We start from the raw sequence: 41,977 nt of genomic DNA, 5'->3' as shown, positions 1-41,977 counted from the left end.
CCTTTTCCTTCGCCACGGGTTCATCTTTTTTGGTAGCAGCTTTTGCGGGTGCTTCCTTCGTAGCAGCGCCATTGCCGCTGGCTTCGATTTCGAGAATCGCGGCGCCGATTTTGATCGTATCCCCTTCAGCAACCAGCACCTTCGTGACCTTGCCCGCATGGGGGCTAGGGATCGGCATGGTTGCCTTGTCGGTTTCGACTTCGATGATATCCTGATCGACTTTGATCGTATCGCCAGCCGAGACAAGAATCGAAAGCACGTCGCCCGATTCAATATTTTCACCCAAATTGGGAAGTATAATTTGTGTTGCCATGATCGATTTACAAGGTCCAGTAATTATCGTTGGAAATCTTTCGCAAAGGCGCTAATTCAAATACTCATTTTCTCTGCGCCTTCGCGCCTTTGCGAGAGACCAATTCGTCTTAAGCGTATAACGCCGAGGGTTTGTCGGGGTTGATATTCAGTTCCTTTACCACGCCGGCGAGTTTCTTTTGCTCAAATTTTCCACGCTCGGAGAGTTGAGTGAGCGTAGCTAGCGTGATGCATTCGGCGTCGACTTCAAAATGCCGGCGCAAGGCTTCACGGGACTCGCTGCGTCCCATGCCGTCAGTTCCCAGCGCGAACAAACCGCCAGGAATCCATGGATTCAACTGCTCGGCCAAAATCCGCATGTAATCGCTTGACGCAATCACGGGGCCATCTACGTCTGAGAGTTGTTCTTCGAGGTAAGACTTTCGCGGCGTCTTGTCGGGGTTGAGCATGTTCCACCGTTCGCATTCCTGGGCGTCTCGGCGGAGCTGTGTATAGCTGGTGATGCTCCACACGTCGCTCGCAACGTCGTATTTTTCGGCCAGAATGTCGGCGGCTCGCAAGGTATCGCGCAAAATCGCACCGCTGCCAAACAGTTGCACCCGCGGGCCCTTGGCCTCCACGCTCTTAAACTTGTACATGCCGCGAATGATGCCTTCCTCACAACCGGCGGGCATCTCGGGCATAAGGTAGTTTTCGTTCTCCAGCGTGATGTAATAAATTGCTTGTTCGTTGTCTTCGTACAGCCGCTTAAGGCCATCGAAGATAATGACGGCGGTCTCGTAAGCGAATGCGGGGTCATAAGAACGGACAGTCGGAAACGCCATCGCGTTCACCAGACTATGGCCATCTTGATGTTGCAGGCCTTCGCCATTGAGCGTTGTGCGTCCAGCCGTTCCGCCCAGCAAAAAGCCCTTGGCACGCATGTCGGCGGCGGCCCAAATCAAGTCGCCAATTCGTTGGAAGCCGAACATCGAGTAATAAATGAACATCGGAATCATATTCACGCCATGTGAAGCGTAAGCTGTGCCCGCCGCATTGAATGACGACATGCTCCCCGCCTCGGTGATCCCTTCTTCCAGCAACTGCCCGTCTTTTGCTTCCTTGTAATAGGCAAGTTGATCGGAATCGACAGGCTGATAAAGCTGGCCATGATGCGAGTAGATACCAATCTGGCGGAAGAGGCCTTCCATGCCGAAGGTACGCGATTCGTCGGGGACAATTGGCACGATGTACTTGCCGATTTTCTTGTCGCGCAATAGCTCTTCGAGCAGTCGCACGAAGCCCATGGTTGTTGAAATTTCTTTGCCGACCGTTTTGTTAGAAAATTTCTTTTCGAGATCAGCGTAGCGAGGCACTTCCAGCTTCACGGGCTGGGAATTGCGAATCGGCACGGGCCCACCGAGCGCTTCGCGACGTTCGCGCAAGTATTTCATCTCTGGACTATCGGCGGGCGGTTTGTAGAAAGGCGCTTCCGCCACACGCTCGTCGGATATCGGAATCCCAAATCGCGAGCGGAATTCACGCAGCTCGTCCTCGTTGAGTTTCTTTTGATTGTGCGTGACGTTGCGGCCTTCGCCCCCTTCGCCCAAGCCATAGCCTTTGATTGTCTTGGCAATGACGACGGTCGGCTTGCCGTTGCGTTGGCAGGCTTTCTGATAGGCAGCAAACACCTTTTCGGGGTCATGACCGCCGCGGCGCATTTTACGGAGCTTGTCGTCGGAATACTTCTTCACCAATTCCAGCAACTCGGGATACTTGCCGAAGAAATCTTCGCGGATGAAATCACCCCCCGAGACGACGTACTTTTGATACTGGCCGTCGACGACTTCCATCATGCGCTGCATCAAGAGGCCCGTGTCATCGTCTTCCAAGAGCGGATCCCAATCACCGCCCCAGACGACTTTGATGACGTTCCAACCAGCACCGCGGAATGCGCCTTCGAGTTCTTGAATGATCTTGCCGTTGCCGCGCACGGGTCCGTCGAGCCGCTGCAAATTGCAGTTAATGACGAACACGAGATTGTCGAGATACTCGCGCGAGGCGAGCGTGATCGCGCCCAAGCTCTCGGGCTCGTCGCATTCGCCGTCACCCATGAAGCACCAGACTCGCTTCTTCGAGCAGTCGATGATGCCGCGGTCGGTGAGATATTTGTTGAACCGCGCCTGATAGATCGCCATGATCGGCCCGAGGCCCATCGACACGGTGGGGAATTCCCAGAAGTCGGGCATCAACCAGGGATGCGGGTACGAGGACAAACCGCCCCCTTGGCTCAGCTCGCGACGGAAGTTCACCAGGTTTTGCTCGGTGAGTCGGCCTTCCAAAAACGCGCGGGAGTACATGCCCGGGGCCGCGTGGCCTTGGTAATAGACTTGGTCGCCGTCGTAGCCGCTTTGTCCACGACCACGGATGAAATGGTTGAGCGCGACTTCATACAAGGTTGCCGACGAAGCGAACGTCGAAATGTGACCGCCGGGCGAAGCAGGGTCGCGGTTGGCGCGGGTGACCATCGCCATCGCGTTCCAACGAACGAAGCTTTTGATGCGGCGTTCGAGTTCGCGATTGCCGGGGTAGGGGGGCTGCTTATCGCGCGGAATCGTGTTGATGTAGGGAGTCGTCGCCGTGAACGGCAATTCCACGCCGTAGCGATTGGCGGTCTCCTCGAGCGCGGAGATCAACTGTTGCACCCGTTCGGGGCCTTTGCTCTCCAGCACGTAATCGAGTGACTCGAGCCATTCGGCGGTTTCCGCCGGATCGACGTCATTGAGAATCGGCGTCTTAATCGGCTCGGCTTTGGTATTGGCCATAATAAATCCCTAGCTAAAGCGATAACCACTAAGGCACAAAGATCACAAAGAAAGACGAAATCAGGAATCGCTTTGATAATTGTATCTTCGTGTCCTTTGTGTCTTGGTGGTCTTAGTCTTCTTTTTTACGTTTTGGTTTATAAACTTCGGTCGCCGTGCCCAGTTGGACTTCCGCGGCGAAGGCGACAGTTTCGCTGAGCGTCGGGTGGGGATGGATCGATTCCGCCACGTCGAGGGCCGTGCAGCCCATCTCGATCGCGAGCACGGCTTCAGCGATCAATTCTCCCGCGCCGCTGCCGACAATGCCACAACCCAGCACGCGGTTCGTGCCAGGCTCGACCAGCCACTTGGTCAGGCCGTCGGTCTTGCCCATGGCAATGGCCCGGCCGCTGGCTTGCCAGGGGTATTGGGCGATTTGAACTTCGATGTTCTTGCGCTTCGCCTCGTCAGCAGTGAGACCGGCCCAGGCAATTTCCGGTTCAGTGAACACCACCGCGGGGATCGCCACCTTGTCGAAGGCAGCGGGTTCGCCCGCCAGCACTTCCGCGGCGACTTTGCCCTCGTGCGAGGCTTTGTGGGCCAGCATCGGATCGCCTGCCACGTCGCCGATCGCGAGGATATGCGGGTCGGAGGTTTCCTGGCGTTCGTTGACTTCGATAAAGCCCCGTTCGGTGACCGTGACTTTCGTGTTTTCCAGCCCCATGCCGTTGGTGACCGGTCGCCGGCCAATCGAAATCAGCACACGGTCGAACTGCAAGGTCTTCTTGCCATCGGCACCTTCGACTTCCACGTCGACGTGATCGCCGGCGTCTTTGATCGCCACCACCTTCGTGCCGAGCATGATCTTGTCGAACAGCTTCTCCAACCGTTTGTGCAGCGGTTTCACGAGGTCGCGATCCGCTCCGGGGAGAAGGCCGTCGGTGAGTTCCACGACCGAGACTTTTGAGCCGAGTTCGGCGTAGACGGTCCCCATTTCCAGGCCGATGTAGCCGCCGCCGATCACGAGCAGAGTTTTGGGGATTTCTTCGAGCTTGAGAGCGCCGGTCGAGTCCATCACCCGCGGCGAGCCGATTTGGAACGGCTTCGGCACGGCGGGGACGCTCCCCGAGGCGACGATGCAGTGGTCGAACGTGATCCGCTCGCTCTCGTAAGTAGCGGGGTTGCCCCCTTCGAGTTGCAGCGTTTGCGAATCGACGAAAATCCCGCGAGCGTTGATGACTTTCACGTTGCGCCGCTTGGCAAGCTGCGCGAGTCCCCCGGCCAGTGTGTCGAGAACCTTTTCCTTACGGGCCCGCAGGGTGTCGACGTTGAGCTGGGGAGGCTCGAATTTGACCCCCCATTCTTCCATTTCCCGGGCTTCGGCGATCACTTTGGCCACATGCAGAAGGGCCTTCGACGGGATGCAACCCCGCAGCATGCAGGTTCCCCCCAGCCGCGGATCGGCTTCGACAATGGCGACTTCGAGCCCCAGATCGGCAGCCATAAACGCCGCGGCATATCCGCCGGGACCGCCACCCAATACGACAACTTGAGAATGCATCAAAACCGTTGTTCCCCAAAGACTGAATTGTAGGCTGCGAGATAGTAACTGGCGGGGGCGGACTGTGAAGAAACCCCTAGTTTAACTGATTGGCAAGTTCTCACAATGCCTACAGAAGTGCCCCAGAGTGCCGCAAAACGGCCAAAAACCGCAAGATTTTGGGGTTAGGCGTACGGGCCCAAAGTTAGCCGCGCCGCGAAGCGTCAGCGCAGCGAAGCGCGAAAATGGGTAAACGGTAGGTCAACCCCTAGCCGGACCGCCGCGCGGTCCGGGAGATACTCCTATGTTCACCCCAAAATTCTCTTGCAGCGAATAACGTCCCGGCGACATAATCAAAGCCGGAACAAAAACCTTTTCTTGGTTTGAAAGGAGCAGAGGTAATGAGAAAATCTCAATGTGTCGTTGTCTGCGCGATTGCCTTAGTCGCCATTTGCGTAACGCCGATCGCAGCCGTTCACGCCGCCATCAACCGTGTTCTGTCTGTCGGTATTAATGAAAGGCTGCGACCCGACAACAGCGTTTACTACGTTTTCGGAGTGGGAGACTATCCTTTCCCTCGACTAAATTTGGATGGCAGAATCGAGCAGTTCATCTCTCCCGGCGGCCTCGTCTTTGACCGTAACAATGACTCCTTTGACCCCTTTGGCTCGCTTGAGTTCGACACATTCTCAGAACTTACCCAATCGATCGTTGGGCAATGGCAATTCAATACCGCTGATGAGTCAACGCCGCTAGACATTGAGACGTACAGTTTCGAAGTTCAAAATTTTGGACTAAGCGACATCACCGCGCAACGGCCACAAATCTTCGAACCAGCCAACGGTTCGTTTGTCGATTTTCCAATAGAAGTGCGATGGGATCCTACCATTACAAGTTACTCCTACTTGGGCAGGGGTTTGACAGGAAGTGTGACCAAGACAGGTCCTGGCGTTCTCGCACTTGATCTCGAAATCGGGCCTGGAGCTATCAATCCTTACTTCACGTTTGCGATAAGCGGCACAAGTCAATTCCTTCCTCAGTTTGTTTCTCCGCTGAGCGCGCCGACCGATCCGACTTATAATCTATCGACTCGGATGTTTTTCACTCGGACAAATAACATCACTGTATATCCAAGACAAGTCCCCGAACCTCAGAGCTTGGCAACAGTAACTGCGTGCCTAATTCCTCTGGTATTGATGTGCCGCGACCCCCGCGTCTCAGCGTGAAAAAACTCCGAACGAACTCCGGTCGCTGACGCTCACGGCTCGCCGATTATTCGTGCAATTCGTTTGATTCGCGGTTCCAAATCTTCACGCATGCGCGGCGATCCACTCCTGCAGATCGTGCGGCGTGTCGTCGGCGCGTGAAATCATCGGTGGGAAAATTTCCTCCAGCTCGCGCGTGCGGTCGGCGAGCTCTGCCACGCTGTCGAGGACCATGCCGGGGCAATACGCGAAGTTCGCCAGATCGCTCCGCCGCGTACCGCCCGAAAGCACGAGCACCGTCTGGTAGCCCATTTGCACGCCGCCGAGGATGTCGGTCTCCATCGTGTCGCCGATCATCACGGTTTGCGACGTGCTGAGCATCAGTTCTTTGCGCGCCATCCGCAGCATCACGGGACTTGGCTTCCCCAGGCTGAACGCTTTCTTGCCCGTGGCCGCTTCTAAGTAAGCGAGCGTCGCCCCGCAGCCGGGCCGTGTGCCATGTTGCGTCGGGCAGTTGGGATCGAGATTCGTGCCGATCAATTTCGCGCCACCGAGCACCAAGTCGACGGCCCGTTCGAGCATTTCCAGCGTGATGGTCCGACACTCGCCCACCACGACATAATCGGGCGAGCGATCCACCACGGCGTAGCCGTTTTCGTGCAAGGCTTGCAGCAAGCCCCCTTCGCCGATGACATAGGCCGTGCCGTGCGGCTTTTGCTTGGCAAGGAATCGAGCGGTGGCCATTGCGCAGGTAAACACATGACGCTCGGTGACTTCAACGCCCATGCGATTGAGTTTGGTGGCCACGTCGCGACGGGTGCGCTGGCTGTTGTTGGTGAGAAACAAAAACGGAACATGCTCTTCGAGCAAACGGTCGATAAAATCCTTCGCGCCGGGAATCAATTCCGAACCACGATAGATCACGCCATCCATGTCGACCAAAAAACCTAATGCGCTGCGCATTATCAAAATCCATCCATTGGGGTTATGCAATTAGAAACCGATTAGCTGACTGCGTGCAGTCTAAGTAATCAGTGTTAATTTAGGTGGGTTATTCAGGCGGGATCGGAAGAGAGAAGCAAAAGCCATACCGCGCACGGCTAATTCGCGAATTCGCAGGAATTTAATGAGCTTGCAGCAGGGAATCCCGTGTCATGCAACGGAAAACCGAGAGCGATAGCGTGCTAGCCACCGCTGAAAGTTAGGCACGCCATGTCGACATGCGCGGCAATGAGAATGGGGTGGCAGCGACACTCGACCGGCGAGCGGTCACCTATAAATTCGGTGTAACCGGTCGAGTGTCGGTGTCGCTTGCGACAAGAGGTGGTCGGTGCAGAGAACTTCTTGTGCTACGCACACCGATACTTGTCTGGTCATGCGATTGAGTACGCAGCGCTTTTTGCAGACGAAGTATCGGTGCTACCCGTGTTGAAAAACTCCGGGCACTGACGTTTACGGCTCGCCTAGAAATATATTCGTGGTTTCAAAAATTAAACCACGGCATCGCTTTTCTTCCCGCGGAGTTTTGAGCCCCATTCGCTCATGCCGCGGAACACTACGAAGAACGTCGGCACGAACAGCAGCGAGAAGATTGTCGCGGCGCTCATGCCTCCCACGACCGCATTGCCCACGGCTTGCCGGCTGGCGGCGCCCGCTCCGGTTGAAGTCACGAGTGGAATGAAGCCGAGGATCGCGGCGATGGAGGTCATCAAGATCGCACGGAAACGAAGCTTCGCGGCTTCGGTCGCCGCTTCGGCGACGCTCTTGCCATGTTTGCGCAGTTCCATGGCGAATTCGACGATCAGAATCGCGTTCTTGCTGGCGAGCGCGATCAACAGCACCACGCCGATCTGCGTGTACACATTGTTATCCGCGCCACGGAACATCAGCGCGACTACCACGCCCAAGATGGCCAGCGGCACCACGGCAATCACCGCGGCGGGGCTGGTCCAGCTTTCATACTGCGCGGCCAGCACGAGAAACACCAAAATCACCGCCAAGGCGAAAATCAAATACTGCTCGTTACCGACGCTCTTTTCCTGGAACGACATGCCGGTCCATTCAAAGCCCATTGTGGTGGGTAATGTCTTATCGGCCATCTTTTCCATCAGCGAGATGGCCTGACCGGAACTAAAGCCGGGCGCGGCTTCGCCGTTGATCTGTGCCGTCGGATAGAGATTGTAGCGCTGCACGATTTGCGGCCCCAGCGTGTCGGAGACCGTGGCGAACGTGCCGATGGGAAGCATGTCGCCGTTGGCATTGCGTACGTCGAGGCTCTTGATCGCATCGGCATTTAGGCGATATTGCTGATCCGCTTGCACGCGCACTTGATACGTGCGGCCGAACTCGTTGAAGTCGTTCACATAGGTTGAACCCAAGTACGCTTGCAGCGTGTTGAACACCGTGTTGAGCGGCACGCCGAGTGTTTTCACTTTAGTGCGGTCGATATCGACAAACACCTGCGGCACGGCGGCGCGGAAGGTTGTGTTGAGCGCTTGTAGGCCTGTTTGAGCGTTCCCGGCGGTGACCATTTCGCTGGCCACGGCTTGCAGTTGTTCAAGCCCCGCGTTGCCACGGTCTTGCAATTGCATCTGAAAGCCGCTCGCGTTGCCCAAGCCGTCGATGGCTGGCGGCGGAAACACAATCGCAACTGCTTCTTCAACTTTGCTGAACTCGCGGCGCAAGTGGCCGATAATCGCTTGTTGGCTTTCCTCAAGCGACATACGGTCGTCCCACGGTTCATACACAATCGCCATGAAGCCATTGTTCGAGCCGCTCACGCCGGTGAGGATCGAGAAGCCGGTGATCGAAATGCGATTGGCCACGCCGGGGGTCTTGGCCGCGATACGATCGATTTCTTCGATCACGGCTTGGGTCCGCGACACCGAAGCGGCGTCGGGAAGCTGCACGTTCACAAACGCGTAGCCCTGATCTTCCACAGGCAAAAAGCCGGTCGGTAAGCGGCCAAAGCCCATCGCCGTGAGGGCCAACAATCCGCCAAAGATCACCAGCACGATCAGCACGCGGCGGACCATGATCCGACCAAGGCCGTCGTAGGCGTTTGAAAACTTATCGAAGCCGTGATTGAAACCGCGGAACAAAATGTTGCGTTTCTCGGGAGCAGGCCGCAGCAGCATCGCGCTCAGCGCGGGGCTGAGTGTTAATGCGCAGATCGCACTGATCGTCACCGAGGCGGAAATCGTGAGTGCGAATTGCCGGTAGAGTTGCCCCGTGATGCCCCCCATGAAGGCCGTCGGCAAAAACACGGCGAGCAGTACCAATGTGGTGGCAATGATCGGTCCGGTGATTTCATCCATCGCGGCGATGGCTGCCGGCTTGGGTGCCAGGCCATGTTCGATCTTGGTCATCGTGTTTTCGACCACCACGATCGCGTCGTCGACTACAATGCCGATGGCCAGCACGATACCGAAGAGCGTGAGCATGTTGATCGAGAAGCCCAAGCCCGCCATGACTGCGAATGTGCCGATGAGCGATACGGGAATCGCCGCGCACGGGATCAACGTTGCTCGCCAGTCTTGCAGGAATAGGAAGATCACCAGGATCACAAGCACAATCGCTTCGGCGAGCGTTTTATAAACTTCGTGAATCGACGCGTCGACGAACATTGTCGTATCGAACGGAATCGAATATTTCATCGCCGCGGGGAAGGCCTTGCTGAGGCGTTCCATGGTTGCCTTGAGCTGATCGGCCACGTCGAGGGCATTGGCCCCCGGCAACTGATACACAGCGAGCGACGCGCACGGCTGGCCGTTGAATTGCGACGAACGGTTGTAGTTTTTTGCGCCCCGTTCGACGCGAGCCACATCGCGTACCCGCGTGATGCGGCCACCCTTGGCGGATTTGACGATCAAATCTTCGAACTGCTCGACTTCCTTCAAGCGCCCTTGCGTGTTGACCACCAATTGAAACGCCGTGTCCGCCGGGGTAGGGGGTTCCCCCAACCGGCCGGCCGCGACTTGCACGTTCTGCTCGCGGATCGCGTTGACGACGTCTTCGGTCGTGAGTTGCCGGGCTTTGAGTTTCGCCGGGTCGAGCCACACCCGCATGCTGTATTCTTCGGCCCCGAACAACACAACCGCCCCCACGCCCTTGATGCGACTGAGCTCGTCTTTGACGTTGATGAGCGCGTAATTGCTCAGGAACAACGCATCGAGTTTGGGATTCGACGACGACAACACGATGAATTGCAAAATCGCGGTCGATTGCTTTTTGGTCGTGATCCCCTGGCGGCGAACTTCTTCGGGCAGTTTGGGCTGGGCAATCGAAACACGGTTCTGGACGAGCACGGTCGCCATATCCATGTTCGTGCCGATTTCGAACGTTACGTTCAGCACGTACGAACCGTCGTCCGCCGACGTGCTCGACATGTAGAGCATGTCTTCAACGCCGTTGACTTCTTGTTCGATCGGCGCGGCGACCGTTTCGGCGACCACCTTGGCATTCGCGCCAGGATAGTAGCAGGTCACCTGCACCGTGGGGGGCGTGATCTCAGGAAACTTCGCGATGGGCAGGCCCAATTGCGAAATCGCCCCCGCGATCACGATGATGATCGAGATGACGCTGGCGAAAATCGGTCGTTCAATAAAGAAGTGCGAAATCATGATGCGGCCGGTTCTCCCGCGGGAGCTTTTGCTTCTTCAGCCGCTTCCTGGGCCAAGTGGGGCGTGACTTTCAAACCGGGACGCACGAACTGAATCCCTTTCACGACCACGCGGTCGGTCGGTTGGAGCTCGCCATCGGCAACGATTTGCATGCCCTTGTATTCGTGACCCAAGGTGACTCGCCGCATCTCGATGGTGTCTTCGTCGTTAACAACCATCAAATAGGCACCTGCTTGATCGCGGCCCACGGCGGTGGGATTGACGAGCATCGCTTCTTTTTGACCGAGCGGCACTTCGATCCGCACAAACGCTCCCGGCGGAATTAAAGCCTGGGGGTTGTCGAATCGTCCCCGGACCATGAACGTGCCAGTGCTTTCGTCGATCGACGTATCCGTGTAATCGCAATAGCCTTCGTGGGTGAAGTCGGCTTCATCGCTTAACGCCAAGAACAGGGGATAAACATGCTTGCCAGGATTGCCACCCGCTACGCGGCCTTCGGCGATCCGTTGACGGTTGAATTCCAGAAAATCGTTTTCGCTCAGTGTGAAGTAAGCATAAATCGGATCCGATTGGGTGATCGTCGTGAGCAGCGACGAATCGGACCGACCCACGAGGCTCCCCACGTCGAAGTTCTTAGCACTCGCGCGGCCTGCGATGGGAGAATGGACTTGTGTGTAATCGAGATTCAACTGAGCCTTAAGAACTTCCGCCTCTCCAGCGGCGATTTCGGCTTGGGCCGATTCAATGTCGGCCTGCGAGGCTTCGACCATCGCCTGAGCGGTCATGACGTTCGTGCGGCGTAAATCGACTTCGGATTCAGTGATCGCCCCCGGCGAACGTGCGACGACGGCTTCAGCGCGTTTGAGTTCCATTTGCGCGTTGGCGAGCTCCGCTTTTTTCTGGCTTAACCCCGCGCGGGCACTTTCCAAGCGAGCTTTGGCCAGTGCTACGCTCGCCTCGGCTTGAGCGAGTGCCGCCTTGAAGGGGCGGTCATCGATCTTTGCCAGTAGTTGCCCCGCTTTGACTTCTTCGCCATCGCGAAAATTGATTTCTTCCAAGAAGCCTTCCACGCGAGCGCGGATTTCGACTTCCTCAAACGCCCGCGTCGTGCCGGTGTAATCTTTGGTTTCGGTGATCTCTTCCTGCACGGGAAGTTCGACCGTCACGCTGGGTGGCGGCGGCGGGACGTAATCGTTTTTCACGGCGCTGCCGCAACCCAAAACGGATGCCAAGAGAACGCAGCACCACCAATGTAGCGCGGGGAAGGAGCGGAGACTGGCCATGAGTTTTGCCTTAAGGTGAACCGGCACAATTGCTTGTAGCTCCTGTAATATAGGCCGCTGCTGATCAACAAGCAGCCATTGCCCATGTCCTTAAAAAACGCAAAATCGATTCTTTTGCTCCGCAAAGCCTACGTTTCGTGAGATCATGATGGCCTTCGCTAGCTTATATTCGCTCCAGTTGGGTTTGCCGCGCGAAGTGCAGCCGACCGGCGAACACGACCTTTCCGACAAGCCATGGACTACGGGCTTCTTCAAACAACCGGTGAGCGAGCCGGCATTTGCGCGTGTGAATGGCATCGACGGCGATGGGCAGGCAGATCTCGCGGTGCATGGCGGACCAGATAAGGCGATCTGCGTTTATTCGTTAGATCACTATCCGTTTTGGCAAGATGAGCTCGCGATTCATCCCTTGCCGACGGGCGCATTTGGCGAGAACTTTACCATCGCTGGTTTAACGGAAGAGCAAGTTTGCATCGGCGATGTTTGGCAAGTGGGTGATTCGGTTGTCGTGCAAGTCTCACAGCCGCGGCAACCATGCTGGAAACTCGCGCGGCGTTGGCGGCGCAAAACTCTGGCGCTCGAAGTGCAAGAGAACGGCAAAACAGGTTGGTATTTCCGTGTGCTCAAAGAAGGTTTGGTCGAGACGGGGATGCCGCTAACGCTGAGCGAACGATCGCATGACGATTGGACCATAGCACGCGCGAACCAAGTGATGCACCATGACAAGCACAATGCGCTTGCCGCGAAGGAACTCGCAGCGCTCGTTGAGTTATCGGCAAGCTGGAAACAGACACTCGCGAAACGCGCCAACAACACGGTTATTCAAACATCAGAAGAACGTCGGCTCAATGGTTAGACTGATAGTCGGATAGCAACGCGATCCAGGGTCACTCGCTTACTTCAAAGCATGCCGCAGCGCGGGTTCCAACTCTGGATATTTAAACGAAAACCCCGCACGCTCCAATTCCTTAGGCAGTACGCGCGTGCTGGCGAGCAACAATTCGTCGGCCATTTCGCCCAAAGCCAACCGAGCGGCGAACGCCGGCATTGGCAAGATCGTGGGCCGCCCCAGCACTTTGCCCAACGTCTTGGTGTACTCGCGATTCGTGACAGGATGTGGCGCGACCAGATTCACGGGACCTTTGAGCGAATCGTTCGAGAGGATGAACTGCATGGCCGACACGATGTCGTCGAGTTCGATCCAACTGAAGTATTGTTTGCCGTTTCCGAGTATGCCGCCTGCCCCAAGCTTGAAGGGGAGCAACATACTTTTGAGCGCACCCCCTTCGGTGCTTAGCACAACACCGGTGCGCATCAGCACCGTGCGAATCCCCGCGTCGACTGCCGCTTTGGTCGAGTTTTCCCAATCAACACACACATCGGGCAGAAAACCTTCCCCCGGTGCGCTCGATTCATCAAGCACGGCCTCACCACGATCGCCGTAGTAACCGATGGCCGACGAACAGGCAAACACGCGCGGTTTGTGATCGAGCGCGGCAATCGTGGCGGCGATCAACCGTGTTCCTTTGACGCGGCTTTCGCGGATTTCTTGCTTATAGGAATCCGACCACCGCTGCCCGGCGATGTTGGCACCGGCGAGATGCACCACGCCGTCGAGATTCGTGAGCTTCGATTTGTCGATCTCACCCCGCTCGGGCACCCAGAAAACCTCGCGGTCATTCTTCGGGGCACGCCGCACAGCTTTGAGCACCGTATGGCCCGAGGCCTCGAGGGCACGAGTCAACCTTGTGCCGATCAGACCACTCGCGCCGGTGATGAGAATTTTTTGTGGCGTAGACATGTGTGCTCTCCGAGAAAACAATTTTAGATCACATTAACCGGAAACCCTAGCCACAATTAACTTGGCCACAGAGCACACAGAGTTCACCGAGATAAAACACAAAATCTCGGTGTTCTCTGTGACCTCTGTGGCTTGGTTATCTGATATCCCTTACACAGCGGAAACCAATACAACTCGATGTTTCCGACGGCACGGCGTGAGCGCGGTCCCCCACGTGGAGGCCGTCACTTTTCTCGGCGGTGGAAGCCCAACTGCCCCCCCGCAGTACGCGCTCGGTGCCCGTTTGGGGGCCTGTCGTGTTGCCGACGGTGCTTCGTCCGTAAGCATCGGCCGCGTACCAATCGCCGCACCAGCAGGCGACATTCCCCGCCATGTCGTAGAGACCATAAGGATTGGCAGTGAAGCTTTTGGTCGGGGCGACTTCAAAATAGCCGTCTTGCGTGAGATTCGTGAGTGGAAATTTCCCTTGCCAGTAGTTCGCCTGGAATTCGCGCTCGGGACTTAACTCACGGCCCCAAGGAAACTGCGCATCGCTCAAGCCGCCACGCGCGGCGAACTCATATTCGGCTTCGGTCGGCAAACGTTTCTGCGCCCAATTCGCATACGTGACTGCGTCATGCCAACTCACGTGCACAACGGGGAAATCGTCCTTCCCGGCGAGTGAACTATCGGGCCCCGTGGGATGCCGCCAGGAAACATCCGCCACCTGCTGCCAGTTTCCTTTTTCGCGATTGAATAATAGCGACCAACCACGCTCTTCGGCGGTCGTGCGATAGTTCGTATCGGCGACGAATTCGGCAAACTCGCGATTCGTGACGTGTGTCGTGTCGATCCAAAAAGGTTTCACCACCACGCGATGCACGGGGCGTTGATCGTCGGGGCTGGATCGCGGAGTTCCCATCAGAAACGTGCCACCAGACAGTTGAACCATGCCATTGGCTGTTGAAGAATTTTTCTGTTCAGTCGTGGCGGCCTGGGCGACTTCGCGCAAGTTCAGCACAAGACTCACTGCCACGAGTGCCGCGAGTCCCCAGATCCATCGGCGTCGGCCTCCTGCCATCGCGTGATTCCTTGTATCGTTCTAGCCGCAGGCGGCAGCCCGCGGTCGCACTGGATCTAACGCGGGCTGCCGCCTGCGGCTTGTAGTGATACTATTTCCGCCGGTTTTGAAACTCCCGGCTTGCTCGTTCCAAGGTCCGCCGTTCGGACCAGCTGAGACTATCCTGACCTTCGGCTTGAATCTTTTGCAAAATGCGGTCGAGTTCTTGCTCGGTGGCACTTTCCACTTCGTCTTCGTGATCGACGACGCGCAGTTTCGGTTTCCGCGATTTCGAACCTCCGCCAAGCTTGTTGAACAAGCGTTCCGGGGTCCAACCGGTTTGAAAGAAAATCCAACCAAACAGCGCCCCACCCAAGTGAGCCGTAAATGCCACGCCCCCAGCACGGGTCATCGCGCCCCAGGAGTCCATTATCACAATCGCAGTAGCCAACACCCACATTGGAATGGGAAAAGGAATCGGAAAGACCATCCCCTTGGCATGCGGAAAGTTAAGCGCGAATAGAATCACAACGGCGACCACGCCCCCCGACGCACCCACCGCCGCGCCACCACCACCAGGAGCAGCCATTTCAGAAAGCGACCATACCAGTCCCGAAAACACAATTGCCGTGAGATAAAACCAACCGAATGTGGCCCGGCTGTAAGTTTCTTCTACTGGCTTGCCGAACGTGTACAACGCGAACATGTTGAACACGATGTGCCACATCGACCCCGGGTCGTGCAAAAACCCGTAGGTCAGCAATCGATAGACATTCCACGGCGCGCGATACCAATCGGCCGTCAATTCCAGGCGGTCGGTGAATTGCGGCCCGGCAAACATTTGCAGCACATACACGGCCACCGTCACGAGCACTAACTGCGTGGTGATCGATTGCGGCGCATTGAAGTGATAGCCCGGTTCACGTTCGGTAGCATAATCTCGGTCGTAGAGTCCCATGCGGAAATAGTAGCTCACAGGGCACCGCGAGACTACGGCAACAAATCCAGGCGAGCGGGGGACGTAAGTCCCCTGCAATCTCGCGCAAGGGAATAAACCGCCGCTTACCGGCTGCGGCTAAAAGCATAAAGACAACTACGGCAAAGAAACCGCCGTGGCGGGGGCGGGGGCCGTGGCATCGATCATTTGCTTGAGCGACGCTTCGCGCTGGGCCAATTCGTTGGCCAGATCGGTGTTCGTGGCTAGCAATTCGTCGATCAGCTTTTTGGCATTGTCCAGTTGTCGTTTCACCATTTGCAGATGCGTTTCGATGGCTTGGCGATCCGCTTGCATGCCAGCTAGATCGCTGGACATGAGTGTCTTTTCTTCTTCGCGGAAGGTGCCCAGCTTTTTCGCGCTGGCGATCGCTGCTTCCAGTTTCACGTTGTCCTCACGAACCGCATCGACCTTGGCCATCAGCTCGACTTTCTTCCGCGTCAGATCGGCAAACAAGAAGGCGTAATCGATCAGCGGCCGGCGATACACTTTTCGGGCGGCATTGCCCATCTCTTCCGGCTTGAGGATTTGCCCGTTCTCGTCCACCCCCACGACATCGCGTGGGTTGTCTTTGTCGGTCGCTTCTTGATCGTGGTGCAGGTATTCCGCCACCATCGCATCGGGGAGCAGCTTGCGAATTTCTTCTTCGCTCAACCCGGCGAACGTTTTGTAACGATCGATCGGCATCGTTTCGTACAAGCTCCAAGGAGCCGCGCTGCGGGCGATCCGTTCCCCCGTGCGTTGATCGAGCAGGTTGATTGACTCAAGCACCGCGCCGTTTTCATTGACTTCGATGACGCGGAATTCGCCCAGATACTGCTTGCCGTCAGCGGGATCGGCGGGATTACTCGGCCCCGCTTCAAAGCCATACACAATCGTGTCGACGGTCAAACCGTGCGGCTTGGGATTTTCAATCGTAACGGGGAATCGACCTTGAGCATCAGGGGCACCCGCGGGAGCAACCTGCCGCCAGGCCCGACCCCGTTCGCGGGTGAGCATTTGCAATTGATGTTTGATCTGCACGATGCCGGGCGTGTCAGTGCCCGCTCCGCGCTGCAGGACGATGTTTTGTTGTTCGAGCGTGGTGATTTGTTGTTCGAGCCGCGCGAGGTTCGTCCGCAGGTTGCGATGGATGCGCATCGTCTCGGTGGCGAGGATCAAATAGCCAAGCGAACTGAGCAGGATGAAGGCGACAATGGTCACCCAACTCCAATGCCAATTCTTCGTGGCGAGAAAGATCGACACCAAGCCCATCAAGAGGACTATGGCCAACACAATTTGCAAAACGAGCGCCAAGAGAAACTCCCGTGGGCGATAAGCACAACTTCACTGTTAAACCGGGTAGAAGAGGCAATCTCTCCTAGTTTCGATGGTAAGTGGCCCAACCGCGAGCGTCAAGTTTTTACTGGACGGTAACTTACGTTCGCTCGGCCAATCCCGAAAACCGTCACAATAGTCACATAATTTGGTATTAGCCGCAGGCGGCAGCTGGTGGTGAAACCTTCGAGTCCGCTGGCTGCCGCCTGCGGCTATCAGCTTAGTTCGGCGAGCGATTTGAGTAGCTTTTCGACCATTTCGTCGTTGTGGCTCGCGGTAAAGCCGAGCCGCAGCAGCGATTCCCCCTCAGGAACCGACGGTGGCCGAATCCCGGGGGCCCAAATTCCCAGTTTTCGCAAAGCTTGGGAAACTCGCATCGTCCGCTCCGCCGAGCCGATCACCACGGGAATAATCTGGCTCGTCGAACGGCCCGTGTCCCAGCCTTGGTCGTTGAGCCGGATACGCAACTCCGCCGCACGGGCGAGAAGTCCCTGCCGCCGCTCTGGTTCGCGATCAACGAGATCAAGGGCCACCAATCCCGCAGCACTGATCCCGGCCGGATGGGCGGTGGAGAATACATAGGTCCGCGCCCGATTGGCGAGCCAACGAATGAGCGCCGCGCTGCCACACGCAAAGCCACCCGCTCCGCCAAGTGCTTTGCCAAAGGAACCGACGCGAATCGAAACGTGCTTCTCTAAGTCGGGGTCTTCCGTCGCGAAATGCTCGACGACTCCCCGGCCGGTCGCGCCGAAGACTCCGACCGCATGAGCTTCGTCGACCATCAACATCGCGTCATGTTCCGCGGCGAGTTTCGTCAGTTGCCCCAGCGGTGCCAAATCGCCGTCCATGCTGAAGAGCGTATCGGTCACGATCAGTCGCCGCCGATAATGTTTGCCCTGCGACAGCATCGTCGCCAGCGCTTCCATGTCGACATGAGGATAGATATGCCGCTCCGCGCGCGACAACCGGCAACCGTCGATGATGCTGGCGTGGTTTTTGGCGTCGCCGTAGATTGCGTCCCCTTCATCGGTGAGCGCGGGAATGATCCCTGCATTGGCGGCGAAGCTCGTGGGGAAGAGCAGGGCGGCTTCCGTGTTAAAAAACTGAGCGAGCCGTTTCTCCAATTGCTCGTGTATCGACGACCGGCCACTGACAAGCGGGCTGGCCCCTCGGCCGACGCCTTGCTGAAGAAATGCCTCCGCGGCGGCACTGGCCAAACGCGGGTCCGCTGCGAGACCGAGATAGTCGTTCGACGCGAAATTGATGATTTCCTGGCCGTCGATCTCAACCAGGGCTCCCGCCGTAGTTAACCCCGGTGGCAGGCTGCGCAGCAGATCGCTCCGTTCGAGCAGCGCGAGTTCTTCGTCTATCCAGCTGAGTGGGTCCATGGTCCAATGGTAGCACGAATAGCCCCCGGCGCGAGCCGGTGGGACGGTTCGACCACCAGCTTGCGCTGGCGGCTATTCGCGATTTATGGAACTTCGATTGGTTTGCCCGCGTCAAAACCTTAAACAGAGAAGAGCGTGACCGACAAACTGCCTAACGCCGCCGCCGGGCTTTGTGCCGAGCTACGTACCGATACGTACTTGGTCGAAGCCACGTTGTCGGGCAACCGGCAGGCATTTGGTGCGCTGGTCGAGCGTTATCAGGATCGCTTGTTCAACACATTGGTGCGTGTGCTCGGCTCGCCGGACGATGCCAGCGAGGTTTTGCAAGATGCGTTCGTGCAAGCTTACACCAAGCTGGAGTCGTTTCGCGGTTCGTCACAGTTTTACACCTGGATGTACCGCGTGGCGCTGAATATGGCGTGTTCGTATCGACGGCGGAACAAACGTCGTTACGACGAACAATCGGTCCAACAGATTCGAGAACTTAGCGGAGCCGAACCGGTGGACCAGAGCTTGCCGCCCGAACAGCTGGCCATGTGCGTCGAGCAAGCAGAGCTCGTGCAGGCGGCGTTGCTGGAGATCAGCGAAGAGCACCGCCAAATTTTGGTGCTTCGCGAAATGGAGGATTGCAGCTACGAAACGATTGCCGAGATTTTGGATTTACCCGTGGGAACCGTCCGCAGCCGGCTCTTCCGTGCGCGGTTGCAACTCAAGGAGCGTTTGGAAAATAAGGTAAGTAATTAAAGAATGAGAACGCAGACGAACGCTGATTTTGCGGATTTTCACTGATCTGCGTTAATCAGTTTAATCGGTGTTCATCCGCGTTCTATGGATTGATGCATTCGAGTTAATAATTATCTGATATGGCTGAACCAACCAACAACCTGAACTTCGACGACGAACTGTTGAGCGCCTACGTCGATGGCGAGCTCACCGAGGCGGAGCGCGCCGTTGTTGAAGAACGCTTGCGGAATGACCCCGCCGCGCGGGAGTTGGTTGCCGTAATGCGCTCATTGGCTGGCACGCTTCGTTCGTTGCCTAAGTTGCGTGTGGCCGAGGACGTTCGTTCCGCCGTGCTCGCCCAAGTGCGGGACAAGCCCAAAGTCGAGTTAGCTGAATATCGCAGGGGCCCGTTGCGGCGATTGATGTGGCCAGCGATTGCGATCGCTGCCGCGTTGCTGTTGATGTTCACGCAGGACGATCGCGTCAAAAATCGCGACGTGGCGAAGATCGAAGTCCATGACGGCGAACTACGCGAAGAGGCTCGCGAACGTGATGCGCTGGCGTTTGATGTTCCCGAAGAAATGCGCGAGCCGGTGGCTGCCCCTGAGCGCGAATTGGCCGCCAGCTCGGCAACACAGCCGCCGGCGACCGCCGCGGTACCCGCGGATGACTCAATCCTCGATGCGGGGCGTTCCGGGGGCGTGGCCTTGCGGGTGGAAACTCCACGAATGCAGCCCGCCATGCCAACTCGGGTGACCGACGCACTTGCTAGCAGCAACGAGGAACTCGGTATCGTGCATTTGACACTCGCTGATTTGCGCACCGGCACCGAGGCCTTTGATCGGCTGCTGGTTTCCAACGGTGTGCAGGTTGTCGATGAAACGTCGGGCGCTGACCGTGCGAGTGCCGTTGCCCCCGGACAAGCTTCAAGCGCGGATACCTTCGCCGCGGAAAGCGTGCCAAGAGCTCGCACGTTGTCGGCACCATCGCCTGCCGGAGGTGGTTTCGGTGGCGGCATGGCGACAGCGCCGGCAGGTGATATGAAAGCCGACGCCGAAAGAGCCGAGCCTGAAATGGTATTGGTCGAAGCCCCTCCCAAGCAGATCGAAGCGATTCTCTTCACCTGCGCGAACGACACCACAGCCATTGAGGCGGTCGAGGTCGATCCGTCGGCGAGCGGCACGAATCTTCAACCCGAAAAGCAGCGACTGTCTGGGTACCAACAGTATTCCCGCGCGGCGACCAACAAGGCCGAGCGTTCTGCTTACACGATCACACCCGAACAGCAGGGAATGATTACGGCGCTCAATTCGTTGCCCGCCGTCGATAATCAAACGGCCAACGCAACCGCGGAGGTCAATCAACAAGGTTGGGCCACGAGGTTCCGTGCCGATCAACCGCCCGAGCAAATGCAACAGTTGCAGGACGAAGTCAACACCCGCCGCAATCAGTTCTACGGCTACGCCCAGCAACAACAGGCCGCGCGGGTCGGCGACAAAATCGCGAAGAAGGCCGAAGAACCTGCCGAACAGCCGATCCGTGTGTTGTTTTTGTTGCACCCAAGCGAACAAGCCAAAGCCAAAAAGTAAGCCATCATGTCCGAAGTCAGAATCCGTTTGCGACCCGACGGCCCGCTGGTGATCGAAGGCCCATTCACGCTCGCCGATTCCGCGGGCAATCCGTTTTCTTTGTCGACAGACAAGCCTGCGATCGCGCTCTGCCGTTGCGGCCAGTCAGCGAACAAACCATTCTGCGACGGCGCCCATAAAACTTGCGGATTTGTCTCCGATGAGCGCGCCGAGCAGCAATGACCAATGACCAAATCACTAATGACCAACTTAAGATTGATCGCTTGGTCATTAGGTCATTGGACATTGGTCATTTCTTTATCGACAAGTTATCCCCAGCGCGGATCGTAGTGATTGCGAAGTTTTGTGGGGCAGCGCCTGCCACACGCCTGTAAAAATCTACGAGCAATAACGGTTCCGCCGGCTGCTCGTCTGTTGGGTTTGTGAATTCTTGTCGCACTGCGGCCATCGGCCAGTGGTTGTGCGAGTGCTAGCCATGCTAGAATCCGCCCCCCAGGATTGCTTGAGGGCAGTTCTGGCTTCTCACATTTAGGAATCTTTGCCGCACAAGGAACCGTCCATTCATGGGTAAGGGCACACAAAACGTCGCTGATACTTCCGTTGTCGAAACCGATCTCTCCCAATCGAGCGAGCCATTTGTCGGCCAATGGAATCGGCTCGTCAGTACAACCAATTGGGAAAAAGGCCGCATCATTTGCGAATGGCGCGAAGCGTTGCTCACCGCGGGTTCTCCTGTGACTGATTATTCTGACGAAGCTTGGGCCCAGCTTGTCGGCGGTGTGACCAGCCAACACGTGGGACGTCTGCGGCGGGTGTACCAGCGTTTTGGCGCGGAGTTCGAGCAATACCCGGGGCTCTTTTGGAGCCACTTTCAGGCCACGCTCGATTGGGACGACGCACCCATGTGGCTCGAAGGGGCTATCCAGAATGATTGGTCCGTTTCGCAAATGCGCGGCAAGCGCTGGGAAACGATGGGCACCCCCCCCGCCGAGCAACGTGCGGAGTTGGAGCAGGATAACGAATTCCAAGAACCGCTGGCGGCGCCCGCTTCAGCGGGCCTGCAAGAGTCAGTAAGCGACCCAGCTTCCGCCAAAACCACCAACGTAAAACCACTCACCACCGAAGATCCAACACGCGAACGCAAGCATTTCGAGAGTGCGGAAGACGATTCCGAAGACGCACCCTTTGACGACGCCGAAACCACAGCCGCCACACCAGCCGTGGCCAAGCGCACCCCGCTCAACGTGAACGTGGAACTGCTTACCGATGATCTGGCAGATGCCTTCGAGCAGTTCAAGCTGGCGATCATCGCGCAGCGCCGCGAAGGCTGGCGCGACACGACTCGCGAAACAGTGATCGAATGCCTCGAAGCGCTCAAGCAGTTGGCGATGGCCGAAGCGTAAGACGCTCACTCCCCCGCGTATTGCTCGGCGTATTGCAACACCCATTGCTCGATCAATTGTTTGAAGCCGTCGAGATCGGCGTCTTTGAGCGAATGATAATGATTGCGGGTGAAGATTTCTTTGTTGCGAATTGTCCCCCGCGCGTCCATCGCCAACACGTGGTACTGATTGTGGGGCGCGACGGTGATCACGAACCGGCTTAAGAGATTCTCACGGCGGCCCCCTTGCAGCGACAGATCATCGCGCTGCACGGTCGAGCCCCAGCCCTTTTCGTCGGCGATCTCGCTATAGCGAAAGCCCGGAAAGTTATCTGCCAACTGTTCGAGACACGTTTGAATGTACTCGGTGAGCTCGAGGCGATATTTGCTATGGAGCCGTCGGCATTCTTCCTCGCTGAGCGCGCGGGCCGCTTCCTCGCGAGCCTTGGCATCGCGGGCATTTTGGCCACGCTCGGTGGCACGTTGAAGTCGTTCTTTGAAGTCCATGGGATATTAGTACGCTGCTAGCAAGTGTCGGTTCGCCGATCTTCGCTTCGATCTGCCGATGGTGCAAGCCCTTATGTCCTTTAGCCGCAAACTTCCCGCCAGCGTGCTAGCAGTCGTTCACGGAAAAATCTGCTTTTTCTTTAATTTGGATGCAAGTCGGCTCTTGAGGCCGCCGATTTTAGCTGAGACGGACCGGGGGGCGCCGCGGAAACGCGCGCCAGACAAGGATGTCTGGGCCCTTTCAAGTCCACACGCGATGGGAAGGAACCCTCGAATGCATACACATCTGAAGATTTATCGTGGTCCCGTGGAAGTCGAATCGCGGGTCATCTCCAAGAGCGAAGACACCGTGACGGTTTCGTTCGGTGAAATTCTTCCCTTGATCGTCGATGCCGTCGAAAGCCAACGCACTTGGCTGGGCGATTTTGAAGTCGACGACGTGACCATCTCGCGCGACTTGTACGAAGTCCTGTCGGCCTATCAATACTTCCGTCGCCCCACTGGCGCTTAGTTCGGAAGTCGAAACGCACATTGTTCTCTCAGCCTGGCGCACACGTTGCGCCGGGCTGTTTTTGTGCGCGCGTTCTGCGGCAATTGCGAGCGAACCAGTGGGGCGGATTGCGGCTCCTGGGCCAAAGTGAATAATGACCCAACGGGGTCGGAACGACCCCGGCTAACTTGCTTTGTCCTGAGGATCGCACCCATGTCCCGAGCTCGTCTCGATGCTGCTGCCAATCGCATTCAATTCGCCCGCCTGTACACCAGCCAGTTCCTCGACGACCTAAGCGAGACTGACTGGTTTTGGACGCCCCCGGGCTTCACAACTCACATTGCCTGGCAGGTCGGGCACATCGCGGCATCGCAATACGGGCTATGCCTATTTCGGCTCCGTGGCCGCACTCCCGAAGATGAGACGCTGATCCCCCAAACCTTGTGGGACAACTTCAAGATCGGTTCGACTCCCGTCGCCAGTGCCGAGAACAATCCTTCGGTTGCCACGATCAAAGGAATCTTCGACGGCGTGCAAGCTCAGGTGCTCACCGAACTTGCTGGTAAGACGGATGAAGAAGTCGACGTGCCGCTGGAAAAACCACACCCCGCGTTTACGACCGTTTTGGGGGGCATCGAGTACAGCCCCATGCACGAGCTGATCCACGTGGGGCAGATCACATTGTTGCGGCGATTGATGGGCAAACAGTCCAAACGGTGAACCCGATTGTCGGTGAAATTGTCGTTGGAGTTAGCCGGCATCGTCCCGATGCCGTTTATTCTTGAGACATTGCCATGCACCAAACCCTCCACCTCACACTTCCCGAATTGGAAGCCGAGTTAGACACGATCCGCCAAGCGCCGCGGGATTATGGCGTGCTGGAAATGATCGTCTGCCGTCCGGCGGTGAACGAACGCAGAATGTTGTTCGAGGCCGAGCTGAACGTTGCCGAAGGTTTGATCGGCGATAGTTGGCTATCGCGCGGAAATTATCATGGTGGGCCGGCCGATCCCAATTGCCAAATCAACATCATGAACAGCCGCGTGGCATCGCTCGTGGCTCAAGATCGCGAGCGCTGGCCGCTCGCCGGCGATCAACTTTACGTGGATCTCGATCTGAGCGACGAGAATCTGCCGCCGGGTTCGCAGATAGCCATCGGCACGGCCATTTTAGAAGTCACCGCCGAACCGCATACCGGTTGCAAGAAATTTACGAGCCGTTACGGCAGCGACGCCACGAAGTTTGTGAACTCGCCCGAGGGAAAAAAGCTCCATCTGCGTGGTATCAACGCGCGCGTGGTGCAAGCGGGGCTCATTCGCACGGGCGACACAATTACGAAAGTTTGTTAGCCGCATCGCAACGCGATGCATGGCACAGTAGTACGACCATGTCCAACCCACTCGAAAAAGTTCAGACAGGCTACGACGGTTGGGCGGCGGTTTACGATCACGACGCCAACCCACTCATTGCCCTGGAAGAACCAGTGGTTCGCGCGGCGCTTGGCCAAGTTAGCGGCCTCGCCGTGCTCGACATGGGCTGCGGTACGGGGCGGCATGCGTTGCGACTGGCCGAGCAAGGGGCCAATGTCACAGCCGTTGATTTCTCAGCAGGCATGCTGGCCGAGGCCCAGCAAAAACCGTTCGCCGAGCGCGTGAACTTCTCGCAGCACGATCTACACGAGCCTTTGGCATTTAACGATGCGGAGTTCGACGCCGTGGTAAGCGGCCTGGTGCTCGAACATATCCGTGACCTGGCGATGTTCTTTGGCGAAGCACGACGTGTATTGAAGCCGTCAGGTCAGGCGGTGATTTCCGCCATGCACCCGGCGATGTTTTTGCGCGGCAGTCAGGCCCGCTACACCGATCCTGATTCCGGCGAGATCGTTCACGTGGGAAGCATCAACCATTCGATCAGCGATTTCGTGATGGCGGCAGTTCAAGCCAGATTTCAAATCGTGAGCATCACGGAGCATGCCCCCGACGTGGCGTTTGCACAGAAATATCCACGCGCCGAAAAATATATCGACTGGACGATGCTGGTGGTAATGACGCTCCAGCCGCTCGCGGCTTAGCGGCGTTTATATTTCCTTCACCACAAACTCGTCGCGCCCAGGCGTACGTATGAATTTATTCGCCACGTCGGCGTACTCGCCAGTAAACTTTTCGCTGGCGGAATCAAACGTCAGCACAGGGCCAACTTGCAGTGAGTTGGCCACGTCTTCGCCATCATGCACCCCGATGAGCTTACGCAGGTCATCAAGGATGGCCGTCGACTCGGGCGCGAGGGACATTGCCGAGGGCTGGTTTGTGGTTTGCGAGTCATGCCCCACGCGCTGCGCGTAATTGGCAAAGTTGCACCATGCCGTGGAATGGTGGCCGATTTGCACGGGTGCGTTGAGCGTTTGGGGCGAACTATCGCGGATCGCATCGATAAAATTCTTTTGATGGACTACCATGCCGTCGGTTCCTTCGATTTCCTTAACGACTTTGCCATCCTTATCAAAAAGCTTCGCCTGGCCGCGCTGACCTTCCAAACGGCCACCCTCGCAGAAAACGATGTAGCCGCTTCCCGGGCCAGGGCAGGGGGGCTGCTTTTTGTTTTCGGCATCCGCAGCAATGTTCGAAAGCGCGATCACTACGGGAATGCCGCCTGTGTCGAGAATCGCAAAATGCACGTTGGGGGTGTTGCCCGCGTCGTGCCATGCGAAGCGTCCTCCCGCGGCGGCCACTCGCTTGGGAAACGCGACTTGGTCGCGAAACACGTTGTTGCGAACGTCGTCGACAATATGCACGCCCCAGTTGCCCATTTCGCCGGAACCGGTGTTCCAATCCCAATGCCAATCGTAATGGAACTTGTCGCGATAAATGGGCTGATCCGTGGCGGGGCCAAGCCACAAGTTGTAGTCAACCGTCTTGGGTGGTTCGAGCGGTGTTTCGCGTTTGCCGATGCTGGGCCGTATGCCATAGCGATTCACGCGGACCCATTCGATGGGGCCGAGCATTTTATCGTCGTGCAACAAGCTTTTGATTTCGGCCTGCATGGGAGCCGAACGCTGCTGCGTGCCGATTTGGCAAATTTTGTTGTGCTTCTGCGCGGCCTTAACGACTTGCTGGCCTTCCCAGTGGGCATTGCATAACGGCTTTTCGACGTAGACATGCTTGCCCGCTTCCATCGCCCAGAGCGCGGCGAGGCAATGCCAGTGATTGCACGTGGCGATCGCAACCGCGTCGATGTTGGGGTCGTCTAGCAGTTCGCGTAGGTCGCCATATTGTTTGGCGTCGGGATACGCTTTGCCTTTTTCTGCCAGCAGCGCGCTATCGGCATCACAGATTGCACCGATGTTCACGCCGGGCACTTCCGAAAAGGCTTTGAGCAAATCGCCCCCCCGCCAACCGAGGCCGATGACCCCCAGATTCACTTGTGAATTAGTATTCGCCGCGGCAAGTGCACGAGAACCGAGTGCCAAAGCGCCACCGGCAAGAAAACCTTGTTGCAGAAAATAACGGCGGGTCGAGCGCGACATGAGAAATTCCTGAATAGGCGAGAAGTCTGGGCTTTCATTTTACCAAATATTTAGCCGCGGTGCTTGCACCGTGCTCGAAAAAAGCTCGGCGCATTTCCAAAACCCGTAGCAAGCGGCGGGGCTAAATAAGCGCTGTAACACTGTCCCCCGGCTTGCGCTTAGATATTTGGCCAATGTTTAAAGGAGGCCAATATTATGTTTCGTCAAACCCGCCAACTCGCGACGCGCCATTTTTCGCGTACGACAGCCGTGATCTGCGATTCACCCTGGTTCCGGCTCACGGTTGTTGCCCTACTGACATTCGTGCTGTTGCCCGTGCCGCGTTTGCGGGCTTGTGATGCTGAGCAGTTGCACCAACAAAAAAAGCCCGGGGAAACTTTCCCCGGGCTTTGTGTTATTCATAGCAGTTAGTACATGAACTCCACACCGGTCTGAATGCCGTGCAGGAACAGCGAACCATCGCAGTTGATGTAGGGCTGATCGGTCGGCGAAGCGTACTGATTGTAGTTCAGCGCCACGCCCGTCACGCCCAAGGCACGGTAACCACCATACACGCGGCAGTTGCAGGTGCATTGATAGCTCGCACCCAACCGCAATTCTCCCAAGAAGGCGATGTTGTCGTCCTCGGCCATCACATTGTAATCCATGCCCGTGCCCATGTCGCGAACCTGACCGCTGAACCATTGGTTCATTTCGATGTAGTTGCCATAGATACCAGCGTTGGCGCCAAAGTGCAGAGCCACCCGGCCGCAGCATCCCAGGTGATAATAACCGCTGCCGCCGTATTGGAAACCGACGAGTTGGTTTTCAACGCTGGTCGAGTAGGCGAGCGAGTACATATCGCCGGTCCACGACGAAGTGCCGTAGTCGTACATTTCGCCCTCGGCTTGGAACATGTAGTCGTCGTCGAAGCGGAAGTAACGCACGCCGACTTGCGACGAACATTGCCAACGAGGACCACAGTAGCAGTAGGCGCCACAGCGTCCGCCCAAGCGGCCACAGCCACCCGCACCACAGCTACCACCTGCACAGGAATCGCACCCACCGCCAGCACACGAATCACACGCAGGACCACACGATCCACCGCTTATGGTGGGGAGGCCCACGAGATTCCATTCGATGTTCTGGGCATCGAAACTGCTGCGGGTATAAACCGACGTTAATCGCGGAGCGATATTGCCCCAGCCGGTCCAGTAATCTTGCGTGGGAACGCCGTAAGCAAAGAAGTGATTCACGGGCCGCCACACACCATCGTAGTAGTATTGGAGGCGATCAAAACGCTTCATGGTGTACATGTAATCGCCGGGCATGACGTCGACGTAGGCGCTCGTGGATTCTTCGTCGATGGCCCAGTAGCCAACTTCCCAGCCAAGCGTGCCACCACAGCAGCTCGAGCCACAGGGATCGCAGCAACCACCATAGCCGCCAGGACCACCACAGCAGGCGAACGTCGCACCGAAGCGAATTTCATAACCGGGTTGCATGTCGCCATCGAGATCGCCGTAGTTCATCACCACTTCGTCAGACGTGGGATAATGACCGGCACCTGGCATCGAGGTTTCATAAGCAATCGGACCGTTGCCGCAGTCAACCCGTTCCATCAACAAACCGTACACGCCGCCGAACCAATGCCGACGCGGAGCACAGCATGATGTGTCGCAGCAACCGTAACCCACGTTGCCGTCGCCATAGTTAGGTTGGCAATAGCTGCCGTAGTTTTCACAACCGACGGCACCAGCACCGGCGGAATAGTTTTCGTATCCGCCAGCACCACCTTGCGAGTAATCAGCAGTGGGGGTTGTTGGTCCGCCTTGTGGAGCATAACCCGTGCTGGGTTGTTGCATCGCCGGCCCCGTGGGAATGGTTTCCACGGGTTGGGGAATGGCCGGCACGCTGTTGGGTGCCGGTTGATGGGCCATCGCCACGTATTGCGGCTGAAATTGTTGCGGTTGATATTGCTGAGGCCGCGGAGCGTATTGTTGCTGGTTCGCGTATTGGGTTTGCGGATATTGAGCCTGCACATTCTGCATCGGCTGATAACCGGGCTGTTGGACCTGTGGCCCCGGCACAAACGGCCGTTGTGCGACGTTGCCCATCTGGCCCGCGTTGTATTGCGGTTGGTAAGCCGGATGAGGTTGTTGATATGACGGCTGAGGGCGATAAGCCGCTTGATAGGAATTGACGTAGGAACCGTTGTTCTGGGCCAAAACTGAGTTGGCCGAGAAGAAGGTCGTGGCTTGCGTGACGACGGCAATCCAGACACACAGCCCTCGCGTGGTGCACGAGAGTTTCATGCGCATACTCCTTTTGCGATTTATCGATCCCACATCCTTGTGGAACCGCGCCGCATGAGCCTTCGGCATCCTGCCAAAAGCGGCTGACGGGGCGTCAGCGAGCGGCGTCAAACGGGTGGGTCATATTCAAAGCGGCTACGAGCGGAACCGGAGATTTCGCTCATAATTCCCATCGGCCAGAAAGAGGGCCACGGATTGCCGTCGGTTACGACTGTTGCAGATGTTTTTCTGGGCCGAACAGATACGACCCGTGCAATCCGCAATCTTCAACAGGCAGGGTTTGCCGCGGCGGAAGAACCGCTACAGATTAACAGGTACGCAGGATAGCCGGGCCGCTACGCAGGCCCGGGTACCGGAGAGGCGTTGCTCTCCGGCTATTGTCATCACGCTGCGGCTCGAAGCTCACTGGCACTGTAAAGCGTCACGACCTCATCGCAGAGCGCTTGGTAGTCGTCCGCCCCGGCAGATTGGGGTGAGTATTGGAAGATCGATTGCCCGAAGCTGGGCGATTCCGCGAGGCGAATATTCCGGCGAATTCGCGTCGCGAACAGATGCACGTCCTGCCAAACGCCTTTCTTTCCTCGGGCATCCTGAAAGAACGCCGCGACGTCGCTGGTGACTTCCGCGGCGAGTTTGGTGCCCGAATCGAACAAGCAGAACATCACCCCCGCCAGCCGCAGGCGGTCGTTGAGCCGTTGAGCCACGAGATTGATCGTTTGCAGCAATTTGCTCAAGCCGTGCAGAGCTAAAAAGTGAGGCTGTAGCGGAAGAAACACGTCGTCCACGGCCGAGAGCGCATTGATCGTGAGAATCCCTAGCGACGGCGGGCAATCGATCAATACATAATCAAACTGATCAGCCACAGCAGCCAGCTTGTCGCGCAAAATCAACTCCCGGCCCACTACGCCGGCAAGTTCCACTTCCGCGGCGGCCAAATCGATGTGCGACGGTGCGACCAGCAAGTTGTCTCCCGCCGCATGCCAAACGTCGGCCAGCGTGGCGTCGCTTGTGAGCAAGTCATAAACGCTCAGTCGATCCGGTTCATGGCCAACCCCCAGGTGCAACGAGGCGTGCGCTTGCGGATCCATGTCGATCAAGCCCACGCGATAGCCTTGGGCGGCCAGCGCCGCACACAAGTTGACGGCGGTTGTAGTTTTACCCACGCCCCCTTTTTGATTAATGATGGCAATCGAGCGCATGGCATCCTCTTTCAATCTCAAGCGAGCCGTAGGACTTGTCCCAACGGACCTACGGCGGAATTGGCCGCGAAGTATAGAAAAGCACCGCGATGGTTCCCAGATCAGTCGGCTGCTTTGCTAGCATTACTTTCGGGCTGAAAAGCCTTGATGCTCGCAAAATATTCCCGCAGAGTTTCCGCCATCGGCTGGCAATCGACGCCGCGCAAGTTGTCGCTCCGTTGGTTCAGTCGACCGAGCATGCTGAAGTCTTCATTGAAGAGCAACGTCGCCGTGCGGCCATCACCGGCGAATTGCAAACAGTAGCGCCACCCTTCGCCCTTCTGTAAGGACTCGCTCACCGGTTCTTCCCAGCGATAGTTGCGGTCACTCAGAATGGAATTCCGCAAGTGAACCATGCCCGGTGCTTTCGTGAGGTCTTTGATATCGAGCCGCTCGTAATCCTTTGACAAAACGCTATATGTCTCCTCGCTTTCTTCCGTTGAATCGCTTAACTCAAACCCGGTCACGTCCGATGGCCGCGCAATCAGTTCCGCGAAGTTGGGCCCCCAAAACGTCGTCGAGCGGTGGGCCGTTTCGTAGCGATACCACCACGACAGAACCCCCGCGAGGAGCGCGAGGCCGAAAATCCCGAGTACAAGTTTGCTGCCTGATTGCATGTGATGATTTCGCCAAAATGTTAGCAGGTAGCGTTCCGCTGCCGTGGGTTTGGGCCGTCTTTTTGATCCTGCCCAGCGCGAGTATACTGACAGTTTACCCGATTCTCCCCGGACCCCACCAGGAAGCCGAGCCCTCCATGGCCGACACGTTTGATCCCTATCGCGAAGCATTGGTTGTTGAAACTGCCACGATTTGGCCCGAGGGGACAGAGCTCGATCCTCGCGAGCGTTATCAACTAGAAGCCGTCCTCCACGCCCACCCGCAAGAGGCCGCCCAATTGGAATACGTTCGCATGCACACGGGCTTTTGCCGCAAGATTATCGTGACCGACGAAGACCTCGCACGGGTGACTGCCGCCAAGTGAATTTCATAAAGTCATCCCGAGGGGAGTTCTGCGACCCGTGGGATCTGGCCTCAGCATGGATACGCCCTCAATCCGAGTTGGTGCTGCGAACCAGATTCCTCAGTCGGCAAGCCTCCTTCGGAATGACAAGTACAATCCTCTCTTAAATCCGAAAGTTTTAAGTGTCTCAGCCGCTCATTACTACGCGCGTCGATCTTGCCGAGCGGAGCTACGATATTCAAATCGGTAGCGGCAACCTCGAGCAGTTGTCTCCCTTCTTGCGTGAGCGCTGCCAGGCCTCGCACGCGGTGATCATCACCGACGATGCGGTCGACGAACTCTACGCCGACAAGTTGGGCGATCAACTCACCGACGACGAGTGGGAAGTTCATTTGCTCACGGTCGACGTCGGCGAGCTCAGCAAAAGCGGCGACGTGGCCCAAGAGCTGTGGGAAACGATGCTCGCCGAGGGGACCGACCGCAAATCGATCGTGATCGCCATCGGCGGCGGCGTGGTTGGCGACTTGGCGGGGTTTGTCGCCGCGACATTCGCGCGCGGGTTGCAATTCTTTCAGGTCCCCACAACGTTACTCGCCCAAGTGGACAGCTCCGTCGGTGGCAAGGTAGGGATCAACCTGCCGGGCGCGAAGAACATGGTCGGCGCTTTCTGGCAGCCGCGCGGCGTGCTGATCGACGTCGACGTACTCACCACGCTTCCCGACCGCGAGTATCGCGCGGGGCTGGCGGAAGTCGTGAAGTACGGCGTGATCCTCGATGCGGAATTCTTCAGCTATTTGGAGCATCACGTCGACGCGATCAATGCCCACGATCCCGCCGTGCTGACCCGCGTGATCGAGCGTTGTTGCCGGCTGAAGGCCGACGTTGTGGAACAAGATGAATGCGAACTGACCGGCTTGCGGGCGATTCTTAACTACGGCCACACGTTTGCCCATGCCTTTGAAGCGGCGGGTGAATATGGCTTGCTACTTCACGGCGAGGCCGTCGCCATCGGCATGGAATGCGCGGCTCGGTTGGCCCATCGCATGCAACGAATCGACGCCGAATTCTTAGCCCGGCAAACGGCGCTGCTTGAAGCGTTGCAACTTCCTACGAAGGTCCCCGATTTCGACGGCGAGGAACTCGTGCGTATCATGCGTCGCGATAAAAAAGTCGACGAAGGCCGCCTGCGATTCGTGCTGCCCACAAAGCTGGGGCACGTCGAATTGGTGAAGGACGTACGGGTGGATGATGTGCTGGCGGCGCTGGAAGATTGTTAACCGCTGATAGACGCTCAAGTGCGCTAATAACTTGCCGTGCGGACTAATAGGTCTGAGATGCTACAGTTTTGGGGTTTTGTCGGAGCGGAAGAAAATATTTCTTGGCAAGTATCGACAACATCAACAATGGCCCGAACGTTAGCACTTCGTACACCGCAACCTTCACGTTGTGCATGCTGAAAACGGCGCTCTTGTTTCCTGGTGAGAGCCACGACACCGGCAACCTCAGGCGATAATCGAACAATGGCCAACCGACTTCTAGGCCAATCGCGTGATTGTACAACGAATCAAGCAGAATGTGGCTATACCAAGCGATGGCTCCCGCGATAAGCATCGTCGGTGTAAACGGCGGGCGACCTCTGTATTTGAACGCGAAAAAGCCGCCGATCAGCAAAATGCCAAGCGTTGTCATGATCAAGCTGTGGCTAATGCGATAATCATTGTGACCCCAATAGGGGAACGGCAGGTCCGGCGCACTCGCCAACAGGGCAAACACGCCGAGCGCGATGGCCTTTTGCTTGGGTGGTGTGTCGCGCGGCACGGCCAAATAGCCGATCGCGAGTCCAGTAAGAGTGTGGCCGATTGGGGTCATATTCGAATTTCAGAATTGTTGTCGGGAATCTTAATCTAGGACGACCGTGGAGTCATAATGGTGTAACAGCAAATAATCATCCCAGCTATTATTCCCTTCACAAACGACGCTAGTCGAATGGCTGAGGGAGCGACGACCTTCGATTTCCGGCTTAAGTGCTTGCCATAATCTCGCAAGATCCTCAAGTTCAAAATTGATGTTAACGTAGCGGACACGGTCCTCGCCTTCGCTAACAGTCACTAACGCTCCCAGTTCTTTGCCAGTATTGCTGAGCAGTGAAACCAAATCCGCCACGTTTGCGATCTCAAGGCGATCTGGCAGCAGTTGGATAGATAGGGTTTTCATTGGTGCTAAGGCGAATTTATGGCATTTTGGCTCGCAAATAGTAAGTATACGTTGGCCGCAATAAACGGGCCACAAGCACGTTTTTTAGTTGCTTTCCCCTCGACCCCGGGATATTCTCACGATTGCTGTCCGAGGCAGATAGCATGCTTTTCTCACGGAACATGATTGAAGAGGAGCGATCTTATGAAGCGCATATTTGGCGTGTGTTCTTTGTATGTGATCCTGGGTTTTGGCTTGGCAAACGCCCACGGACAGACCATTCAGACAATTGCTCTATCCGGTCAGAGCGTGTTGGGAACATCACTTTCCGCCAGCGGTTTTGGTTTGCCCGAAATTGATTCAGCGGGTCAAGTTTATTTTGCTGCAGGTTTGGCTGGTCCCGGTGTGACGATGATTAACAACACGGGATTACTTCTTGGGAACGCTGATTCACTGGAGTTGGTCGCTCGCGAGTGGGGTCCTCCCCCCGGCTATCATCACGGCGCGCAAGGAATGTTTTTCCAAGAGTTCGACATCAACTTTCCCAAGGGACACTTTGTCAGTGCTTACGGAAAAACTATTGTTCGAGGCAGAGTGGTTGGCAGCGACGAAAACAATAGTTTTCACAATGGCCAAGCACTGTGGTACAGCGAACCCAATGGCTTAGAACTGATTGCCGGAGTTGGTAAGCACGTTCCGGGAGTCTCTGATGTTGTCGTTCCCGGCCCTGGTCCAGTGGCATTGACGGAATTTGTGACTTTTGAACCTCCTGTAATTAACACCGCAGGACAAATCGCATTTTTGGCAAGACTCGATCCTGCGATAATCTTTAATGCGCGAGGCATTTGGACAGACGTCAGTGGTACGCTCCAACTAGCGGCCCGGGAAGGAGAGCAAGTTGCTGGAATGCCGGCGGGGGTCACATTCTTTGAAATTAGAAATCCGTCCCTCAACAAAGCAGGGAATTTGGCATTCTCTGCGGCGATAAAAGAGCCCGATCCATTAAGCCCTGCTAAGGAAGCAGTAATGGTGGGGACGCTCGGTGCCTTCATGCCGATTGTTCGTGAAGGTGACGCGGTGCCTGGCACACAAGCAGGTGTCACTTTCGATCATTTCCAGTTACCTTTTGTCGATGATGCTGGGCGAGTTTTATTTCAGGCCGAATTGGTCGGCGCCGATGTTGATGACACAAACAGCGAAGGAATTTGGCGAAATTCGGCTGGCACAACAACACTTATCGCTCGTACGGGCTCGCAAGCTCCCAGCATGCCGGCAGGTGTCAATTTTGCCAGTCTCTCAATTCCAACAAAAACAGCCGCGGGCGGTTTTGCCTTCAACGCGGACCTTGCTGGACCTGGAATCGATGCGATGAACAATTCGGGGATCTGGTCCGGAACACCCGATGACTTAAACCTTGTCGTTCAGAAAGGGGACCAAGCTTCTGGCCTGCACCCGGGTAATGAATTTACTTTTGTCTCCTTGCTTGCTCAGACCCAAGACGGTCGGGTTGCTTTTCATGGTCGCTTTCCCGGTGTCCTGCCCAATACGGGACCCAATCACGGCATTTGGGCCGAAGACGCGCACGGAAACATCGTATCGATCGTAAAAAGTGGTGATGTCTTGGAAGTGGCACCTGGAGATTTCCGCACAGTGTCGACGGTTGCGTTTGGAGACATGAATGAGCGCGGCCAGATTACGTTTCGGGCCCAGTTCGGAAGCTTCAGCGATGTTACCAACGGCATATTTGTGTCAAATCTTGTCGCCATTCCTGAACCAACATCCCTGGCGGTTATCGCGATAGGGTTCTTAGCAATTGTTGTCACTCGGCGAGTTGGATAGTTGCTTTCGCCTCATCCCCGCATTATCGTCGGCACTGATGGAAACCGCCGACCCACAGCTTCGTGACCGACTTTGCCTGGCGATGGTCCAGGGCGTGGGCCCGCTGGCCATGCAGCGGTTGCTCGCGCATTTTAGCTCGCCGACTTCCGTGCTGGCCGCGTCGATGGGAGAGCTGCAATGTGTTCCCGGCATCGGCTCGACGCTGGCCAAACGCATCACCAACGCTCGCGACGAAATTGATGTCGATGAGCAGATTCGCATCGCGGCGGAACATAACATCGCGATTCTCACGCCCGCGGATAGTCGCTACCCCCATTTGCTCAAAGAATTGCCGGACCCACCAGCCGTGCTGTTCGCGCGGGGCGGATTTAAAGAGATCGACGGCCTCGCCGTGGCGATTGTCGGTACGCGCCACGCCAGTCGTTATGGCACGAAGCAAGCCGAGTCGCTCGCCACGAGTTTAGCTCGCGCGGGTTTCACCGTCGTGAGTGGCATGGCACGAGGGATTGATACAGCCGCGCATCGTGGTGCGCTCGTCGCTGGTGGTCGCACGATTGCGGTCCTCGCCAGCGGTGTGCTTGCACCTTACCCGCCCGAGAATGCAAAACTCGCCGAGCAGATTGCCGCGCAAGGTTGTGTCGTGAGCGAAGCCCCACCCACGATGCCGCCGATCAGCGGCATGTTTCCCCAACGCAATCGCATCATCAGCGGGCTCACTTTGGGAACGATTGTCGTTGAAGCCGCCGACCGCTCCGGGGCGCTCATCACCGCGCGGCATGCTGGCGAACAGAATCGCCAAGTCTTTGCCGTCCCGGGTCAGATTGACAGTCCCTTGTCGGCGGGCCCGCATCGCTTGATTCGCGACGGGGCAAAGTTAGTGACTTGTATCGACGACGTACTCGAAGAATTGGGCCCCCTGGCGACGGCCGCCCGCCGCGATGACGGCACAACAGTCCGCGCGCCCATCGAAGTGACGCTCAACGAGCAGGAAACACAAGTTCTACAAGCCATTGAACCACGCGGTTCGCTGATCGACGAAATGACGGAAAGTTCGGGCCTGCCAGTGCAACGCGTCTTGGCAACCGTGAGCGTGCTCGAAATGCGCGGCCTGGTGCGCAAAGTCAGCGGGAATCGGGTGGTGAGGCTGTAAATCCATAGAGCCGTAGGTTTCCCAATCAGACGGATTGCCCGGTGTTTGCTCGGCGATTGAACTGCGGTTATGCTACACCCGCCCGCAATCGCGTTGAATAGGCGACGGACAGAGGCCGCGCTTGTGGGGACCACCATCAGACACCACAGCTGACGAGTCACAATTTATGCGTCGCCACTTCCCGTCTCGGCTTGCCGAGAGTCTCTTTTTGCGCCAAGCGTGCGCCTTCGTCTTCGCCGTGCTTCTCCCAAGCGCCAGCCGCGCCGACCAATGGAGCGGAATTGGCAGCGACTGGTTTGCATCGACCTCGTGGTTCATAGTTGATTTTAATTCCGGTCCGCCGAGCTCAACCGAAAACGCCTTTTTTCCCGACAACGAATCAGGCGTTCCACTGGCCGTCACCAATGTTCAGTTGTCGGCAAGTACGACAATCAATTTCCTGTCCGTTGAATCTCCCCTGTTGAAACAATACACGTTTACCGGCGCCAACGGAGCAGTGCTGACCGCGACCTTGGCGATGGATTTCAAGAACTCCGACTTTCAGTCGCTCAATGTCCATAGCGTTTCGAATTTGCGGCTTAACACGCCTCACGTGCGCGTCTTGAACAACGCCATCCTGTCGCTCAACAATGCGACCGTCACGACGAACTCCATCGGAACCACTAATGACGGCCGCATCGACGTCAACAATGGTTCGAGCGTGCAGACGCTGACCTATATATTCGACGAGCCGACTGGCGAGCTGCGGGTCAACAGCGGCGGCGAGCTCCGCATCGCCGGCGACACAACGCTGCAGCGCGGCACGACCACCATCAACTCTGGCGGACAGCTCAACGCACTCTCGGGGGTCGACCTCGAGTACAACGGCACAGCCCTATTGCAGATCACCGACTCGCATACGGTCGACAACGGCGTTCACTTGAAAGCGACCGGCGGCGGGGACATCACGGCCGGTGAATACATTGATGTCGGCAATGGCGTGACTGGCTCGCTGACCGTCACCGGCGCCGGCTCAACGCTGACGGCGCAGAGCAGCATCAGCGACTGGGGCGCAGGTTCGAGTGGCAATGCGACCGTCACAATCTCGAACTCAGGCCTCGCGACCGCCAGCCAGCTTCGCGCTGGCACGGGGAGCGCGGTGTTCCAAGGGAATGTGACCAGCGGCGGCACGCTCCGCACGACGTCTACCTTTCGCATGGGGGGCGGGTCGACGAATCGCACCGTCTCGCTCAACGTCGATGGTGGAACGCTCGAAACCACGGGCCTTGCCACGTTCGACGATAAGGCCGATCTCAATCTCGTAAGCGGCACGGTTAACTTCAACGGTGGAGCCACGTTCAACTCCGGAAGTCGCATCGACTGGTCTGGCGGCACGCTGAATCTGGGGGCCAGTTCGACACTGCTCGTGGATGCTGGAGTTTTCAATAGAACCAACACGAACGGCTTCATCTTCAGCGGCAGCACCACCACGCGGATCCGCAATGGCGGCAGCTTTACCACACCGTCATACTTCGACCTGGGCACCGCCACGCTCGACATGAACAACGGCTTCCTGACCGTGGGCACGACCGGCGGCACGATCAGCGACTGGGGCGGCAGCGGTGCGAGCACCACGGCGACACTCACCAACAACGCCGTGGCGACATACAACTCGGGGCTGCGGATGGGTGTGCTCGGCAGCGGCGGCACGACCAATGCCACGATCAGCGGCGGGGCGCGGCTCGTGTCGAACGGTTCATTCAGCACCGGTGGTACTGCGGCGTCGAACGTCACGCTCAATGTCACCGGTGGCCGCGTCGAGTCGGACGGACTGATTAACTTAGATCGCGGCACCACGACCAACATTTCGGCAGCTGGTGTGATGGAATCGCAAAGCATCACGATCGGTTCCAGCGGTGGGATGAGTAGCAGCTTTGTCAGTGGGACTAACTCGCTCCTTAAGTCACTCACCACATTGAGCGTAGGTCGCCAAGGTACCGGCACAATCACCATCTCGTCTGGTGGGAAAGTCGAGTCACTCGGCTCGACCGTCATCGGCGAGCTCGCCGGCTCGACTGGCTCTGTAGCCGTGTTGGGATCGGGATCGCGACTCGACGTGGGTTCGTCGCTCACCATCGGCTCTGCTGGCACGGGGAGCTTAGATGTCCAATCGGGAGGTTTTGTTCCCGTATCTGGTGCCGTCACCATAGGGAGTTTGGGTACGCTCGACCTCGCTACCTCTGGCAGTTTAGAAACATCGATCGGCCAAACGATTACCAACAACGGCCTGATCCGCGCCAGCGATGGCAGTCAGATTCGGGCCGACATCGTGAACACCGGGACGCTTAGACTCCTCGACGCGAGCACCACCCGCAACGTGACGTTGCAAGCCAACTCCGTGATGACTGCCGACAACTCGACGGTCGGTTCGCTCACGCATCAATCCACCGCCGATCTGAAATTCACATTGCGCAGCCTCGCCGATTTCGACAATCTCGGGGTGACGAGCGCGGCAAGCCTGGCCGGCGACTTCGTCGTGTCGCTGGGCGTCGGCTTCGCGCCGACTCTGGGGATGACGTTTCCGATCTTCACGGCGGGCTCGATCACCGGCGCGCCTAATTTCGATTTTTCGGCCGCTCCGTTGGGAAGCGGTTTGAGTTGGGGTGTGGCGTTCGCTCCGACAAGCCTCTCGCTTGTGGTCCTCCCCGGCGGCACGGCCGGCGACTTCGACAACGACGGCGCCGTCGACGGCCGAGACTTTTTGAAATGGCAACGAGGGGAATCAACCAATCCGTTTAGCGCGGGTGATTTGGCCACTTGGCAAGCCGAGTACAACGGAGGCTCACTCATGGCGACGAGCACGACCGTGCCAGAACCGGGCGCTTGGCTGTTGACGATGGGCATGGGGATAGTGTGGTGCGTCGTACAGCGGAAATAGCGAGAGTAAGATAATTAAGAAATTAAGAAGATCGTTGGTTTGACTCCCGTCACCGGCAGCGACGTACCGCAAAGTTGAATACGGACACGGTCCTGGATGTTTCTTGCCAGGGTCATTTGCTATAATCAAAGCCGTTCATTTTCTCGACAGATGGCCGCTTCGCTTTGGGTACAAACAGGTATCGTCTCATGGTCGTAGGAAAAGTCTGCTGCGCAAGTGCGTTGTTGTGCGGCTTGGCTATTTTTGCTCCGCCCCTCTCGGCAGCGATCGTGCAGAGTGGTAACGTCGAACCCGACGTCAACACATGGACGAGCAGCAACACGGGATACATCGGTAACTCGAGCGATGGCAGCGTGACGGTTGATGCGGGAAGTCTGCTTGCTTCAGGGATCAGCATCCTCGGTCATCAGTCTGGAGTGACAGGCACGGTTACCTTAACGGGCGAGGGATCGACATGGACCAACCGCAATCTTGAGGTTGGTCGCAATGGCAATGGCACGCTCATCATCGAAGCAGGAGCGCAAGGTATAAGTAGCGGAACCAGCTACCTTGGCTATCGCTCTGACTCGACCGGTGTGGCCACTATTACCGACACAAATTCTAAGTGGACTAACAGCGGCCCGATCGCTATCGGCTTTCTAGGCAATGGCACGCTCACCATTGGAGCCGGAGGTTGGGTCAGCAATTCTGCCAGCGTACTCGGAGATGCCACTGGCTCGATGGGAATAGCCAGCATTGCCGGTATTGGCTCCAAATGGATTAACAGCGGCCAGTTGGTTGTTGGCGATTCTGGTAACGGTACTATCACCATCGAAGCGGGGGGGCAGGTCGAGAGTGGTACGGGTTCTCTCGGCGAGAGCCATAGCTCGACTGGTACCGTTACCGTTACCGGCGCGGGTTCCAAATGGACCAATAGTGGCGTGCTTTATGTCGGCCGCTCTGGTGGTGGTACGCTCACTGTTTCCGACGGTGGAGAAGTAAAGACGGGGACGCTGTTTGCCACGCTCGACAATATCCTAGGCAATGGCACAATCACCGTGACAGAGGGCGCCGTCCTGGATGCTAACGTCGTGTTTGATGTCGACCATAGCAATCAATTTAGCACCTCGTTTGGTTCAGGGGGGGTGCTGACGATCCAAATCGCGGGTGGCGTCCTAGGGGCTGGTTACAGGCAAAGCGGCAGCCTGCGCATAACTGAAGGAGTTAGCATTGCCTCAACTAGCGGTTACGTTGGCTATCAAATTGGATCAACCGGCGCGGCCACGGTCGCCGGAGCTGACTCCAAGTGGATCAACACCGAAGCACTCTATCTCGGCCGTGATGGCAACGGTACGCTTACCATCGAAGCGGGCGGGCAAGTTAGTAGTATCATTGGCTATCTTGGCCGCTACTCGCCTTTCTCGACTGGCGTGGCAACCGTCAAAGGGGCGGGTTCTAAATGGACCAACAATGGTCTTTATGTCGGAGACGGCGGAAATGGCATGCTTACGGTCGAAGCGGGCGGACAGGTCAGCAATATCAACGGCTTCGTCGGATATGGCATTCGCTCGACCGGCATCGTCACCATCACCGGCGCGGGTTCCACATGGATCAATAGCGACCATCTCATTGTTGGCAATTATGGTAGTGGCACGCTTACCATCAAGGATGGCGCGCTAGTGCATGTTGGCGGAATACTTAGTGTCGACTCTAGATCCCCTGGCGACAGTTTCATCAACATGACCACCGGCGGTATGTTGGCTCTCAAAGGCAACGCAGACGACTCGCTAAGCCAATTTCTAATGCGGGTCCAAGGCACCGACGCCATTCGCTTCTGGGACGCTTCTCTTTCGGATTGGGCCCCGCTTACCACTGCCATCTATGGCACCGATTACACTTTGCAGTACCTCACCGAGGGCGATCTGGCTGGCTACACGCTGCTAACAGTCGGTACGGCCATTCCCGAACCGAGTTGCTTGGCGCTCATTACTGGGCTAATGATCGTTGTTTATGCACCCTCCCGCTCCATAATCTGCATCCTGAAAGCTCAATAGAGCGAATCCGGTTTCAGTTCGCTAACCACTTCAAGGACCGCCGTGCCTAAGTCGGGGGGAGTGATCATTGTTTGTGACATGCTTGCGAGGATACCCGCTCGGCTTCGCTGCGCTCGGCCTCGCAGCTAACGTTGTTGCGGTCCACGACCTTAGCCGGATTGCCACGCTATCCGGGATTCCTGCCTACGATCCTTGGTTTTTAATCGGAGGTAGGACACCTCCGGCTAACGCCGTTTCTTCAGCGTCGATCGACACTCTGTGTCGAATTCGTTGCCGATCACGACATGGAATGTTTTGCCACGCTGGGGAAATGTCGCCAATTGTTAATATTTGCCCCGTAACTGCTTTGCGGTTATGCTGCACCCGCCCGCAATCGTGTTGAATTAGGCGACAGACAGAGGCCGCGTTTGCTGGGCCACGATCAGTCACCACACCTGAAGAGACATATCTTATGCGTCGCCGCTTCCTGCTATTGTTTTGCGCTACCGGTCTGTTCGTTTCGCTCGTTGCTCGGCCCGTGCTTGCCGACGCCATTCACTTCAACACCGACACGGGTGTGATGAGCATCAACGGCAATGCCGCGAGCGATTTCTTCGGTGTCTCCATGCAAACGTCGGTTGTTGGCGGTATCCAGCAGTTTCGTTTCTTGGGCGATCTTACGTTTATTGGCAGTGATGTCGTCACGGCGACAGGATCGCGCCCATTGTCATTGTGGTCGGGTGACGACGTATCCATTGCCTCCGGCGCGATGTTTAATTTCGATTCCGCAGGGCACATAGCCATACTCGGTGGCGGTAACGGTGGCAGCGCCCGCAGTGGCGCGGGGGCAGGATCGGGCGGCGCGGGCGGCACGTT

The 41,977-nt window shown here is 57.1% G+C and carries 36 protein-coding genes; 18 read left to right on the top strand and 18 right to left on the bottom strand.

What is annotated here, in order from left to right:
- The 3 genes from AC6T8Q_RS08165 to lpdA all read right to left on the bottom strand — a co-directional run.
- Positions 1-313, bottom strand: a 313-nt coding sequence (locus tag AC6T8Q_RS08165) for a biotin/lipoyl-containing protein (RefSeq protein ID WP_500678603.1), incomplete at its 3' end; no start/stop codon positions are given.
- A 109-nt stretch (positions 314-422) separates the two neighbouring features.
- Complete coding sequence (aceE, locus tag AC6T8Q_RS08160; RefSeq protein ID WP_500678602.1) at positions 423-3,116, bottom strand: pyruvate dehydrogenase (acetyl-transferring), homodimeric type; 2,694 nt, start codon at positions 3,114-3,116, stop codon at positions 423-425.
- Positions 3,117-3,228: 112 nt separating this feature from the next.
- The gene (gene lpdA / locus AC6T8Q_RS08155) at positions 3,229-4,656 is read right to left on the bottom strand and encodes a dihydrolipoyl dehydrogenase (RefSeq protein WP_500678601.1); all 1,428 of its coding nucleotides are present in this window, start codon (positions 4,654-4,656) and stop codon (positions 3,229-3,231) included.
- A 380-nt stretch (positions 4,657-5,036) separates the two neighbouring features.
- On the opposite strand from lpdA, the gene AC6T8Q_RS08150 reads away from it, so the two are divergent.
- Positions 5,037-5,861: a hypothetical protein gene (locus AC6T8Q_RS08150; RefSeq protein ID WP_500678600.1), complete on the top strand. Its 825-nt coding sequence runs from the start codon at positions 5,037-5,039 to the stop codon at positions 5,859-5,861.
- 84 nt (positions 5,862-5,945) lie between these two features.
- Here AC6T8Q_RS08150 and AC6T8Q_RS08145 read toward each other — a convergent pair whose 3' ends face one another.
- From AC6T8Q_RS08145 to AC6T8Q_RS08135, 3 genes are all read right to left on the bottom strand, one after another.
- A complete protein-coding gene (locus tag AC6T8Q_RS08145) occupies positions 5,946-6,803 on the bottom strand; it encodes an HAD-IIA family hydrolase (RefSeq protein WP_500678599.1) in 858 nt (285 codons plus the stop codon).
- Positions 6,804-7,330: 527 nt separating this feature from the next.
- Positions 7,331-10,459, bottom strand: a complete 3,129-nt coding sequence (locus AC6T8Q_RS08140) for an efflux RND transporter permease subunit (RefSeq protein WP_500678604.1) — start codon at positions 10,457-10,459, stop codon at positions 7,331-7,333.
- Positions 10,459-11,745 (bottom strand): efflux RND transporter periplasmic adaptor subunit, encoded by a 1,287-nt coding sequence (locus AC6T8Q_RS08135; protein WP_500678598.1) that lies wholly within the window; start codon positions 11,743-11,745, stop codon positions 10,459-10,461. Before AC6T8Q_RS08135 ends, AC6T8Q_RS08140 begins: the two co-directional genes overlap by 1 nt.
- A gap of 148 nt (positions 11,746-11,893) precedes the next feature.
- On the opposite strand from AC6T8Q_RS08135, the gene AC6T8Q_RS08130 reads away from it, so the two are divergent.
- Positions 11,894-12,601, top strand: coding sequence for an MOSC domain-containing protein (locus AC6T8Q_RS08130; RefSeq protein WP_500678597.1), 708 nt, complete (start codon positions 11,894-11,896; stop codon positions 12,599-12,601).
- Between the two features lie 39 nt (positions 12,602-12,640).
- Here AC6T8Q_RS08130 and AC6T8Q_RS08125 read toward each other — a convergent pair whose 3' ends face one another.
- The 5 genes from AC6T8Q_RS08125 to AC6T8Q_RS08105 all read right to left on the bottom strand — a co-directional run bounded on the left by AC6T8Q_RS08125 (position 12,641) and on the right by AC6T8Q_RS08105 (position 18,284).
- The gene (locus tag AC6T8Q_RS08125) at positions 12,641-13,546 is read right to left on the bottom strand and encodes a TIGR01777 family oxidoreductase (protein WP_500678596.1); all 906 of its coding nucleotides are present in this window, start codon (positions 13,544-13,546) and stop codon (positions 12,641-12,643) included.
- A gap of 136 nt (positions 13,547-13,682) precedes the next feature.
- A complete protein-coding gene (locus AC6T8Q_RS08120; protein ID WP_500678595.1) occupies positions 13,683-14,606 on the bottom strand; it encodes a formylglycine-generating enzyme family protein in 924 nt (307 codons plus the stop codon).
- 91 nt (positions 14,607-14,697) lie between these two features.
- A complete protein-coding gene (locus AC6T8Q_RS08115) occupies positions 14,698-15,561 on the bottom strand; it encodes a rhomboid family intramembrane serine protease (protein WP_500678594.1) in 864 nt (287 codons plus the stop codon).
- A gap of 117 nt (positions 15,562-15,678) precedes the next feature.
- Positions 15,679-16,875: a hypothetical protein gene (locus AC6T8Q_RS08110; RefSeq protein ID WP_500678593.1), complete on the bottom strand. Its 1,197-nt coding sequence runs from the start codon at positions 16,873-16,875 to the stop codon at positions 15,679-15,681.
- A 236-nt stretch (positions 16,876-17,111) separates the two neighbouring features.
- Complete coding sequence (locus AC6T8Q_RS08105) at positions 17,112-18,284, bottom strand: aminotransferase class I/II-fold pyridoxal phosphate-dependent enzyme (RefSeq protein ID WP_500678592.1); 1,173 nt, start codon at positions 18,282-18,284, stop codon at positions 17,112-17,114.
- A 135-nt stretch (positions 18,285-18,419) separates the two neighbouring features.
- Between AC6T8Q_RS08105 and AC6T8Q_RS08100 the strand changes: the two genes are divergently transcribed.
- The 4 genes from AC6T8Q_RS08100 to AC6T8Q_RS08085 all read left to right on the top strand — a co-directional run bounded on the left by AC6T8Q_RS08100 (position 18,420) and on the right by AC6T8Q_RS08085 (position 21,999).
- Positions 18,420-19,028: an RNA polymerase sigma factor gene (locus AC6T8Q_RS08100; protein WP_500678591.1), complete on the top strand. Its 609-nt coding sequence runs from the start codon at positions 18,420-18,422 to the stop codon at positions 19,026-19,028.
- 119 nt (positions 19,029-19,147) lie between these two features.
- The gene (locus tag AC6T8Q_RS08095) at positions 19,148-20,596 is read left to right on the top strand and encodes an anti-sigma factor family protein (protein ID WP_500678590.1); all 1,449 of its coding nucleotides are present in this window, start codon (positions 19,148-19,150) and stop codon (positions 20,594-20,596) included.
- Between the two features lie 6 nt (positions 20,597-20,602).
- A complete protein-coding gene (locus AC6T8Q_RS08090; RefSeq protein ID WP_500678589.1) occupies positions 20,603-20,818 on the top strand; it encodes a CDGSH iron-sulfur domain-containing protein in 216 nt (71 codons plus the stop codon).
- A 341-nt stretch (positions 20,819-21,159) separates the two neighbouring features.
- On the top strand, positions 21,160-21,999 hold the full coding sequence (locus AC6T8Q_RS08085) for a hypothetical protein (protein WP_500678588.1): 840 nt from the start codon (positions 21,160-21,162) through the stop codon (positions 21,997-21,999).
- A gap of 5 nt (positions 22,000-22,004) precedes the next feature.
- On the opposite strand, the gene AC6T8Q_RS08080 is transcribed toward AC6T8Q_RS08085, so the two are convergent.
- A complete protein-coding gene (locus AC6T8Q_RS08080; RefSeq protein ID WP_500678587.1) occupies positions 22,005-22,484 on the bottom strand; it encodes a hypothetical protein in 480 nt (159 codons plus the stop codon).
- 274 nt (positions 22,485-22,758) lie between these two features.
- Here AC6T8Q_RS08080 and AC6T8Q_RS08075 point away from each other — a divergent pair, with 274 nt between their 5' ends.
- From AC6T8Q_RS08075 to AC6T8Q_RS08060, 4 genes are all read left to right on the top strand, one after another.
- Positions 22,759-22,995, top strand: a complete 237-nt coding sequence (locus AC6T8Q_RS08075) for a hypothetical protein (RefSeq protein WP_496921006.1) — start codon at positions 22,759-22,761, stop codon at positions 22,993-22,995.
- Positions 22,996-23,187: 192 nt separating this feature from the next.
- Entirely contained in the window at positions 23,188-23,694 is a 507-nt protein-coding gene (locus tag AC6T8Q_RS08070; protein ID WP_500678586.1) for a DinB family protein, read from the top strand.
- A 74-nt stretch (positions 23,695-23,768) separates the two neighbouring features.
- Positions 23,769-24,323 (top strand): MOSC domain-containing protein, encoded by a 555-nt coding sequence (locus tag AC6T8Q_RS08065; RefSeq protein WP_500678585.1) that lies wholly within the window; start codon positions 23,769-23,771, stop codon positions 24,321-24,323.
- A gap of 38 nt (positions 24,324-24,361) precedes the next feature.
- Positions 24,362-25,045 (top strand): class I SAM-dependent methyltransferase, encoded by a 684-nt coding sequence (locus tag AC6T8Q_RS08060; protein ID WP_500678584.1) that lies wholly within the window; start codon positions 24,362-24,364, stop codon positions 25,043-25,045.
- 6 nt (positions 25,046-25,051) lie between these two features.
- On the opposite strand, the gene AC6T8Q_RS08055 is transcribed toward AC6T8Q_RS08060, so the two are convergent.
- On the bottom strand, positions 25,052-26,497 hold the full coding sequence (locus AC6T8Q_RS08055) for a Gfo/Idh/MocA family protein (RefSeq protein ID WP_500678583.1): 1,446 nt from the start codon (positions 26,495-26,497) through the stop codon (positions 25,052-25,054).
- A gap of 195 nt (positions 26,498-26,692) precedes the next feature.
- On the opposite strand from AC6T8Q_RS08055, the gene AC6T8Q_RS08050 reads away from it, so the two are divergent.
- Complete coding sequence (locus AC6T8Q_RS08050; protein ID WP_500678582.1) at positions 26,693-26,908, top strand: hypothetical protein; 216 nt, start codon at positions 26,693-26,695, stop codon at positions 26,906-26,908.
- Here AC6T8Q_RS08050 and AC6T8Q_RS08045 read toward each other — a convergent pair.
- The 3 genes from AC6T8Q_RS08045 to AC6T8Q_RS08035 all read right to left on the bottom strand — a co-directional run bounded on the left by AC6T8Q_RS08045 (position 26,905) and on the right by AC6T8Q_RS08035 (position 30,646).
- A complete protein-coding gene (locus tag AC6T8Q_RS08045; RefSeq protein ID WP_500678581.1) occupies positions 26,905-28,791 on the bottom strand; it encodes a hypothetical protein in 1,887 nt (628 codons plus the stop codon). The genes AC6T8Q_RS08050 and AC6T8Q_RS08045 overlap by 4 nt on opposite strands.
- Before the next feature lie 383 nt (positions 28,792-29,174).
- Positions 29,175-29,990, bottom strand: coding sequence for a ParA family protein (locus AC6T8Q_RS08040; protein ID WP_500678580.1), 816 nt, complete (start codon positions 29,988-29,990; stop codon positions 29,175-29,177).
- A 101-nt stretch (positions 29,991-30,091) separates the two neighbouring features.
- Entirely contained in the window at positions 30,092-30,646 is a 555-nt protein-coding gene (locus AC6T8Q_RS08035) for a hypothetical protein (protein ID WP_500678579.1), read from the bottom strand.
- A 17-nt stretch (positions 30,647-30,663) separates the two neighbouring features.
- On the opposite strand from AC6T8Q_RS08035, the gene AC6T8Q_RS08030 reads away from it, so the two are divergent.
- Entirely contained in the window at positions 30,664-31,011 is a 348-nt protein-coding gene (locus AC6T8Q_RS08030) for a hypothetical protein (RefSeq protein ID WP_500678578.1), read from the top strand.
- Between the two features lie 161 nt (positions 31,012-31,172).
- Positions 31,173-32,267: a 3-dehydroquinate synthase gene (gene aroB / locus AC6T8Q_RS08025; protein WP_500678577.1), complete on the top strand. Its 1,095-nt coding sequence runs from the start codon at positions 31,173-31,175 to the stop codon at positions 32,265-32,267.
- Between the two features lie 43 nt (positions 32,268-32,310).
- Here aroB and AC6T8Q_RS08020 read toward each other — a convergent pair whose 3' ends face one another.
- Positions 32,311-32,859, bottom strand: a complete 549-nt coding sequence (locus tag AC6T8Q_RS08020) for a metal-dependent hydrolase (protein ID WP_500678576.1) — start codon at positions 32,857-32,859, stop codon at positions 32,311-32,313.
- 30 nt (positions 32,860-32,889) lie between these two features.
- Positions 32,890-33,204, bottom strand: coding sequence for a hypothetical protein (locus AC6T8Q_RS08015; protein ID WP_500678575.1), 315 nt, complete (start codon positions 33,202-33,204; stop codon positions 32,890-32,892).
- A 183-nt stretch (positions 33,205-33,387) separates the two neighbouring features.
- Between AC6T8Q_RS08015 and AC6T8Q_RS08010 the strand changes: the two genes are divergently transcribed.
- The 5 genes from AC6T8Q_RS08010 to AC6T8Q_RS07990 form a co-directional block, all read left to right on the top strand.
- Positions 33,388-35,022, top strand: a complete 1,635-nt coding sequence (locus tag AC6T8Q_RS08010; protein WP_500678574.1) for a DUF7453 family protein — start codon at positions 33,388-33,390, stop codon at positions 35,020-35,022.
- Positions 35,023-35,059: 37 nt separating this feature from the next.
- Positions 35,060-36,172, top strand: a complete 1,113-nt coding sequence (dprA, locus tag AC6T8Q_RS08005) for a DNA-processing protein DprA (protein WP_500678573.1) — start codon at positions 35,060-35,062, stop codon at positions 36,170-36,172.
- Between the two features lie 238 nt (positions 36,173-36,410).
- Positions 36,411-39,089 (top strand): beta strand repeat-containing protein, encoded by a 2,679-nt coding sequence (locus AC6T8Q_RS08000; protein ID WP_500678572.1) that lies wholly within the window; start codon positions 36,411-36,413, stop codon positions 39,087-39,089.
- Between the two features lie 188 nt (positions 39,090-39,277).
- Positions 39,278-41,122 (top strand): hypothetical protein, encoded by a 1,845-nt coding sequence (locus AC6T8Q_RS07995; RefSeq protein WP_500678571.1) that lies wholly within the window; start codon positions 39,278-39,280, stop codon positions 41,120-41,122.
- A gap of 451 nt (positions 41,123-41,573) precedes the next feature.
- A partial coding sequence (locus AC6T8Q_RS07990; RefSeq protein ID WP_500678570.1) for a hypothetical protein occupies positions 41,574-41,977 on the top strand: 404 nt, incomplete at its 3' end.

It is taken from the genome of Bythopirellula sp. (assembly GCF_041737835.1).
GTDB lineage: Bacteria > Planctomycetota > Planctomycetia > Pirellulales > Lacipirellulaceae > Bythopirellula.
Note: the sequence above shows the minus strand (reverse complement) of the source record. Positions and strands in the feature narration are given on the sequence as shown.

Excerpts from the sequence above, each read along its gene's own strand:
- aceE (WP_500678602.1), bottom strand. The coding sequence starts at position 3,116 with ATGGCCAATACCAAAGCCGAGCCGATTAAGACGCCGATTCTCAATGAC.
- lpdA (WP_500678601.1), bottom strand. The coding sequence starts at position 4,656 with ATGCATTCTCAAGTTGTCGTATTGGGTGGCGGTCCCGGCGGATATGCC.
- AC6T8Q_RS08150 (WP_500678600.1), top strand. The coding sequence starts at position 5,037 with ATGAGAAAATCTCAATGTGTCGTTGTCTGCGCGATTGCCTTAGTCGCC.
- AC6T8Q_RS08145 (WP_500678599.1), bottom strand. The coding sequence starts at position 6,803 with ATGCGCAGCGCATTAGGTTTTTTGGTCGACATGGATGGCGTGATCTAT.
- AC6T8Q_RS08135 (WP_500678598.1), bottom strand. The coding sequence starts at position 11,745 with ATGGCCAGTCTCCGCTCCTTCCCCGCGCTACATTGGTGGTGCTGCGTT.
- AC6T8Q_RS08130 (WP_500678597.1), top strand. The coding sequence starts at position 11,894 with ATGGCCTTCGCTAGCTTATATTCGCTCCAGTTGGGTTTGCCGCGCGAA.
- AC6T8Q_RS08125 (WP_500678596.1), bottom strand. The coding sequence starts at position 13,546 with ATGTCTACGCCACAAAAAATTCTCATCACCGGCGCGAGTGGTCTGATC.
- AC6T8Q_RS08120 (WP_500678595.1), bottom strand. The coding sequence starts at position 14,606 with ATGGCAGGAGGCCGACGCCGATGGATCTGGGGACTCGCGGCACTCGTG.
- AC6T8Q_RS08105 (WP_500678592.1), bottom strand. The coding sequence starts at position 18,284 with ATGGACCCACTCAGCTGGATAGACGAAGAACTCGCGCTGCTCGAACGG.
- AC6T8Q_RS08095 (WP_500678590.1), top strand. The coding sequence starts at position 19,148 with ATGGCTGAACCAACCAACAACCTGAACTTCGACGACGAACTGTTGAGC.
- AC6T8Q_RS08090 (WP_500678589.1), top strand. The coding sequence starts at position 20,603 with ATGTCCGAAGTCAGAATCCGTTTGCGACCCGACGGCCCGCTGGTGATC.
- AC6T8Q_RS08085 (WP_500678588.1), top strand. The coding sequence starts at position 21,160 with ATGGGTAAGGGCACACAAAACGTCGCTGATACTTCCGTTGTCGAAACC.
- AC6T8Q_RS08080 (WP_500678587.1), bottom strand. The coding sequence starts at position 22,484 with ATGGACTTCAAAGAACGACTTCAACGTGCCACCGAGCGTGGCCAAAAT.
- AC6T8Q_RS08075 (WP_496921006.1), top strand. The coding sequence starts at position 22,759 with ATGCATACACATCTGAAGATTTATCGTGGTCCCGTGGAAGTCGAATCG.
- AC6T8Q_RS08070 (WP_500678586.1), top strand. The coding sequence starts at position 23,188 with ATGTCCCGAGCTCGTCTCGATGCTGCTGCCAATCGCATTCAATTCGCC.
- AC6T8Q_RS08065 (WP_500678585.1), top strand. The coding sequence starts at position 23,769 with ATGCACCAAACCCTCCACCTCACACTTCCCGAATTGGAAGCCGAGTTA.
- AC6T8Q_RS08060 (WP_500678584.1), top strand. The coding sequence starts at position 24,362 with ATGTCCAACCCACTCGAAAAAGTTCAGACAGGCTACGACGGTTGGGCG.
- AC6T8Q_RS08055 (WP_500678583.1), bottom strand. The coding sequence starts at position 26,497 with ATGTCGCGCTCGACCCGCCGTTATTTTCTGCAACAAGGTTTTCTTGCC.
- AC6T8Q_RS08050 (WP_500678582.1), top strand. The coding sequence starts at position 26,693 with ATGTTTCGTCAAACCCGCCAACTCGCGACGCGCCATTTTTCGCGTACG.
- AC6T8Q_RS08045 (WP_500678581.1), bottom strand. The coding sequence starts at position 28,791 with ATGAAACTCTCGTGCACCACGCGAGGGCTGTGTGTCTGGATTGCCGTC.
- AC6T8Q_RS08040 (WP_500678580.1), bottom strand. The coding sequence starts at position 29,990 with ATGCGCTCGATTGCCATCATTAATCAAAAAGGGGGCGTGGGTAAAACT.
- AC6T8Q_RS08035 (WP_500678579.1), bottom strand. The coding sequence starts at position 30,646 with ATGCAATCAGGCAGCAAACTTGTACTCGGGATTTTCGGCCTCGCGCTC.
- AC6T8Q_RS08030 (WP_500678578.1), top strand. The coding sequence starts at position 30,664 with ATGTTAGCAGGTAGCGTTCCGCTGCCGTGGGTTTGGGCCGTCTTTTTG.
- AC6T8Q_RS08020 (WP_500678576.1), bottom strand. The coding sequence starts at position 32,859 with ATGACCCCAATCGGCCACACTCTTACTGGACTCGCGATCGGCTATTTG.
- AC6T8Q_RS08015 (WP_500678575.1), bottom strand. The coding sequence starts at position 33,204 with ATGAAAACCCTATCTATCCAACTGCTGCCAGATCGCCTTGAGATCGCA.
- AC6T8Q_RS08010 (WP_500678574.1), top strand. The coding sequence starts at position 33,388 with ATGAAGCGCATATTTGGCGTGTGTTCTTTGTATGTGATCCTGGGTTTT.
- dprA (WP_500678573.1), top strand. The coding sequence starts at position 35,060 with ATGGAAACCGCCGACCCACAGCTTCGTGACCGACTTTGCCTGGCGATG.
- AC6T8Q_RS07995 (WP_500678571.1), top strand. The coding sequence starts at position 39,278 with ATGGTCGTAGGAAAAGTCTGCTGCGCAAGTGCGTTGTTGTGCGGCTTG.